The organism is Promicromonospora sp. MEB111 (assembly GCF_030209445.1).
GTDB lineage: Bacteria > Actinomycetota > Actinomycetes > Actinomycetales > Cellulomonadaceae > Promicromonospora.
This window is the reverse complement of record NZ_JARVSD010000001.1, coordinates 114,836-172,506: the sequence shown is the minus strand read 5'-3', so window position 1 is coordinate 172,506 and position 57,671 is coordinate 114,836. Positions and strand designations below refer to the sequence as shown.

At 71.7% G+C, this 57,671-nt stretch carries 46 protein-coding genes (2 of these 46 running past the window's edge); 21 read left to right on the top strand and 25 right to left on the bottom strand.

All coding sequences use genetic code 11. The annotated features are described in order from the left end of the window. From QRN56_RS00730 to QRN56_RS00715, 4 genes are all read right to left on the bottom strand, one after another. Positions 1-1,053, bottom strand: partial view of a protein kinase family protein gene (locus tag QRN56_RS00730; RefSeq protein ID WP_285100551.1) — the 5' portion only. It extends 819 nt beyond the left edge of the window; only the first 1,053 of its 1,872 coding nucleotides appear in the window; it begins with the start codon at positions 1,051-1,053; the stop codon falls past the left edge of the window. A 184-nt stretch (positions 1,054-1,237) separates the two neighbouring features. Beyond that, the gene (gene murJ / locus QRN56_RS00725; RefSeq protein ID WP_285100550.1) at positions 1,238-2,959 is read right to left on the bottom strand and encodes a murein biosynthesis integral membrane protein MurJ; all 1,722 of its coding nucleotides are present in this window, start codon (positions 2,957-2,959) and stop codon (positions 1,238-1,240) included. 85 nt (positions 2,960-3,044) lie between these two features. Further along, positions 3,045-5,294 carry a DUF6049 family protein gene (locus QRN56_RS00720; RefSeq protein WP_285100549.1) on the bottom strand — a complete coding sequence of 750 codons (2,250 nt, stop codon included), beginning with the start codon at positions 5,292-5,294 and terminating at the stop codon, positions 3,045-3,047. After that, on the bottom strand, positions 5,291-5,926 hold the full coding sequence (locus QRN56_RS00715; RefSeq protein ID WP_285100548.1) for an NUDIX hydrolase: 636 nt from the start codon (positions 5,924-5,926) through the stop codon (positions 5,291-5,293). The genes QRN56_RS00720 and QRN56_RS00715 overlap by 4 nt, the downstream gene beginning before the upstream one ends. A 204-nt stretch (positions 5,927-6,130) precedes the next feature. On the opposite strand from QRN56_RS00715, the gene QRN56_RS00710 reads away from it, so the two are divergent. Beyond that, positions 6,131-7,570, top strand: coding sequence for a CCA tRNA nucleotidyltransferase (locus tag QRN56_RS00710; protein WP_285100547.1), 1,440 nt, complete (start codon positions 6,131-6,133; stop codon positions 7,568-7,570). Here the strand turns inward: QRN56_RS00710 and QRN56_RS00705 are convergent. Then, positions 7,567-8,517, bottom strand: a complete 951-nt coding sequence (locus QRN56_RS00705; RefSeq protein ID WP_285100546.1) for a ribose-phosphate diphosphokinase — start codon at positions 8,515-8,517, stop codon at positions 7,567-7,569. The genes QRN56_RS00710 and QRN56_RS00705 overlap by 4 nt on opposite strands. A gap of 60 nt (positions 8,518-8,577) precedes the next feature. Between QRN56_RS00705 and QRN56_RS00700 the strand changes: the two genes are divergently transcribed. Further along, on the top strand, positions 8,578-9,951 hold the full coding sequence (locus QRN56_RS00700) for an SMI1/KNR4 family protein (protein WP_285100545.1): 1,374 nt from the start codon (positions 8,578-8,580) through the stop codon (positions 9,949-9,951). 263 nt (positions 9,952-10,214) lie between these two features. On the opposite strand, the gene QRN56_RS00695 is transcribed toward QRN56_RS00700, so the two are convergent. The 9 genes from QRN56_RS00695 to QRN56_RS00655 form a co-directional block, all read right to left on the bottom strand. After that, on the bottom strand, positions 10,215-11,738 hold the full coding sequence (locus QRN56_RS00695; protein WP_285100544.1) for an MDR family MFS transporter: 1,524 nt from the start codon (positions 11,736-11,738) through the stop codon (positions 10,215-10,217). A gap of 151 nt (positions 11,739-11,889) precedes the next feature. After that, complete coding sequence (locus tag QRN56_RS00690; RefSeq protein ID WP_285100543.1) at positions 11,890-13,173, bottom strand: M23 family metallopeptidase; 1,284 nt, start codon at positions 13,171-13,173, stop codon at positions 11,890-11,892. Next, positions 13,170-13,796, bottom strand: coding sequence for a hypothetical protein (locus QRN56_RS00685; RefSeq protein ID WP_285100542.1), 627 nt, complete (start codon positions 13,794-13,796; stop codon positions 13,170-13,172). Before QRN56_RS00685 ends, QRN56_RS00690 begins: the two co-directional genes overlap by 4 nt. Next, positions 13,796-15,793, bottom strand: coding sequence for a hypothetical protein (locus QRN56_RS00680; protein ID WP_285100541.1), 1,998 nt, complete (start codon positions 15,791-15,793; stop codon positions 13,796-13,798). Before QRN56_RS00680 ends, QRN56_RS00685 begins: the two co-directional genes overlap by 1 nt. Then, positions 15,790-18,321: an ATP-binding protein gene (locus QRN56_RS00675; protein ID WP_285100540.1), complete on the bottom strand. Its 2,532-nt coding sequence runs from the start codon at positions 18,319-18,321 to the stop codon at positions 15,790-15,792. The genes QRN56_RS00680 and QRN56_RS00675 overlap by 4 nt, the downstream gene beginning before the upstream one ends. 6 nt (positions 18,322-18,327) lie before the next feature. Beyond that, entirely contained in the window at positions 18,328-19,101 is a 774-nt protein-coding gene (locus QRN56_RS00670) for a hypothetical protein (protein WP_285100539.1), read from the bottom strand. 112 nt (positions 19,102-19,213) lie between these two features. Continuing rightward, positions 19,214-19,498, bottom strand: a complete 285-nt coding sequence (locus QRN56_RS00665; RefSeq protein ID WP_285100538.1) for a hypothetical protein — start codon at positions 19,496-19,498, stop codon at positions 19,214-19,216. Between the two features lie 14 nt (positions 19,499-19,512). Continuing rightward, positions 19,513-20,658: a conjugal transfer protein gene (locus QRN56_RS00660; protein WP_285100537.1), complete on the bottom strand. Its 1,146-nt coding sequence runs from the start codon at positions 20,656-20,658 to the stop codon at positions 19,513-19,515. Next, a complete protein-coding gene (locus tag QRN56_RS00655; protein WP_285100536.1) occupies positions 20,655-20,984 on the bottom strand; it encodes a hypothetical protein in 330 nt (109 codons plus the stop codon). Before QRN56_RS00655 ends, QRN56_RS00660 begins: the two co-directional genes overlap by 4 nt. Positions 20,985-21,212: 228 nt before the next feature. Here QRN56_RS00655 and QRN56_RS00650 point away from each other — a divergent pair, with 228 nt between their 5' ends. From QRN56_RS00650 to QRN56_RS00600, 11 genes are all read left to right on the top strand, one after another. Continuing rightward, positions 21,213-22,070 (top strand): sigma-70 family RNA polymerase sigma factor, encoded by an 858-nt coding sequence (locus tag QRN56_RS00650; RefSeq protein WP_285100535.1) that lies wholly within the window; start codon positions 21,213-21,215, stop codon positions 22,068-22,070. Between the two features lie 526 nt (positions 22,071-22,596). Then, on the top strand, positions 22,597-23,295 hold the full coding sequence (locus QRN56_RS00645) for an SAF domain-containing protein (RefSeq protein ID WP_285100534.1): 699 nt from the start codon (positions 22,597-22,599) through the stop codon (positions 23,293-23,295). A gap of 4 nt (positions 23,296-23,299) precedes the next feature. Continuing rightward, positions 23,300-24,217 carry a CpaE/TadZ family protein gene (locus tag QRN56_RS00640; RefSeq protein WP_285100533.1) on the top strand — a complete coding sequence of 306 codons (918 nt, stop codon included), beginning with the start codon at positions 23,300-23,302 and terminating at the stop codon, positions 24,215-24,217. Next, positions 24,214-25,866 (top strand): TadA family conjugal transfer-associated ATPase, encoded by a 1,653-nt coding sequence (locus QRN56_RS00635; RefSeq protein ID WP_285100532.1) that lies wholly within the window; start codon positions 24,214-24,216, stop codon positions 25,864-25,866. The genes QRN56_RS00640 and QRN56_RS00635 overlap by 4 nt, the downstream gene beginning before the upstream one ends. Then, positions 25,863-26,741 (top strand): type II secretion system F family protein, encoded by an 879-nt coding sequence (locus QRN56_RS00630; protein ID WP_285100531.1) that lies wholly within the window; start codon positions 25,863-25,865, stop codon positions 26,739-26,741. The genes QRN56_RS00635 and QRN56_RS00630 overlap by 4 nt, the downstream gene beginning before the upstream one ends. Position 26,742: 1 nt before the next feature. Continuing rightward, complete coding sequence (locus QRN56_RS00625; RefSeq protein WP_285100530.1) at positions 26,743-27,663, top strand: type II secretion system F family protein; 921 nt, start codon at positions 26,743-26,745, stop codon at positions 27,661-27,663. A gap of 85 nt (positions 27,664-27,748) precedes the next feature. Next, positions 27,749-28,036, top strand: a complete 288-nt coding sequence (locus QRN56_RS00620; RefSeq protein ID WP_285100529.1) for a hypothetical protein — start codon at positions 27,749-27,751, stop codon at positions 28,034-28,036. 11 nt (positions 28,037-28,047) lie between these two features. Further along, on the top strand, positions 28,048-28,425 hold the full coding sequence (locus QRN56_RS00615; protein ID WP_285100528.1) for a TadE family protein: 378 nt from the start codon (positions 28,048-28,050) through the stop codon (positions 28,423-28,425). Continuing rightward, the gene (locus QRN56_RS00610) at positions 28,425-28,862 is read left to right on the top strand and encodes a TadE/TadG family type IV pilus assembly protein (RefSeq protein ID WP_285100527.1); all 438 of its coding nucleotides are present in this window, start codon (positions 28,425-28,427) and stop codon (positions 28,860-28,862) included. Before QRN56_RS00615 ends, QRN56_RS00610 begins: the two co-directional genes overlap by 1 nt. Then, complete coding sequence (locus QRN56_RS00605) at positions 28,859-29,341, top strand: pilus assembly protein TadG-related protein (protein WP_285100526.1); 483 nt, start codon at positions 28,859-28,861, stop codon at positions 29,339-29,341. The genes QRN56_RS00610 and QRN56_RS00605 overlap by 4 nt, the downstream gene beginning before the upstream one ends. Then, a complete protein-coding gene (locus QRN56_RS00600; protein WP_285100525.1) occupies positions 29,341-34,044 on the top strand; it encodes a LysM peptidoglycan-binding domain-containing protein in 4,704 nt (1,567 codons plus the stop codon). Before QRN56_RS00605 ends, QRN56_RS00600 begins: the two co-directional genes overlap by 1 nt. An 80-nt stretch (positions 34,045-34,124) precedes the next feature. Here the strand turns inward: QRN56_RS00600 and QRN56_RS00595 are convergent, their stop codons facing one another. Further along, entirely contained in the window at positions 34,125-34,331 is a 207-nt protein-coding gene (locus QRN56_RS00595) for a hypothetical protein (protein ID WP_285100524.1), read from the bottom strand. A gap of 286 nt (positions 34,332-34,617) precedes the next feature. Between QRN56_RS00595 and QRN56_RS00590 the strand changes: the two genes are divergently transcribed. Further along, on the top strand, positions 34,618-35,205 hold the full coding sequence (locus tag QRN56_RS00590) for a DUF6318 family protein (protein ID WP_285100523.1): 588 nt from the start codon (positions 34,618-34,620) through the stop codon (positions 35,203-35,205). Positions 35,206-35,453: 248 nt separating this feature from the next. Further along, a complete protein-coding gene (locus tag QRN56_RS00585; protein WP_285100522.1) occupies positions 35,454-36,083 on the top strand; it encodes a PKD domain-containing protein in 630 nt (209 codons plus the stop codon). A gap of 40 nt (positions 36,084-36,123) precedes the next feature. Here QRN56_RS00585 and QRN56_RS00580 read toward each other — a convergent pair whose 3' ends face one another. Next, positions 36,124-36,642 carry a PDDEXK nuclease domain-containing protein gene (locus QRN56_RS00580; RefSeq protein ID WP_285100521.1) on the bottom strand — a complete coding sequence of 173 codons (519 nt, stop codon included), beginning with the start codon at positions 36,640-36,642 and terminating at the stop codon, positions 36,124-36,126. A gap of 293 nt (positions 36,643-36,935) precedes the next feature. On the opposite strand from QRN56_RS00580, the gene QRN56_RS00575 reads away from it, so the two are divergent. Together QRN56_RS00575 and QRN56_RS00570 are read left to right on the top strand one after the other, a co-directional pair. Continuing rightward, the gene (locus QRN56_RS00575; RefSeq protein WP_285100520.1) at positions 36,936-37,601 is read left to right on the top strand and encodes a hypothetical protein; all 666 of its coding nucleotides are present in this window, start codon (positions 36,936-36,938) and stop codon (positions 37,599-37,601) included. Positions 37,602-37,894: 293 nt separating this feature from the next. Continuing rightward, positions 37,895-38,578: a hypothetical protein gene (locus QRN56_RS00570; RefSeq protein ID WP_285100519.1), complete on the top strand. Its 684-nt coding sequence runs from the start codon at positions 37,895-37,897 to the stop codon at positions 38,576-38,578. Positions 38,579-38,609: 31 nt separating this feature from the next. Here QRN56_RS00570 and QRN56_RS00565 read toward each other — a convergent pair whose 3' ends face one another. Beyond that, positions 38,610-39,500, bottom strand: coding sequence for an HNH endonuclease (locus tag QRN56_RS00565; protein ID WP_285100518.1), 891 nt, complete (start codon positions 39,498-39,500; stop codon positions 38,610-38,612). Between the two features lie 151 nt (positions 39,501-39,651). On the opposite strand from QRN56_RS00565, the gene QRN56_RS00560 reads away from it, so the two are divergent. Beyond that, entirely contained in the window at positions 39,652-40,068 is a 417-nt protein-coding gene (locus tag QRN56_RS00560; protein ID WP_285100517.1) for a DoxX family protein, read from the top strand. Positions 40,069-40,077: 9 nt separating this feature from the next. On the opposite strand, the gene QRN56_RS00555 is transcribed toward QRN56_RS00560, so the two are convergent. Beyond that, a complete protein-coding gene (locus QRN56_RS00555; protein WP_285100516.1) occupies positions 40,078-40,800 on the bottom strand; it encodes a hypothetical protein in 723 nt (240 codons plus the stop codon). 59 nt (positions 40,801-40,859) lie between these two features. Further along, positions 40,860-44,135 (bottom strand): DEAD/DEAH box helicase, encoded by a 3,276-nt coding sequence (locus QRN56_RS00550; RefSeq protein ID WP_285100515.1) that lies wholly within the window; start codon positions 44,133-44,135, stop codon positions 40,860-40,862. A gap of 96 nt (positions 44,136-44,231) precedes the next feature. Here QRN56_RS00550 and QRN56_RS00545 point away from each other — a divergent pair, with 96 nt between their 5' ends. After that, positions 44,232-45,041, top strand: a complete 810-nt coding sequence (locus tag QRN56_RS00545) for a hypothetical protein (RefSeq protein ID WP_285100514.1) — start codon at positions 44,232-44,234, stop codon at positions 45,039-45,041. A gap of 8 nt (positions 45,042-45,049) precedes the next feature. Here QRN56_RS00545 and QRN56_RS00540 read toward each other — a convergent pair whose 3' ends face one another. Both QRN56_RS00540 and QRN56_RS00535 read right to left on the bottom strand, forming a co-directional pair. Beyond that, the gene (locus QRN56_RS00540; RefSeq protein WP_285100513.1) at positions 45,050-45,454 is read right to left on the bottom strand and encodes a hypothetical protein; all 405 of its coding nucleotides are present in this window, start codon (positions 45,452-45,454) and stop codon (positions 45,050-45,052) included. Between the two features lie 105 nt (positions 45,455-45,559). Next, positions 45,560-46,861, bottom strand: coding sequence for an MFS transporter (locus QRN56_RS00535; protein ID WP_285100512.1), 1,302 nt, complete (start codon positions 46,859-46,861; stop codon positions 45,560-45,562). 126 nt (positions 46,862-46,987) lie between these two features. Between QRN56_RS00535 and QRN56_RS00530 the strand changes: the two genes are divergently transcribed. Next, positions 46,988-49,459, top strand: a complete 2,472-nt coding sequence (locus QRN56_RS00530) for an esterase-like activity of phytase family protein (protein WP_285100511.1) — start codon at positions 46,988-46,990, stop codon at positions 49,457-49,459. Positions 49,460-49,550: 91 nt separating this feature from the next. Here QRN56_RS00530 and QRN56_RS00525 read toward each other — a convergent pair whose 3' ends face one another. The 3 genes from QRN56_RS00525 to QRN56_RS00515 form a co-directional block, all read right to left on the bottom strand. Next, the gene (locus tag QRN56_RS00525; protein ID WP_285100510.1) at positions 49,551-50,990 is read right to left on the bottom strand and encodes an alpha-amylase; all 1,440 of its coding nucleotides are present in this window, start codon (positions 50,988-50,990) and stop codon (positions 49,551-49,553) included. Positions 50,991-51,140: 150 nt separating this feature from the next. Beyond that, on the bottom strand, positions 51,141-51,329 hold the full coding sequence (locus QRN56_RS00520; protein WP_285100509.1) for a PspC domain-containing protein: 189 nt from the start codon (positions 51,327-51,329) through the stop codon (positions 51,141-51,143). Positions 51,330-51,466: 137 nt separating this feature from the next. Further along, positions 51,467-51,664, bottom strand: coding sequence for a PspC domain-containing protein (locus QRN56_RS00515; protein WP_285100508.1), 198 nt, complete (start codon positions 51,662-51,664; stop codon positions 51,467-51,469). Between the two features lie 214 nt (positions 51,665-51,878). Between QRN56_RS00515 and QRN56_RS00510 the strand changes: the two genes are divergently transcribed. Next, entirely contained in the window at positions 51,879-54,269 is a 2,391-nt protein-coding gene (locus tag QRN56_RS00510) for a hypothetical protein (protein WP_285100507.1), read from the top strand. Between the two features lie 61 nt (positions 54,270-54,330). On the opposite strand, the gene hrpA is transcribed toward QRN56_RS00510, so the two are convergent. Beyond that, positions 54,331-57,671, bottom strand: partial view of an ATP-dependent RNA helicase HrpA gene (gene hrpA, locus QRN56_RS00505; protein WP_502928733.1) — the 3' portion only. Its footprint extends 1,303 nt past the window's final position; only the last 3,341 of its 4,644 coding nucleotides appear in the window; the start codon falls outside the window, past its right edge; it ends in the stop codon at positions 54,331-54,333.

Genomic DNA, 57,671 nt, shown 5'->3' with positions numbered 1-57,671 from the left:
CGGAGCCGCCTCGGGCGGCGGGGGAGGCACGGGCGCGTGCTGGCCGTAGGCCTGCGGTTCGTAGGTGTAGTCGTTCTGGGGCTCGGGATAGCCGGCGGGCACACTGCCGCCCGCTCCCATGGCCATTGTCTCGTCGGTACGTGCGATCCGGCCGGTGACGGGGCGCCGCGCGGGCGGAACTCCTTCGCCTCCGAAAGCCTCGGCGATGGACTGCCGCCGCGGCTCCTCCGGCTCGGGCTGCACGAATCCAGGCAGCGATGCCACTACGGAAACCTCTCCCCACGGCTGGAGAGCCGCGGTCACGTCGTCGGGGTTCTTCGGCCCCTCGGTGCCGCCGGACGTGTCGAACGTCCGGGCCACCAGGGCGTCGATCTCGGTGTCCACGTGCGGGACCAAGCTGGAAAGAGGCGCCACGGCGCCGGAGTCGTCGAGCTGCGCGGGCAGCGGGATCAGGGTGTCCTTCGCGATCCAGTCGGCCTCGAGGTCCTGGCCGGGCCAGCGCGCCGTCATCGCGTAGTAGAGGAGCGCCACGAGGCCCTGGGCGTCGAGCTCCGCCGGCTTGACGTTGAGCGTGTCGCCCGAGGCGAGGCCGCCGTCGAGCCCGAGGCCCGTGACGCGGACCTGGTGACCGTCGACCCGCACGGCCTCCGGGCGGAGCGCGGCGTGGTGCACGCCGCGGGTGTGCGCCACGCCGAGGGCGGTGGCCGCCTCGCCGACGATCGCACGGGCCTGCTGCCCGTCCACGAGGCCGCTCGAGATGATCTCGGTCAGCGTGGTGCCGGTATAGGGCTCGGTGACCACGTACTTGCGGCCGTCGGAGTCGGATCCGGCGTCGAGCACGCGGACCAGGCGGGGGTCGGTCACGAGTGCCGCACGCCGGGCGGCGTCCAGGGCGTCACCGGTATAAGGCCCGGTCACGAGGGTGACGCGGACCTCGCGGTCCAGGATCAGGTCGTGCGCCTCCCAGGCGGTCGCCGCGGCAAGGTCGGTGGACGCCTGCTGGCGCAGTCGGTATCTCTCGACCAGCACGGTGCCAGGCTCGACAGTGCTCACGCGGACCTCCTTGCTCGGTCGGGGGACAGTAGCAGGTACGTGACCACGACCGTCACGCACCGTCGCCATGCTACGCGGAACCGTTGCCCACCCGCCGAAGCATCGTCCGTATGTACGAAAGCGCAGCCCGCGCGCGCGGGCTGCGCTTCCGGTACGACGGCGGTGTGTACGACGGCGGGGCGGATCAGCGCCGCAGGCGTGCGAGGACCGGGCCGAGCAGCCCGTTGAGCTCCTCGACGCGCAGCAGGCGCAGGAGCAGCACGTAGACGGCGAGCATGACCAGGCCGCAGAGCGCCGTCACCCAGAGCCCGCTGAGCATCGTGAGCACCCAGCCCTTGCCGAACGTCAGCACGTCGAAACCGCCGACGAGCTGGTAGACGCCCCACCCGGCGCCCCCGGCGACCGCCGCGGCGAGCACCGTCTTGGCGTGCAGGACGAAGATGCGCCCGCCGTCGAGCCGCCCGCCGAGCTTGCGCTTGAGGCCACCGGTGCGCAGCAGCACCGTGATCCAGTTCGACAGGGCGTAGGCACCGCCGGCCGCGATGACCCAGAGCTCGACCGGCAGCCAGACCTGCGCCGCGACCAGGCCGGCCACGAGGGCGACCGTCGACGGGACGGTGATCCAGAAGACGGAGCGGCCGTCCTCGTAGGCGTAGAAGACCCACTTCATGAGCGCCATGCCGCCGAGCGGCACCAGCCCGAACGACAGCGCGACCAGGACGGGCGCGATGAGCGCCGTACCCTGCTCGCCCGCGGTCGGGACGATGAACGCCGTGGCCGGCCCGGCCAGCACCACGAGGGCCGCGGTGGCGAACACGGTGAAGACGCCGATGGTGCGCAGGCCCAGGGACAGGTCGGACCGGACCCGGTCGGTGTCGCCCGCCTGGGCGGCCTTGCTGATGCCCGTGAACAGTGCCGTCGCGATGGAGACCGTGACCAGGGAGTGGGGCAGCAGGTAGATCAGGAGCGCCTGGGTGTAGGACGCGTTGCCCGCGACGGCGTCGCCCGCGTTGCCGGCCTCGGCCGCGACCCGGGTCAGGTAGAGGACACCCGCCTGCTCCAGGACCACGGCCGCGAACGTCCACAGGGCGACGCCCCCGGCCGAGCGCAGGCCGATGCCCCGCAGGCCCAGGCGGAGGTTCCAGCGGAAGCCGGAGCGCAGCAGCGGCACGAGCAGCACGAGGGCCTGCGCCACGATGCCGAGCGTGGCCGTGCCGGCCAGCAGGATCGTGCGCGGGGTGTTCCACTCGGAGAGGTCGTTGATGCCGGTGTCGGGGGCGCCGCCGAACACGATCAGGAACACGGCGAAGCCGAGCACCGAGACCACGTTGTTGGCCACCGGAGCCCACATGAACGGACCGAACTGCTCGCGCGCGTTCAGCACCTGGCCGAGCAGTGTGTACAGGCCGTAGAAGAAGAGCTGGGGGATGCACCAGTACGCGAAGACGGTGCCCAGCGCGAGCTGCTCGGCCGACCAGCCGTCCGTGTAGAGCATGACGACCCACGCCGCGGCGCCGGTGAGGACGGCGGTGATGGCGAGGATGCCGACGGCCGAGACGGTGAGCAGCTTGTCGACGCGCTCCTGCGCGTTGTGCGCGCGGAACGCCTTGACGATCTGCGGCACCAGCACGGCGTTCAGCATGCCGCCCGCCAGGATCGCGAACAGGACGTTGGGCAGCTTGTTCGCGACGTCGAACGCGTTCGCAACCGTGCCGGCGGAACCGATCGCGGCCACCAGCATCATGTTGCGGACCAGGCCACCGAGGCGGGACGCGGCCGTGCCGGCCGCCATCACGATCGAGTTGCGTCCCAGGCTGCTGGTCGACGACGGGGGCGTCGCGGGCGTACCCGGCCCGCCCGCGGCCTCGGCGCTGGGATCCGACGCGGGGTCGGTCGGTGCGGTCACGGCGTTCTCCTGGGTCAAGCGACTACTCCCATGGTCTGGGCCCCTGCCCGGCGCTGTTCGGCAGACGTGTGCGGCGGCCGAAACACTACTCTGCCCGAGCGGCCACGGAGTCCGCCGTCGCCGCCCGGGTGGTCTCCGGCGCCTCAGGGGCCGTACCGGTGGCCTCCTCGACGTCCTTGCTGGTGGCACGGTACGGGGAACGCCCGCGACGGACCGTGCGCCAGATCCCGGCCAGGAACAGCAGCGCGACGAGGCCGGCGGCGATCCAGGTGCCGAGCTCCTCCCAGCCCGCGCGCACGCGGACCTGGAACGACGAGTCGTCGCTGATCTTGGCGCCGGTCGGGGTGAGCACCTGGGCGGTCACGGCGACGTCGCCCGAGCCGATGGCTCGCACCGGGACCTGGACGTCGATCTCCTGGCCCGCCGGGATGACCTCGGTGCTGCGTGCGTCCACGGTCAGTCGCGGGTGGTCGGGGCGCAGCACCACGGTGACCGTCGCGTCGACGCCGAGCGTGTTGCGGACGCGCACCGGGATGTTGCCCTTGTCCGTGATGAAGTTGACGTCCTGGCGCGGCACCACGGTCACGGACTGCTGCGTGAGCGCGTTCGACGCCTCCAGGGTCTGCTTGACGAGCGCCTCCCGGAGCCCGGTGTCGGCCCGGTGCGCGACGGCGAGCGGGGCGATCAGGCGGGTGACACCCGGTCGCCAGATCTGGGAGGAGTGGTCGACGGCGACCGACGAGAACGTGACGACGGCGTCGCGCGCCCGCTCCAGGGCTGCGACGTTCGTCGCGCCGAGCTCGGCCTTGGCCACGGTGCGCTTCGACAGCGCGGTGCGGGCCACGTCCGGGGCGTCCTGCGCGAACAGCGTGTCGATGGTCGTGACGTCGACCCAGCCCGCCGCGTCGAGCTCGTTCAGGATCTCGGTCGCGCCCTCGGCGTCGGGCGTCCAGGTCCGCGGCGCGACGATGGCCAGCGACGGCGGGTCGTTCGGCGTCTGGGTGACGAGGGCGGCCGTCTCCGCGAGGAGCCGCTGCGCGCCCTCGGTCGGGGTGGACACGGTGGCGGCGGCCGCCGTGGAGGCGGAGCTCTCCGCGGACGTCTCGGTGTCCGCGCCCGACAGATCGGTGGCGGCGAGGAAGGCGCGCGTGAGGTCGGTGTCGGCCACCACCGCGCGTGCCGTGCCGGACGGCGTGCGGACGTCCGCCCGGCCCGTCACGGTGCCGGTGCCCTCGTAGGCGAGTCCGCCGCTGCCGACGACGACGTGCCCGCGCTTCGCCGCGACCCCGAGGCCGACGGTCTCGACGTCGGGCACGACGCCGTCCGCAGGCCAGGACAGGTTGCCCCGCCATGACTCCGGCACCTCCCAGTTCCCGCGGCGCGGCGCCTGGAGGAAGCTGCGCGCGCCGGTGGTGCGCACGTTCGCGTGGGCGAGCGCCGCGAGGTCGGGGTCGTGGCTGGGGAGGGTGTACGTGGTGGTGCTCGCGGCGGCCGCGGTCATGCGCTCGGACCACTCGATGAGCGCCGGGTCGTCCGACTTCGCGGCCACGCCGATGGTGTCGGGGTCGATCGCCAGCGAGAGCTTCGTGCTCTCCGCGACCTGCAGCACGCCGTCGAGCCGCTGGCCGGAGGCGGCCTGCTGGGCCAGCTCCAGCTCGGCGGTGCTCGGGTCGGCCGGGTCGATGGCGGGGCTCGTGACCGCGGCGAGGACGCTGACCTGCATGGGCTCCCGCTCCAGGCCGTCGGCGTCGTACACGAGGAACGAGCGCGCGATGCCCAGGCGACCCGTGGCGTCGCCGGCGGCGACGGCGAGCTTGCGCGCGCCGAAGCCGCGGAAGGTCTGGGCACCGGGGTCGTAGGTGAACGAGACGTTCTTGGACGCGCCCGGCGCGAGGTCGCCGATCGTCCTCGGTATGGGGTTGCCCCGGACCGGGTCGAGCAGGTCGGCCGTGGTCCACTCGTCGATCTCCGTGCGCGAGGTGATCGCCACGTAGTCGATGGTCAGCTGGGCCACCGCGTCGGACACCGTGGCGTCGCTCGTGTTGGTGACCTTCGCGCGGATGGTCACCTCGTCCCCCGGGTGCGAGACGGGGTGCGAGATGTCGGTGACGGCGACGTCGAGCGACCCGGCGGCGGCGGAGGAAGTCGTGGCGAGTGGCTGGGCGGCGGCGGTGTCCGCGGGGGTGCGTGCCGCCGTCGGACCGGTGGCCGCTGCCGGGGGCAGCGCGGACCCGACGAGCACCGCGCCCGCCAGGAGCACGGCGCCGAGCGCGCCGGTACGGCGGGCCGCCCGGCTGCGGGCGGGACTGCGGGAGAGGTCGGCGTGCTGCGTCATGGCAGGTCTGGGCGCTCCGTGGGGAAGGCGTCGGCGCGCAGTGCGTCCCGGAGGTTCCTCGACGACACGAGGAGATCCAGGGCGGCCGCGGCCAGTCGCTGCTCGTTCGGGTACGACAAACGCTCGGCGAGCTGGTCGACCCTGACCCAGAGAGCGTCCTCGGCTTCGCCGTCCGGATCGTTCTCCACGGTCAGGTGACCGCCTTCCGCGCGCAAGAGGTAATGGTGCACCACCTTGTGCACCCGCCGGTCCTCACCGGTGAACCAGTAGTCGATCACGCCGAGCTCGGCCTGGATCGAGCCGCGGATCCCGGTCTCCTCGCGGATCTCGCGAATCGCGGCCTCCTGCGGCGTCTCGCGTCCCTCGAGGTGCCCCTTGGGGAGGCACCACTCCAGGCGGCCCGTGCGGTTGCGGCGCAGCAGCACCGCGGCGCTGAACTCCTCGGGCCGGTCGGACTCGGCGCGCAGGACGAGCCCGCCCGCCGACGTCTCGTCCACGATCGGCAGATGGACCGGGGCGCTCGTCGCGGCGGCACGCCGGGCAGGATTCACCCGCAGCGGTGCTCCGCCGGGCGGCGTGGGCACCTCCGGGCGACCGTCTGGACGGTCGCTCGCCGGAACAGGGGTGGACATGCCCCAACACTACCGACTGACCACCCTTGATCTGGTCAGGCGCGGGGTGCGGGCGGTTTCGGGCACCGGGTCGCCCCGGCCCGTCCGCACCATGTTCGCATGACGGTGCGGCGGGGCCGGCACGGGGCCTCGCAGTTGCCGCTCGGGTGCAGGGCGTGAACCTCGGTGAGTGGGGCCGTGCCGGGTCTGGGAGAATCTTGGGCTGTGTCTACCCCTGAACAGGATCTGTTGCGCCGTGCGCTCGGCGTGCTGACCGAGATGGCGCCCGCCGCGCTCGAGCTGGGCGAGCAGTTCCGCGCCGCCGGACACGAGCTGTCGCTCGTCGGCGGTCCGGTCCGTGACGCCTTCCTCGGCCGGACGAGCAACGACCTCGACTTCGCGACGTCGGCCTCGCCCGACCAGACGCAGCGGATCCTCGCCCGGTGGGGCGACGCGCACTGGGACATCGGCAAGGAGTTCGGCACGATCGGCGCGCGCCGGGGCGACGTCGTGGTCGAGGTGACGACGTACCGCACCGACAAGTACGACCCGGCGTCCCGCAAGCCGCTCGTCGAGTTCGGCGACAACCTCGACGGCGACCTGTCCCGGCGCGACTTCACCGTGAACGCGATGGCGGTCCGCGTACCCGACCTCACCTTCGTCGACCCGTTCAACGGCCTGAGCGACCTTGCCGCCGGCGTGCTCCGCACCCCGATCGCGCCCGAGCGTTCGTTCGACGACGACCCGCTGCGCATGATGCGCGCCGCGCGGTTCGCGGCCCAGCTGTCGTTTCACGTGGAACCAGGAACGCTCGCCGCACTGGTCGCGATGGCCGAGCGGATCGAGATCGTGTCGGCCGAGCGGGTCCAGGCGGAGATCACCAAGCTGATCCTGAGCGACAACCCGCGCGCGGGCCTGGAGGTGCTGGTCGACACCGGCCTCGCCGAACAGGTGCTGCCCGAGCTGCCGGCCCTCCAGCTCGAGATCGACGAGCACCACCGGCACAAGGACGTCTACCAGCACTCGCTCACCGTGCTCGACCAGGCGATCGCGCAGGAGACCGGTGCCGACGGCGCGGTGCCCGCGCCGGACCTGGTGCTCCGCCTCGCCGCCCTGCTGCACGACATCGGCAAGCCGGCCACGCGCCGCTTCGAGTCCGGCGGCGGCGTGAGCTTCCACCACCACGAGGTGGTCGGCGCCAAGCTCACCACCAAGCGGCTCCGAGCGCTCAAGTACGAGAAGCAGGTGGTCAAGGACGTGTCGCGGCTCGTCGAGCTGCACCTGCGGTTCCACGGGTACGGCGACGGCGCGTGGACCGACTCCGCCGTCCGGCGCTACGTGACCGACGCCGGCCCGCTCCTCGAGCGGCTGCACCGGCTCACCCGCGCCGACTCGACCACGCGCAACAAGCGCAAGGCCAAGCGCCTGTCCGACGCGTACACCGACCTGGAGAACCGCATCGCGGCGCTGCGCGAGCAGGAGGAGATCGACGCGATCCGGCCGGACCTCGACGGGACCCAGATCATGGAGATCCTCGGGATCTCGCCGTCGCGCGCCGTCGGCGAGGCCTACAAGTACCTGCTGGGCCTGCGCATGGAGCGCGGTCCGCTGGGCGAGGACGTCGCCGCCGAGGAGCTCAAGAAGTGGTGGGCCGAGCGGGACTAGACGTGCGTCGGGTCGAAGAGGGCGCTGACCGACTCGCCGCTGTGGATCCGGCGGACCGCCTCCGCGAAGGCCGGGGCCACGCTGATCACCGACAGCTTGTCGTGCGCCAGCAGGCCCGTCGACGGCACCGTGTTGGTCGTGACGATCTCGACGACGTCGGGGTCGGCCGCGATGCGGTGCGCGGCGTCGTTGGCGAAGATGCCGTGCGTGCAGGCGATCCGGACGCTGCGCGCGCCGTGCTCACGGAGCAGGTCGAGGATCGCCAGGATCGTGGACCCGTTGGCGATCTCGTCGTCGAGCACGATGATGTCGCGGCCGGTGACGTCGCCGATCAGGGACGTGATCACGACGCGGTCACCGTCGAACCGCTCCTTCGCGGCCGCCGCGACCGGAACCCCGAGCATCTTCGCGAACGCCGACGCGCTCTTCGCGTTACCCAGGTCGGGGGAGACCACAGTGGCCTTGGACAGGTCGCTCGGCAGGAAGTGCGCCGCGAGCTCGCGCAGCGCGTTGAGCTGGTCGGTCGGCACGCGGAAGAACGCGTGTACCTGCGGCGCGTGCAGCGTCATCGTGAGGATGCGGTTCACGCCCGCCGTCTCCAGGAGGTCCGCGACGAGGCGGCCGCCGATCGAGATGCGCGGCGCGTCCTTCTTGTCCGAGCGCGCGTACGCGAAGTGCGGCATGACGGCGGTGATCCGGGCGGCCGACGCGCCCTTGGCGGCGTCGATCATCAGCAGGAGCTCCATCAGGCTCTCCTGGGCGGGACGCACCACGGGCTGCACGAGGTAGACGTCGCGCTCGCGGCAGTTCTCCATGAGCTGGACCTGCAGGCAGTCGTTCGCGAAGCGCTGGATGTTGATCGGGCTCAGCGGGACGTCGAGATCGGCGCACATCTCCCGAGCGAAACGCTGCCCCCCGGTACCGGCAAAGACCCTCACCTCGGCCATGGCTGGAGTCTACGGAACGTCGGGCCGACACGCCCAGCAGGAGCAGGCATCATGTGGATCGTGAGCCTCACCGAGTGGCAGACCTGGGAACCGTTCGTCGACGCGTTGCGCAGGTCGGCACCGCCCGGGACGGACGTCAGCGAGTTCGCCGGGACCGTGGGCGGCGGCGCGTGGGACGGGTCCTACCTGGACGACGGCGATGCCGACGCCCGGCGCGCGCACTACCGCGAGGCTGCGCGGGAGGCAGCCCGGACCGGCGGGCGCGGGCCCAAGGCCGAGCTGGACGATGCCCTCCGCGCGATCGCGGACCTCTCGCCCGACGCCGGGCAGACGGTGCGGGTCGTCGCCGGGCCGCGCCCCGCCGACGACGTGGTCGAGCTCGTCGATCTGCCGGCCTCGGTCGTGTCGGGGCCGGTCACGCCGGTGCTCGAGGTGGTGCTGGAGCCCGGCGCGCTGCCGGCGCGGTACCGGGAGACGATCTCGCCGCCGCCCGACGGCGCAGCCGCGGCGTCGGCCGACCCGGACGCCGTGACCCGGCTGATCGCCGAGCGGATGCCCGACGCCGTCGGCGCGGCGCCCGACGAGATCGCCGCCGCCGAGGGCGCACTGCCCGACGGCGCACGGCTGCCGGACGAGGTGCGGGCGCTGTACGCGGCGGCCGGATCGGGCAACCTGAGCCTCGCGGCCGAGCAGGGCGGGTTCAGCGGGTTCGAGATCGTGCCGCTGCGCGGGAGCTTTCTCCGCGAGGCGTTCCTGCCCGCGGCCCGCTTCAGTACCTGGACCGCCGACGCCGACACCTCGGCGCCGGCCGATCCCGCGGGACGGGTGCAGGCCGCGATCGGTTCGCCGCTCTGGTTCCCGGTCGGGACCGACGGCGCCGGGAACGTCTTCGCCGCCGACCTCGCGCCGGGGCCGAACGGCCACGTGGGTCAGGTCGTGCTGCTCGACCACGAGCAGCACGCCGGGGCGGCCTACCGGGCGGACAGCCTGGCGGCACTGCTCGTGAGGCAGGGGTCCGGGCCCGGCGACGTCGACCCGGTGGGCTCCGGTCGAGCGGGCTCCGGCCCGACGGCGGACGGGCAGGACTTGCCCGACAGGTCAGACGGCGAGGGGGCCGGCCCCGGCTCGTCGTCGGACACCGAGTTCCTGAACCTGGCCCCGGCCGACTGGGCCGGGCGGCTCGACGCCGGAACGGTGCCGCCCGGCCTCAAGGCGGCCGGGTTCGTGCCCGTCCGCGCGGCACTGCCAGGCCTGCCCGAGGCGATCGCGGTGGCGAACCGGCTGCTGGAACTGCGCGGTCGAGAACTGATCGAGGTCACCCGGCTGACGCGCCCGGAGGGCGACCGCTTGGGGGCTCCGGAGTCCAAGGAGTCCTCAGAGAAGATGGATCGTCCCCGGCGCAAGGGTCTGCTCGGCCGGCTCTTCGACCGCTGACGGGGTTCCGGTCCGGCGGAAGGTGTACCCAGTCAGAGGGTGGCCGGGAGAGATGAACTTCGACCGGCAGGGGACCGGGTAATACGGCTGTGCTGAACAGTCCGGTACAGCCGGAGACGTCGGGTCAGGCGTGAACGAAGTTCAGCAGGGCCAGCAGGTGCTGATCGGGTGCACTCTGCCCCCGGCGGCCACACGCGACGAGGGCGGGAACCCGGTGGGGTTCCCGCCCTCGTCAGGCCCGCGGCGACCGGCCGCTCAGGAGGTCAGTGCCCGCCGTGGAACTCGCCGTCGGTCTCGGGCCGCTTGATCAGCGCGGCCAGAACGATGGTCAGCGCCATCACACCGGCGCCGATCCCGAAGGCCAGGCTCGCACCGGACGTCAGGGCGTCGGCGGCGGACTCGCCGGCCGCGGTCAGCGTGTCCGAGCGGAGCGTCATGATCGCGATGAACAGCGCGATGCCCGCGGCACCCGCGACCTGCTGCACCGTGTTGATCGTGGCCGAGCCGTGCGAGTACTGGTGCGGCCTGAGCACCCCGAGCGCCGCGCTGAACAGCGGCGTGAACACCGCGGCCAGGCCCAGGCTCAGCAGGATGTGGGCGGCGAGCACGTAGAACGGCGAGATGCCAGGGTGCAGGAACGCGAGCATGCCGATGCCGAGGGTCACGAGCACCGTGCCGGGCACGAGGATCGGACGCGGTCCGACCCGGTCGTACCACCGGCCGACGACCGGGCCCAGGAGGCCCATCGCGAGCGCGCCCGGGAGCACGATCAGGCCGGACTGGAGCGGGGTCAGGCCCATCGCCTCCTGCAGCACCAGCGGCAGGACGATCAGGGTGCCGAGCATCGCGAGCATCGCGACCGCCATGATGCCGATCGCCACCCGGAAGTTGGGCTCGAGGAACGTGCGCAGGTCCAGCAGCGCGGACTCGGTCCGCTGCCGCACGATCTGCCGCCACACGAACAGGCCGAGGAACACCAGGCCCGTACCCAGCGGGATCCACGGGTTCAGCGTGCCGCCCGCGTGCGCGCCCTCACCCAGGCCGGACAGGCCCCACACGAGGCCGCCGAACGCGACGAGCGTGAGCAGGAGCGACAGCGGGTCGAGCGTGTGGTGCTCCTTGTCGGAGACGTCGCGGATCCAGAGCAGGCCGGCGACCAGCGCCAGGACCGAGATCGGCAGGACCACGCCGAACACGCCGCGCCAGCCGAGCGGCTCCAGGATCGCGCCGGACAGCGTGGGGCCGAGCGCCGGCGCCGCGGCGATGACCAGACCGACGTTGCCCATGACCCGGCCGCGCATGTGCGGCGGCACGATGGTCATGATCGTCGTCATGAGCAGCGGCATCATGATGGCCGTGCCGGTCGCCTGCACCACGCGGCCCGTCACCAGGACCCCGAACCCCGGGGCGATCATCGCCAGGGCGGTGCCGACGGTGAACAGGGACATCGCCAGCAGGTAGGCGCCGCGCGTGCCGAGCCGGTTGATGAGGAACCCGGTCGCCGGGATGACGACCGCCATCGTCAGCAGGAAGGCCGTGGTGAGCCACTGGCCGACCGTCGGGGTCACGCCCAGCTCGTCCATGATCGGCGGCAGCGCCACCGACATGGTGGTCTCGTTGAGGATCACGGTGAAGGCGCTCGCCATCAGCAGCGCGATGGCACGGAAGTGGCCGGGGGCGAGCTTGTCGGAGCGCGCCTCCGCGGGCGCGTCGACGCTGGCCGACGGCGGTCGGGTGGCTGGACGGTCGTCCAGCGGCTCAGTGGTGTCAAGGATTTCGGTCGTCATGGGGTATGCCCTCTCGGTACGGAACGCGGGCCGAGATCGAGAGCGACATTGCACACGACCTACGTCTAACGACGCCGGATCATCGTCCGGTATTCCCGATGACGATCGCGACCTGTTTTTGTCGACGTCTGCGGTCAGCAGAAATCATCGGTCAGTTCGCCGAGGCGTCCGTCCCGTCCGTACCGTCCGGGGAGACCGGCTCGGTGACCGGCGTCGCGACGCCGAGGGTCACGCCCTGGCCCGCCATGAACGGCTCCGGGTCCACGGCCTGGCCGTTCATCCGCACCTCGTAGTGCAGGTGGCAGCCCGACGACGTGCCGGCACCCGCCGGGTCGATGCGCGAGTCGCCGCCCATGGACGCGATCTGCTGTCCCGCCTGCACCGTCTGGCCCACGCGCACCAGGTTGGTGCCGGTGAGCAGGTGCCCGTACGTCGAGTCGAGGCCCATGCCGTGCTCGATGCGGATGGTGTTGCCGGTGCCCCAGCCGGTCGCGCCCGAGATCACCACGCGTCCGGCCGCGGCCGCGTACACCTGGGTGCCGCAGGACGCCGCGATGTCCTGCCCGAGGTGGTAGGTCGACGCCCCGGCGATGCCGGTGTTGCGGGGCCCGAACCCGGACGCCTTGGACCCGACCGCCGGGTTGGCCCAGCCGCCCGCGCTGACGGCGGCCTGCCCGATGGAGCCGGACATGCAGGGCGCGGCGGCCGCGGATCCCTGGATGGACTGCGACAGCGCGTCGAGGTCCGCCTGGTCGGCGCCGCTGACGAGCTGGATCACCTGGAGCGCCTGGTCCCAGTACTTCTGATAGTGGTACGGGTCGGCGTTGCGCTGCGCCTTGTGGGCGGCGATCGTCGGCTCCAGGGTCTCCCAGCCGGTGACGGCGAGCAGCCGGTCGTAGAACCGGCCCGACGACTGCACGGGGTCGAGGCGCTCCTCGACCGTGCCGTACCACTTCTGCTCCTGGAACATGCCGATCGAGGAGGTCAGCGAGCCGTCCGGGTTGCGCACGCCGAAGCGGTCGTCGCCGTAGTTCAGGTTGCGCATGCCGGACTCGCCGAGCGCCGTCATCACCGCGACGGCCTGCGCGCGGGCCGGGACCCCGCGCTCCTGGCCCACCTGGAGGATCACCGCGGCGTTCTGGAGCTGCTCACCCGTGAAGCCGCCGGCGGCCGGCAGCTGGCCGCCCGCGGGCACCACCGACGCCGACATGCTGCAGCCGTTCTGCGACTGGTTCTCGCTCACGGCGCCGCCCACCAGCACGACCATCGCGACCACCGCCGCGGGCACCGCCAGGACGGCGGCGACGAGGACGGCCAGCACGAGCACCGCGCGCCGGGTCCCGTCGTCCTTCTTCCTGCCGTTGCCGGGCCTCGCGGACCGGACCGCCTGCGACGCGACCCGGGTCGCGAGACCGACGGTGTCCCGCCCGCTCACGACCCCTCCGGCGGCCTGATCTGCTCGGCCAGCCAGGGCGCCCCGCCGTCGGCCCGGGTCAGGAGCACCGTGTACGGGCCGATGTCGGTCGGTACCGCGACCTCCGCGAGCAGCGTGGACGTCTCGTCGGTGACCTCCGGGTCACCGGTCACGTCGGCGACCGGCACGAGGCGCGGGTCGACGTCCTGGTAGACGGGCTGCGCCTGCGGCGTCAGGAGCGGCTTCAGGCCGTCCCACCACGCGTCCTCGGCCTGGTCGGTCGCGGCGAACGCGCTGATGGTCGCGGCGGCGGCGTCCCGCGCGGCCTGCCGGACGGTGTCGTTCCACGTCGCCTCGACGGGCTCGGTGGGGGCGGTCTCGTCGAACTCGGGCTCGGCCGTCACCTCGACCGCGGGATCCCCGGCCGCCGGGTCGCCGTCGACCGCCTCGGTGGCGGCCGCGTCGTCGGTGTCGTCGGACGTCCCCACGGGGTTGTCGAAGTCGTCCTGGCTCCCGGGGGCGGCGGCGCCCGGGTTCACCTCCGCCGTCGGGTCGGCTGCGGGACCGCCCTCGCGGGGCCAGCCGATCCAGGTCCCGATCGCGAGGGCGACCACCGTGAGCACCACGATCACCGTGCGCTTCATCAGCGGCCCAGCTCTCGCATCTGGCGCCGCCCCGGGTTGTGCACGATCGCGGAGGGCTGCGGCCCGGCGCCCGGCGACGCACCACCCTGGCGTGCGGCGTTGAGGGACTGGGCGAGCCGCGCCGCGCTCTGCGACCGCTCGCCCCGGCGGCCGAGGCCGCGCACCGCGCCCAGCACCTGCTTGGCCTGCCCGGCCTTGCGGACCACGGTGAGCGCCTTGGAGGCCCCGGCCGCCGCGGCGGACGTGCCGCCGCTCGCGACCATGGCGCCCGCCTGCAGTGCGATCGACGTCCCCGCGCGGCCCGCGCTGCCCAGCCGGTCGCTGAGCCGTTCGCCGGCCGTCGGCGGCAGGTGGGGAGACGGCTCGTTCCCCGCCTTCTCGCCGACGTTCGTCGCGTCGGGCACCTGGTCGCCGGCCCCGCGTCCGCCGTCGGGCGAACCGTCCTGGGCGGTCCGGGCGGCGGTGCTCCAGGCGTTGCCGCCGCCGTTCCCGTTGCCCGGCCCGCCGTCCGGTCCGCCGTCGTAGCCGGAGCCGTCGACGGGGATGGGGACCGTCCGGTTGTCGTCTCCGGCCACCCGCCCGGCGACGGCTCCGGCGGCCGCCCCCGCCGCGGCACCGCCGACGGTGCCGCCGCCGGGGGTGCCGTCCATGGCGGACGGACCCGCGGCCGGGGCGTCGTCGCCGTCGACCTCCACCGCGTTGCTGTTCGGCTGCACCGGGGCCGGGCCGAGCCCGACGCCCGCCCAGGACTTGGCCTTGTTGTACCGGTCGCGCCACTTCGCGGTGCCGTCCCACGGCATCGCGGCCGGCTCGCCGATCTGGGAGGGCACGCCGGCGGCCGCGAGCTTGTCGGCCAGCGTCCGCAGGCCCTGTCGCACGCTCGCACCCATGAGCACGTAGAACACGGCGCCCGCGACGACCAGGGTGTTGAAGAGGTACAGGCGCACGAGGAACGGCAGGCCGCTCGTCGCGTCGTAGAAGCCGAGCAGCATCTTCATCCAGGCGACGAGGAACATCGTGGCCATCGCGACCAGGACGGCGCCGAAGGCCACGCTCGCGAACGTGCGGAAGAGCTGGGCCCGTGTGCCGCTGGAGATGACGCCGACCGGGAGCTGCCAGAGCAGCTTGATGGCCGACCAGCCCAGCAGCAGCACCGCGAAGATGGTGCCGCCCACGATCACCACGGACAGCAGCAGGAACACGAACCCGGTGGTGAGCAGGCTGAGCGTCGAGACCACCGTGCCGGCGTCGACCGTGGAGGCCGCCTCCTTGTAGGCCGCGTCGCACCCGCCGATCTCGTCGACGGCGTTCTCTCGGCCCACGTTCTCGGTGTAGGTGTCCTCGCAGCCCGTGCCGTCGACGACCGAGCCGTAGTTGATGATCTGGTGCGGCGCGCGGAGCAGGGTGTCCACGAGCTGGCCCTTGAGGCCGTCCCGGATCACCGTGGAGTCCCGCTCGAACGACGCCCCCTCGGTGGCGAAGCCCGTGGCGATGTCCATGCCGGCGTTCCGCGACTGCATGATGATGCCCTGCTCACCGCCGATGGTCGCCATGGGGTTGGCGAGGAACCCGGTGGCCAGGGCGGCGATGACGCAGCCGATGAGCAGCTCCATGAAGCCGCCCGCGTACCGGCCCTTGAGCAGCCAGAACCCCACGACGAACGCCAGGATGATGAGCATCAGGTTGAGCAGGCCGATCTGCGCGACCATGCCCTGCACGATGATGCTCAGCCCGGCCAGCGGCGCCAGGATGTAGCCGAGCCAGTCCATGCCGAGCACCCAGTCGAGCACCCAGATCTGCACCGCCACCATGTCCCGGTACCAGACCCAGAACATGCCGGCGAGCGTCGAGAAGATCTCGGAGTCGACGTTCAGCGGGTTCCACGGCGAGCCCGTGTCCCACTGGAGCATGAACCGGTCGACGGCCACGCCCTGCGTGTCCTCCAGGTTCAGCCCACCCTGCGGGTCGGCGAACGGGAGGGGCGCCAGCCCGATCATGCCCCGATCACCGCACCGGTCGAGCTGGTCGGCGTCGTCTTGACCGTCTGGGCGCGCTTCTCCACGAGCGGCGCCATGACCTTCGCCCGGCCGTACCGGGCCTGGAAGTCGCGGATGAGGCACTCCCCGCGGCGCTCCTCGACCACGCCGACGGCGGCGTCCGTCACCGGGGCGGTGCCCTCGGTGACCAGCTTGACCAGGCCCTCGTCCACGGGGGCGTCGGTCGGCAGGCCGTGCAGCCAGCGCAAGCCTCTGCGGGCGAGGTTGGAGTCGCGGTGGCGCAGCAGCACGCGGAACGGGATCAGGCCGCGTACCACCTCGTTGCCGAAGTCCTCCTCGGCGTCGTGGCTGCCGAGCAGCAGCGCCGCCTTGTGCTTGCGACCGTCGCGGATGAACGTGCCGATCTCCTCGGCCGCCTCGGGCGACGACATGGTCTTGGACGCCTCGTCGGCGGCGAAGATGTCGAGTCGTGAGCGGTCCGCGAAGCAGCGGTAGCGGGCGAGGGCCGCGATGAGCGCGAACGTGGCGCGGCCGAACACCTTCTCCGCCTTGAGCTCGGCGAACAGGTGCCCGTGCTCCATGTCGGCGCGCGAGGGCAGCTGCATCTTGTGCGTGTGCAGCACGATCGCGGGCGAGCCCAGGTCGAGCGGCGGCAGCGTGTCGTCGAAGAGGGCGCGTCCGAAGTCGAGCTCGGAGAAGATGCGCATCTCGTCGGCCAGCATCCGGGCGCCCGGGTACTCGCAGTCCTGCTCGAGGTGCCGGGCGAGCGAGCCGAGCGACGTGATCTGGTGCCGCCACATGTACTCGGTCTGCAGCACCTTGGACAGCAGCACGTTCTGCTCGGACTTGGTCTGCACCGACAGCAGCACCGTGAGGAAGGCGCGGGCGACGCGCGGTGCCTGCGCGGGCGGCAGGATCCGCAGCGGGTCCATGGACACGGTGGCGTCCTCGGAGATCTCCACGACCTGCGAGCCGGGGATCTCCGAGACGGCGATGCCCCACTCGCCCATCTCCGTGTGGTCCACCGCCATGAGCGTGGCGCCCATGTCCACGTTGTCCATGGCCACGGTCTTCATGCTCACCGACTTGCCCGAGCCCAGCTCGCCCACGAAGCCCATCGCGAGCGCCACGTCGAGCTTGTCGGTGGCGCCGGCCAGGTTCACGAACACCGGGTTGGGCCGGGCCGCTCCGTTGGAGATCTCCAGGGCGAACAGCGCGCCGGAGGTGTCGCCGAGCTCGGTCGTCGCGAAGGGCACAGCGGCGGAGAAGGCCCGTGCGGTCGTGATCTGCGAGTACTCCCGCACGGCACGCGGCGTGGGCATGCCCGGCAGGGTCGCCTCGAAGAGCGTCGGCTGGATCGTGGGGTCCGTACGCAGCGAGAACTGCATGGCGGCGAAGTACTTGGTCAGGTCGCGGGCGTCGTCGAGCGCCTGCTCCGGGGTGTGGCCCGAGACCGTGAACATCGTGGTGGCGTCGACCTCGACCTCGAGCTCGTCCGCGTCCATGACCGCCTGGTACTCGCCGAGCGCGCGCGCCGTCGTGTCCAGGGACGACCCGGCCCGCTCCTCCTCGGAGCGCTGGTCGAACTGGTCGTTGAGGGTCCGCACCGCGCGCCGGTTGCGGTTGGTCACCTCGTCGCGCGAGCGCACCGTCATGCGGATGGCCCAGTCGCAGGGCACACCCGACTCGTCGACACGCCCGATCCACTCGCACCCCGGGTACACGATCCCGCCGGACGGCGTGTCGCTGACCACGAGCGTCGTCTGGTACGACGCGAGCTCGGGGTTGGTCGGGTCGAGCACCTTCACGTACGGCCGCTTCAGGATCTGCAGCGGCCCCAGCTTCTTCTCCGAGTCCGTCTGCCCGGCCGGGTCCACGAGCGCGGACGGCAGGACCGAGGGACCGGACAGGTGCATCTCGGCATCCAGCGACCCGTCGACCGGGACCGCCGTGTCCAGCCCGAGGCCGCGCTGCATCGCGTGGCCGAACATCCAGGCCATCTCCGCCACCGACGCCGGCTGGGGGTCGAACGCCGAGGGCATCTCCTTGCGCAGCGCCTCCGCCTGGGCGGCCCGCTCGCCGATCGCGTGCCGGCCCGGCACGGACCGCGGCATCATCAGCGTGTCCTGGAGCGTGGTCCAGCTCGCCTGCAGCGGCTCCATGAACGCCTTGGCGCCCGGGTTCGCCAGGGGTGCGGCGATCCAGTGGACGCGCCGCCCGATCGGGATCTGCTCCAGGAAGTCGAGGGTGGCCTCGCACTCGGCGGCCCAGGCCTCGCGCTCGGACAGGTCGACGCCCTCGATCATCGAGAGCACCACCGACGCCGGGTCGGTGGCCGCCGTCAGGCCGAGATGCAGGGACTCGCCGCGCAGTGCGCGGTACAGCGCGGTGTGGTGACGCCGCGCGGCGTGCTTCTTGTCGTCCGGCTGGAACGCGTAGGGAACGGGAGACACGCGCCAGACCGCCCACACGGTCCCGGTGCGGGTCCACATGAGGCCGTCCGTCAGGGCCGAGATGTGGCTCAGCATGGGGGCTCAGTCCTCTCGCGGGGTGGTGGGTGCGGTGCGGTCGGTGTTCTTCGGCTTGCCGGCCAGCAGCTGGCCGACGCCGGTGAGGTCGGCGTTCCTGCGGTCCGCCGCCGCGGTCGCGGCTGCTGCCGCCCAGTCCGCCGACGAGCGCCGGCCGGGTTGCGCGGCGGGTTGCGGGCCGGGTCGCGGGTCCGGTTGCCGTCCTGGTTGCGGTCCGGTCTGTGGCGCTGGACCCGGGTCGAGCCGGCGGCCCTCGAACGTCGCGTCCGCGGGACCGCGGCCGGTCAGCTCCGGCAGCAGCTCGGTAGGCACCGGCTGCACGACGACGGGTCGCGTCGTCCCGGCCGGAGCGGCGGGTCGCGGCGTCGGCCCGGTGAGCCGCTCGGCCTTGACCGCGGCACCCGGCACCACGGCCATGACGCGGTGCGTCATCAGGCGCGGCTTGGGCAGGGACACCTGTCCGCCCACGAGACGTCCCGGGCTCGAGGTCAGGTTCATCGCGTCCATGACGAACGCGACGGGGTTGCGCCCGGTGCTCGGGAGCTTGCCGGTCGCCCAGACGACCCCGACGACCACCCCGACGGCGACCACGATGTTCATGAAACCGCCGAGCTGCGCCCACAGGGGGGCGGTCTTCCACAGGGCGAACGCCACGACGGCGCCCGCTCCCACCTGGGTGATGGTGTACGGACCACCCCAGATGCGCCCGCCGCTGGGCAGCTTCCCCACGAGCATGGGGATGCGTCGGGCCTTCGTGTAGAACTTCGCGGTCTCGGTCACCGGACACCCTCCTCACCACATGCCGGGCGCACGAACGCACCCGTCCGACCAACCCTGTGCCTTGCCCCCAGCGCCATGCCCATGTTCCTGACCTGCTGCTCCTGCGCGCCCGTCAGAGAACGGTCTGCGTGTTCACGATCGCCGGAGCGGAGTCGAACTCGTCCCGGGCGAGCTCGGAGGTGACGTTGATGCCACCGTTCACGAGCCACAGGACGATCCCGCCCACGATCGCGGACATCAGGATGGCCGCGATCGACATCTTGGTCTTCACCGCGGTGATGACGACCATGAGGATGACGACCACGAAGGTCACGGACTCGATCGCGCTCTTGACCTCCTCGGACTTCACGGTGATGAGGTCGAGGAAGCCGTCGGCCATAACGATCTCGCTGATCATGGTTCTCTCCTTCGTTACTCCCCGGCGGTGCCGGGGTCGGTCGTGCCGGTTGGCGTCGTGTCGATACGGACAGCCGGCTCAACGCCGGCAACCTCCCAGCGGCCGTCCCGCGCGACGAGCGTGAGGACGTACTGGGCGGTCGTCTTGTTGCCGTCGAGCCGCGTGAGCTCGACGGTGGTCAGGGCGTGCGTGCCGTCGCCGTCGGCCGGGTCCTCCGTGACCTCGTGCGAGCCCTTGATGCCCGTCACGGCCACGGCCGTGTACGGGGCCGGGGTCACGGCCGAGACGGAGGTGCCGGGGCGCAGGTAGCGCGTGATCTCGCCGTCGCCCGCGACCATGGCCGCGAGGAACCCGGCGACGGACTGGCCCGCCGGCGACGTCGGGGAGATGGTCTCGGAGTAGCCGAGGTCCGGCGGGTCGGCGGCGGCCGCGGGACCGGGGACGGGCGACGGCAGCGCGAGGGCCGTGACCGCGAGGTCCGGGCCGGAGTACCTGGTGTCCGTGCGCTGCACCAGCACCGGCACCTGGAAGTAGCGGCGCACCCACACGAGGGGGACCTCGGCCTGCTCGCCCTTCGCCTGTGCGTCGGCGGGCGGAGGCGTCGAGCCCGGGGCGGGCTCTGCGACGTCGACGCCGACCGTCACGGACCAGACGTCGTTCTCCGCCTCCTCGACCTGTGCCACCGACGAGTCGCGGATGGTCAGGCCCTCCTGGGGGAGAGTGCCGACCGGGGCGTTCGTCAGCGAGGCGATGAGCTGCTGGTCGTTGCTGTCGGCCCGCAGCCAGGTCTCCACGAGCTCGACCGCGCGCTCGGTCGCGGCGGCGGACTGAGCGGTGCTCGCGGTGCCGGCGGCCGCGGCGACGGGGGCCGGCGCGGGCCGCAGCGCGGTCCACACCAGGGCCGCGGGACCGGCGAGCAGCGCCAGCGCGAGCAGCGCCCCCCAGGCCTTGGTGGCCAGGGCGGGGCCGTTGGACCACTCCACGACAGCCGGGGGCGGGTCGTCGTCCGCACCTCCGCCGCCCGACGACGCGGGCGTCGCGGGCCGGTCGGGTCCGCCCGCCCAGGGCGAGGCGGTACCGGTGGCGCCGTCGGCGGGGCCGGGCAGCTCGGCCGGCTTGGCGGCCTTCTTGCCCCGACGGCGCACGAGGAGCGAGCTCATCGCGTGTGCACCTCGTTCTGCAGGTCTGCCCGGATGCGCGCGCGGGCCTCGCGCGCGCTGCGCACGCGGGGGCTGTCGAGCGCCTCGGTCAGGCGGATCGTCGTGTCGTTCTCGCCGAGGGGGTCCTCGGCGAGCGATGCGATGAGGTCGCGCACCACGGGTGCCACCTCACCGCGTGCGGCGTGCACCTCGGCCGTGTCCCGGAGCAGCGACCACGTGTGGTCGAAGGCCGAAGGACCGGGGTCCGCGGCCTGCAGGTCCGTACTGCCGAGGTCGGTGCTGCCGAGTCCGGCGCCGGGCGCCTGGTCGAGCTCGTCCTTGCTCATCTCGCCTCTCCCGTTGATCCGTCAGTTGCGTCTGGTGAGCACAAATGGCTGGTGAAGCGTTCGTGTGACATCGGTCGAGCAGGGGTTTGGCCGAGTGTGATGCAGGTCACATGGGCCTGGAACGAGTGGGCAACAGTGGCGGGCAACACCCTCCCGGTGGACTCGGGGCAGACGGAGGGGGGAACCGCCATGCCTGCACGCACACCGGCGTCGGCATCAGGAACGCTGATGCGAGAGCTTGACCACGACTGGGCAGACCTGGTCCGTACGCGATCGTTCGCCACCGAGATCGACCGCTTCGTCGCACGGTTCCCCCGCCTCGCGGGGCTGCGACGGGGCGAGGCCGTGCGGCTCGCGCCCGACGAGGCGGACGAGGTGCTGTACGCGCTCATCGTGGAGCACGCGAGCGGCAGCTTCGCCGCGGGTCGAGCGGTGCTGCAGTGCATGCTGCCCGCGGTCCGCACCATCGTGCGCCGGTCGCGCCGGCACTACCCGGACGTGCAGGACCTCGAGCAGGAGGCCGCCGCCGCGATGTGGGACGCGATCACCCACTACGACCTCGAGCGCAGCAGCCGGGTCGCGATGCGCCTGCAGGGGCACACCCTGACGCGCGTCGTCGGCGACCGGGCCCCGCACGCACGGGGCGGCCGCGCGAGCCGCGGTCCCCAGGTGGCGGAGATCCCCACCGACACGGACACACTGACCGTCCTCGAGCGGCCCACCGTGCCCGAGCCCGGACCCGACGCGGTCTACTCGCTCGCGAGCCTGTCCCTGGGCCCGACGGGCGAGGTCCTGGACGTCATCGCGTGGGGACTGGACAAGGACGTCCTCACGAGGGACGAGTCAGCACTTCTGGCGCGGCTCTACGCGCCGGACCCCGATCTCCCGGAGTACGCCGAGCTCGGCTCGGGTCGCGGGAACTATCAGCGGCGGGTGGCCCACGAGCTGGGCATCTCGCACGCAGCCTTGCGCCAGCGGGCGAGTCGCGCAGTGCGACGGCTGGCGGAAGCCGTTCAGTCCGGTGGTCTGTCTGGGGGACAACCGGGCGAACGGGATGGTGAGGGACGACGACGGCCGACGGGCTGAGCACTGGGGGGTGCGTGATGCCCTGAAGTCGTCCGAAGTTCGCCTCATCGCGAGAGGGTCCCACCGCCAGCGGGGCCCTCTCGTCCTGTCCGGGACCGAGCGGAGACCGGTCGGCGGGCGCTCGTCGGCACGGCATCGTCAAGGCTGCCTCGACGATTCCTCCACGGCCGAGGCCGGGGGAAGCTCCGCCATCTCATGTCTGACCTGCAGAGTCAATGCCACAGCTGTGGTTTGGGCGTGCCAGCGAACGATTTGCTGAGGGTCACTCAATATTCAAGTCATCTCCACACTTTTGAAGTCTCCTTGACCTAGCGGGCATCCTGAACGCTGATTAGCGTTCAACCTGCCGGGTTCGCCCGTCTGGATGAGGATTACCTGCGGTGACACGCGTGTGACACCGCAGGAGGCCCTCGACAGCACGGGCGGGAGCACGGTGGAGACAGGCGCAGGCATGGGATCCTCGACGGGTTCCGCTCCGGGAAGACCCCTGGCGGACTCTGTCGATGGGCTCGGAGGAGACGGCACGGTGAGCAGTGGCACGAAGGTCGCGAACCAGGAGCAGCACGCCCGGTCCGTGACAAGACCCCAGCGACCCGCACCCCCCGGGCCGCTCAAACCCACGCGCGCTCGACGCCGGCCCGCCTTGATCGCCCTGGGTCTCGCGCTCGTGGCCCTGAGTGTGCTGGCGAGCCTCTACCTGGCCACCACGCTCGGCAAGACGTACCAGGTCCTGGCCGTCAACACGGACATCCCGCGCGGCACCGCGATCGCGGCGAGCGACATCGTGACCGCCGAGCTGCCCACGGGGCCGACCTCGCTCGAGGCTGTCTCGGCCGAGGACTTCAAGCTGGTCGAGGGCAAGATCGCGACGGCCGACCTCAAGCCGGGCCAGCTCCTGACGCCCGACAGCTTCACGGACGAGCTCGCACCCCCGTCCGGTCAGTCCATCGTGGGTATCGCACTGACGCCCAGCCAGATGCCGACCAGCCCGCTGCACTCTGGCGACTCCGTGCGCGTCGTCGAGACACCGGCCACCGGCGGCGAGCCGCCGGTGGAGGCGCCGTTCGCGATCGCCGCCACGGTGATCGGGGTTTCGACCGACGCCGCGCTCGGCGAGCAGAAGGTCGTCGACGTGCAGGTGGCGTCGGGCAACGCGGCGGCCCTCGCGGCCCGCGCCGCGACGGGCCGGGTTGCCATCGTCATCGACGCCGTCGGGGCCGGGTGATCCGGTGGCTCTCATCGCCCTGGCCAACGCGAAGGGTTCGCCGGGTACGACGACGGCGGCCCTCGTGCTGGCGCTCCAGTGGCCTCGCCCCGTGCTGCTCGTGGAGGCCGACCTCGCCGGGTCGTCGATCCTGGCCGGGTACTTCCGCGGCCAGCTCCCGCACGACCGTGGTCTGCAGCCGCTCGCGATCGCGCACTCCCACGGCGATCTCGAGGCAGCGTTCTGGGAGCAGACGATTCCTCTCGTTCGAAACGATCCGGACAAGAAGCTGCTCCCCGGCATCGTCAGCCCGCACACCGCACCCGCCGTCGCGAACCTCTGGGGGCCGCTGGCCAACCAGCTCGTGGCGCTGGAGCGCGGGGGCATCGACGTGCTGGTCGACCTCGGCCGGCTCGGCACGGGCGGTGCCGTGCGCGAGGACCGCGAGCCGATCGTCCGCCTCGCGGACCAGGTGCTGATCACCACCGGGTCCCGCCTGCCCGACATCGCGGTGACGCGCGAGCTCGTCAAGTCCCGCACGTCCGTCGTCGACGCCGCGGCGCGCGACCTCACCAACCTCACGGCGCTGACCATCGGGCCCGGCCGGCCGTACGACGCGAACGAGATCGCGCGGACGCTCGGCCTGGGCACCGTGGGCTCGCTCGCCTGGGACCCGGTGAACGCCGAGGTGCTGTCGGTGGGATCGCCCGCCGGACGGCGGTACTCGACGTCCCCGCTCGTCCGCTCCGCCGCTCCGGTGATCTCCCGCCTCCAGGACCGCACCGAGAAGCGGCGCGCCCGGTTCTCCACCGGGCCGCGCGAGGTCGGCCGGGGGACCGGCCCGAGGCGTCCGCCCGAGCAGTCCGGCACGAGCGCACGCTCCGCGTCGTGGAGCGTGCAGGGCGCCGGACCGTGGCAGGGCGACGGAAGGGGTGACGCGTGAGCACACCCGAGTTCCCCGACCTCTCCTCCCTGCCGATCTTCCACGACGCGGACGACCGGGCCCCGGCCCTCCCGCGTCGTGCCCCTGCCACCGATGCGGAGACCATGCCGGGCCGACGCCCTGCCGCCGTGCAGAACACCTGGACCCCGCCGGCCGTGGAGCCGGGCAACGGCAGGCCCCCCACCGTCGACCCCGGGGGTGCCGGCCCGGCCCGGTCCGCAGGAGGCGCGCCGCCGTCGTCTGGGAGCGGGACCTCGCCCTGGGTCGGGGTGGCTCGGACCGAGCGGGAGTACCACGGCCAGCCGGGCAACCCGCGGTTGCGCGACTCCGAGTTCTGGCGCCAGGTCAACAGCCTGCGCGGCGAGGTGTCCTCGCGGCTGACGACGGCGCTCGCGGCGCGCGAGCTGGACGAGGAGCAGCGCGAGGCCCTGGGTCAGGAGCTGATCCAGCAGGTCGTGCGTGACCACAACGACGCCCTGCTGTCGGGTGGTCAGCGCAACTGGACCACCGAGTACCAGGTCGAGGTGACGCGCGCGCTGTTCGACGCGCTGTTCCGCCTGGGCCGGCTGCAGCCGCTCATCGACACCCCCGACGTGGAGAACATCGAGATCACGGGCACCGCACCGGTGCTCATGCTGATGGGCGACGGGCGCCGCACGTACGCGGAGCCCATCGCGGACTCCGACGCCGAGCTCATCGACTTCCTGCAGTTCCTCGCGGCGCGCGACCCGGCGAACGAGCGGTCGTTCACCCGGGCCAACCCGTTCCTCAACCTGGACCTGCCCGGGCGCGTGCGGCTGGCCGCCGTCGGCTGGGTGGTCCCGTGGCCGCGCGTCACCATCCGCCTGCAGCGCCTGCAGTCGGTCGACCTCGAGCTGCTGCGCGAGAACCACACCATCGACACCGTGCTGGTCGAGTTCCTCACGGCGGCGGTGCGCGCGCGCAAGTCGATCGTGGTGTCCGGCCAGGGCCAGGGCAGCGGCAAGACCACGCTGCTCCGCGCGCTCTGCGCCGGGCTGGACCCGTGGGAGTCCATCGCCACGATCGAGACCGACTACGAGCTCTACCTGCACCTCGAGCCCGAGAAGCACAAGCGCGTGGTCGCGCTGCGCACGCGCGAGGGCTCGGGCGAGATGAACACATCGGGCCGCCGCGTCGGCGAGATCAACACGAACGTCAACGTGTACGAGTCCCTGCGGCACAACATCTCCCGCGTCATCGTCGGCGAGGTGCGCGGGCCCGAGATCGTGTCCATGTTCCAGGCCATGCAGATGGGTAACGGCTCGCTGTCCACGGTGCATGCCGACGGCGCCCGCGACGTCGTCGAACGCCTGGTCGGTATGGCCGTGCAGGACTCGACCCTGTCGGAGACGTACGCGTACCGGCAGGTCGCGCAGTCGATCGACCTGATCGTCTTCCTCCGGGTCGACTCCGAGGGGGACGGCCGGCGGGTCCGCTACGTCTCCGAGGTGATCGAGGTGACGCGCGGCGAGGCCGGCAACCCGGTGGCGATCACCGACGTGTTCGAGCCGGGGCCGGGCGGTCGCGCGGTACCCAAGGTGACGCCGTCGTTCCTCGCGGACCTGGAGGCCGAGGGCTTCGACGCGAGCCTCCTCAACTACCGCGACGGGCTCTGGGAGACGTCATGACCACCCTGATAGCGGTGCTGACGGGCCTGGGCCTGGGCCTGGGGGTGTGGTTCGTCGTCGTCGGCGCGCAGCGGTACGAGCCGACGCCGAGGCCGAAGCGCACCACCCCGCCCTTCCACGGGCTGCTCCGCCTGCTGGGCCTGACCAAGGGCGGGCCGCTCTACCCGCAGCGCAAGATCCTGGGCATCGGCGCGGCCGTGGGCCTGGTGGTCGGGATCGTCACCGGCTGGTGGTCGCTCGTGCTCATCGTGCCGGTGCTGATCGTGGGCCTGCCGTCGCTGTTCCGCACCACCACCCAGTCCAACGAGGTGGAGAAGCTGACCGACCTGACCGCCTGGGTGCGGTCGCTGATCGGCGTGCTGTCGGGCGGTGCCGTCGGGCTGGAGCAGGGGATCGCCGCGACGCTGCACAGCGCCGCGCCGTCCGTGCGGCCGTCGCTCGCCCGCCTCGTGGCGCGCCTGGAGGCGCGCCAGCCCATCAAGCCCGCCCTGTACCGGTGGGCGGAGGAGATGGACGACTACTCGGCCGACATGATCGCGTCGGCCATGATCCTGGAGTCGGACAACCGGACCGGCGCGGTGGCGCCCGCGCTCCGGCAGCTCGCCGAGTCCCTGTCGGCGCAGGCCAAGGCGCGGCGCGAGATCGAGACCGAGCGTGCGACCGGCCGGGCGACGGTGCGCTGGGTGACCATCGTGACCCTCGTGGTGCTGGTCGCCACGGCGATGTCCGGGTACCTGAGCGGGTACGACTCGCCGCTGGGCCAGGTCGTGGCCGTGGTGCTGTTCTGCGCGTACGTGGTCTGCCTGCTGTGGATGCGCAAGATCAGCCTCGGCCAGCCGATCCCGCGGTTCCTGCCGCACGAGCGGGAGGTCTGACATGTGGCCCTGGGCAATCGGCAGCGGCCTGGTCGCGGGACTCGGCCTGTTCCTCGTGGTGCGGGAGCTCCTCCCGTCGACCCCACGGCTCCAGTCCGCGCTGGACCGGATGAGCGGCGACGACAAGGTCGAGCCCATCACGGTGTCCGACGGCACCGAGCTCACCGCGACCCAGCGGTACACGCAGGTGTTCGGGGCATGGGCGCAGCGCCGGCTGCCGCTCTCCCTGCTGGGGCGCGGCGGCCCGACCCGGGCCGACCTGGACCTGATCGGCAAGACCGCCACCGACCACTACGGCGAGAAGGCGCTCGGCACGGTGATCGTGCTGGTGGCGGTTCCCTTCCTCGGGCTCTGTGTCGGCCTGCTCAACCTCGGCATGCCGGTCTCGGTGCCGTTCGGCGCGGCGGTCGTGCTCGCGCTCGGTGCCTGGTTCCTGCCCGACCTCGACGCGAGGTCGAAGGCCAAGCGGGCCCGGCAGGAGTTCGCGCGGGCCGTGTCGACCTACCTCGAGCTGCTTGCGATCGAGCGCGTCTCCGGGGCGGGTGCCACGCAGGCGACGTTCGCCGCGGCACAGGTCGCGCAGTCGTGGCCGTTCCGGCGGATCTCCGCGGCGCTCGAACGGAGCCGCTGGGAGGGGCAGGCGCCGTGGGTGGCGCTGCGTGAGCTGGGCGAGGAGGTCGAGGTGGACGCGCTGGGCGAGGTCGCCTCGATCGTGGAGCTCGCGGGTACCCAGGGCTCGGCGATCCACGACCAGCTGCAGTCCAAGGCGGCCGCGATGCGGGACGCGCAGCTCGACGTCGAGCAGCAGCTCGCGCACGACGCGACGGTCCGGATGACCGTCCCTGGGACACTTACCGTATTTGTGTACTTTTTGATGCTCATCTTTCCAATCGGGGTCACTATGTTTCAGACTGCACCCTGAGCCGGCTCGCCCCCGGTGGCGTCGCGGTGTCACACGAGCCGCTTCTTACCCATTTGTTGAAGTCGACATCACCCCAGGAGTCACCATGAACCAGCACCTGAGCCAGGGCCGGACGGCAGCGTCGCGAGTCGCCGCGCGGGCGTCGCTGCGCGCGGCAGCGGCGCGCGGTCGCGTCGACGCACTCAACGCCCGCTTCGCCGAGCGCTCGGCGGAGCTCCGTCGTCGGCTCGCCGCGGGCCGTGCGGGCGAGCCCGACGACGCCGGCCTGGAGTCCATCGAGGTGGTCGTGCTGTCCGTCGTGGGTCTCGGCATCGCCATCGCGCTCGGTGCGGCGATCAAGGGCCTCGTCGACGAGTACATGTCGCAGCTCTAGGGATGTAACGGATGAACGAGCGCGGTGCCGCCTCCCTGCAGACCGTCCTGACCTACCCGATCGTGCTGATGCTCATCTTCGGGATGGTGCAGGGGGTGCTCTACTTCCACGCGCAGAACACGGCGCAGTCCGTGGCCAACGGGGCCGTGCAGGCCGCGCGCGTGGAGGGCGGCACCGTCGACTCGGGGTACGCGGAGGCCGCCTCGCGGCTCGCACGCGGCGGCGACGCGTTCGCCTCGGTCCGGGTGTCGGTGACGCGCGGCGAGGAGATGGCGACCGCGACGGTGATCGGGCTGGCGCCGTCGATCGTGCCGGGCTTCCGCGGGCTGCGGGTGGAGCAGTCGGCGACGGGGCCCGTGGAACGGTTCACGTCGGCGGTGAACGGCTGATGAGCGGGTCGGGCGGGGGCGCCGACGAGCGTGGCAACGTGGCGATCAACACCGCCGTGATCTTTCCCGTGCTGCTGCTGATCGGGCTGCTGCTCATCATGGCGGGCCGGATCGTGCTGGCCGAGGGCGTGGTGCAGTCCGCGGCGAACGAGGCCGCGCGGGCGGCGTCGATCAGCCGGACGGCGGCGGTGGCCGGGGTGCAGGCGACGTCGACGGCGACGTCGACGCTGGTGAACTCAGGGGTGCGGTGCTCCTCGACGTCGGTCCGGCCGACCACGGACGCGTTCGACCTGCCGCTCGGGACGGTCGGCACCATCACGGTGCGGGTGGAGTGCGTGGTGCCGCTGCGCGACCTCGGGCTGCCGGGAGCGCCCGGTTCACGGACGATCAGTGCGACCGGGACGTCGGTGCTCGACGCCTACCGGGGGCGGTCATGACCAGGGGAGCTGGGCGCATGTGGGTGCGGCGTGGGCGGACGGCGGCGGCGCCGGCGGGAGCGCGGAGGGTGCGGGAGCGGGGCGAGATCAACATCCTCGCCGCCGGCATGGTGCCGGCGCTCATCATCGCGATCGGCCTCGTGGTCGACGGCGGCGGGCGGCTGCACGCCGAGGACGAGGCCGAGTACGCCGCGGACCAGGCGGCACGGGCCGCCGCACAGCAGATCCGGATCGACCGCGCGCAGATGGGACTGCCCCCCGAGGTGGATCCCGCACGCGCGACACAGGCTGCCGCCGACACGCTCGGCGCGCTGGGAGTGCAGGGCGGGGTGACCGCCGTGAACGGCGCCACCGTCAGCGTGGGCACTCAGGTCACCTACAACACGACGTTCCTGACGTTGATCGGAATCAGCTCGCTCAGTGTCGAGGCGGATGCCGAGGCGCGGGCGGTCCGCGGTATAGGACAGGAGGAATCCTGATGAGCACCTCGACAGCCCAGGGTCGTGCGGTGACCGGTGAGCCCGGCGGACCGCGGCGGGGTACCGGCGCGCGTGTGGCGAGAGGACTGGGCGCGGCGCTGCTCCTGTGCGCGCTCGTCGTCGGGATCCCGGTGGGTCTGTGGGTGCTCGGCGGCCCGATCTGGACCGGACCGGTCAGCGTGGGCCGGATCATCTCGATCCTGAGCAGCCCCGACGTGACCGGCTCGGTGCTGATCGGGCTGATCAAGATCGTCGGCTGGGTCGCCTGGCTGACGTTCGCGATCGCGGTGGTGATCGAGGTGGTCGCCGCGCTGCGCGGACACCGGTCGCCGCACGTCCGCGGGCTCGGCGCGCAGCAGCGCGCGGCCGCGGTGCTCGTGGGTGCGATCATCACGATGCTGGTCGCGGCACCATCCGTGTCGCCCGCCATGGCGGCGACGACGCCGGTCGAGGTCGCCGAGACCGGGACCGTGGTGACGGCGCCGGTCTCGTCGGAGGCTGTTCTCCCGACGGACGCCTCGACGGGTGCGACGGAGAAGAAGGCCGGTGCGGACGAGACGCCGGCGCCCACCTACACCGTCCAGCCCGGCGACTCGCTGTGGCGGATCGCCGAGCAGACCCTGGGCGACGGCGCGCGGTTCAAGCAGATCGCCGACCTGAACTACGGCGTGCCGCAGGCCGACGGCAACGCGCTCGACGCCGGCAACTGGATCGAGCCGGGCTGGGTGCTGCGGCTGCCGGCGGAGGCTGCCGGGGGCGCCGACGTCGTCCTGACCGGCGCGACCGGTACGGACGGCGACGAACCCGTCGGGATCGGTCCCTCGAAGGCCGGCACGGACGACGGGGACACCGTCGACGTGACCCACTCCGGGAGGGCCGCGGCCGAGGTGGTCGTGGAGCCGGGCGACACCCTGTGGGGGATCGCCGAGGAGGAGCTCGGCGACGGCACCAAGTACCCGGAGGTCTTCGAGGCGTCGCGCGCCACGGACCAGCCGGGCGGGGAGCGGCTCACCGACCCCGACCTCATCTACCCGGGCTGGACCGTAACCGTTCCGGGCGCGGGCGAGGCCGCGCCGGACGAGGCGGCCGAGGGCACGCGGGGCGACGGCGCCGCGCAGCCCACGCCGGACGACACCGACGAGTCGGCGTCCGAGGGGGAGTCCGCGGACGCGGGCGCCGAGCAGCCGGGTGGATCGGATGCCGGGGCGGACGCCGCGGGCTCGGATGCCGCGGGCTCGGATGCCGCGGGCTCGGATGCCGCGACGCCGGGCGAGACGGGGTCCGCACCGGAGGCCGAGGGCTCGGGCGAGGAAGCCCCGGCCGATGGTGCGCAGGCCGACGGCGGAGTGTCGGACGCGGTCGGAGCCACGAGGATCGGCCAGCGCGCCGACGCGAAGGAGCCCGCCCCCGAGCCGCCGGCGCCGTCCACCGAGGTGACGCCCGAGGGTTCGGTCGAGGTCGAGCCCGAGGACATCGAGGAGCCGGGCGGCACGGGGAACGATGTCGTGCAGGACGAGCAGACGCCGTCGGACGAGCGGCCTGCCGGCGAGCAGCCGGCCGGTGAGGCCCCGGCCGCCGACGAGCCGAACCGCGCCGGGCAGAACGCCGCCCCGAGGTCGCCGGCCGACGGGGCTGACGGCGAGCGGCGGGACGACGCGGGCCGTGACGACGCCGACAAGCCCGACCCCGCCGACGTCGCGACCGGCACGGCCGGTATCGGCGGCCGGGACGCCGCGACGGACGGCGCCGGGAAGGGCGACTCCGGCACCGACGGTGACAAGCCCGAACCGAAGCCCGAGCAGACGGCCGAGGGCAACCTCGTCCCGCAGGCCCCGCCCGCACCGCGGGAGACCGAGGGGCCCCAGTACGACGAGGTCACGCCCGAGGACCTCGAGAACGATCCGAACCTCGAACCGGACCAGTCGGCGCCGCAGGGTCGCTCGCTCGACGAGTCGATCCCCGGCAGCGGGCTGATCGCCGACGAGCTCCTCCCGCAGGACCAGGGCGACGAGCCGGCCAGCGACGACCCGGCCGGCAACGGCTCGGCCGCCGACGAGCCGGCCGCGGAGGAGACGTCTTCGGAGGGCGGTACGACCTGGGGCAGCGACCCGGCGTCGGACGACGAGCCGGCGACCGGCAACGCGCTGGAGGGCGTGATCGAGGAGCACGCCCAGATCGTCCCCGAAGACGAGGTGGAGCCGACCTCCGTCGGGGGTTCGGGCATCGCCGCGCCCCGCGGCGCGGACGACGTGCTGCCCGAGGACATCGCGAGCGACGAGCCGGTCGCGGGAGAGTCCGTTCCCGAGGTCGCCGTCGAGTCGTCCCCGCCCGTGGAGGCGGCGGCACCGGCCGAGGCCGGCGGCCCCGCGGAACCGGACACCCCGGACGCCCAGCCCGGTGCCGCGGCGGCCGGGACGACGACGGCCTCCGCCGCGGCCACCACCGCTGCCGCGAGCGACCGGTCGCTCCTCGACTCGGCGACCGACGTGGCCTCCGACCTCATGGAGGACATCGACGAGTCGGTGGGTGTGCGCACCGCGACCGGCGTCGGCGGCCTGCTCGCAGCGGGCCTGCTCGCCCTGGTCGCCGTGAAGCGGCGGCGGGCGCGCAAGGGTCGCGAACCCGGCGAGACCGTCGTCGTACCGGGCCCGGAGACGCCGGCGGGGGCGCTGGAGCGCGACCTGCACGGCGTCGAGGACCCCTTCGGGCGCGACCAGGTGGACCGCGCGCTGCGCAGCCTCGCGCTGTGGCACCGCGAGCGTGGCCTGCCGTTGCCCGGGGTGCGCATCGCGCGGCTGAAGAGCGGCGAGTTCGTCGAGCTCTACCTCGACCGCGCCTCCGACCTGCCCGAACCCTGGGCCAGCACGACCGACAAGTTCATCTGGCAGCTCGCCGCGGGCGACGCCGACGCGGCGGCGCAGGTCGGTTCTGCCGGGCCCACCGCGACCGAGGACGGGGAGGCGCCTTACCCGGCTCTCGTCACCGTCGGTCACGACGACGAGGACGCGCACCTGATGCTCGACCTCGAGAACCTCGCGTGCCTCGACATCCGCGGCACGGACGCCGCCGCCCAGGCCACGCTCGCGGCGCTCGCGGTCGAGCTGGCCACGAGCCTGTGGGCGGACGACCTGCAGGTCACCGTCGTGGGTACGCTCGGCGACCTGCCGGGTGTGGTCGACACGGGCCGGGTCCGGCACGTCTCGGGCCTCGCGGAGATCGTGCGCGAGCTCGAGGCGCGCGCCGCCGACGTCGACCGTACGCTGGCGCAGGTCGGAGCGACCTCCGTGGCCGAAGCGCGCGGCCGGGGGCTGGCGACCGATGCCTGGACGCCGGAGATCCTGCTCGTCGGCGAGCGGCTCGGCCTGACCGATCGCGCCAGGCTGGAGAGCCTCGTCGAGCGCGTGCCGAGCGTCGGGATCGCGGCCGTGACGTCCAGCGCGGAGGTGGGGGACTGGGTGCTCGACCTGACCGGCGACCTGACCAACGGCGACACCACGCGCGGCATCCTCATGCCGGCCTACATCGCGGTGCGTCCGCAACAGCTGGACGCCGAGACCTATGCCCAGGCCCTGGCCCTGCTGGCCGAGCCCGAGACCGCGCCCGGCCCCGAGTGGAGCCGTTCGATCGACCGCACCGAACCAACGCTCGAGGAGATCCCTGTGGAAGCTGTCCGCGCTGGTGCCGCGGATTCGGACGTCGCGGTCGGCGAGGCGACGGCGCTCGCGCCGTCGGGCTACGGGGCGGGGACGGCTGCCGGCCCGGCGGCCCCGGCGACCCACGGCAGGCTGCCCGAGAGCTTCTCGCCGTGGGCGCGGGCCGCGGTCAGCGTGGCGACGCCGCCGCTGGGCACGCCTGTGGTCGGGACGGGCGGACCGGCCGGGGCCGCAGGTCCGGCCGAGCCGGCTCCGGAGCCGCTCGTGGTCGAGCCGCCGATCGTGCGGGTGCTGGGGAACGTCGAGCTCGCCGGGACGACGGGTGTGGAGCTGCCCTCCACGCACCAGCGGCAGGCGACCGAGCTGATTGCGTTCCTGGCGTTCAACCCGGGGTCGCGTGGTTCGGACATCTCCAAGGCACTGTGGCCCTCACGCGAGCCGAACCTGGCGACCCGGCGTTCCGCCGTGTCGCGCGCGCGGCGCTGGCTGGGCACCGATCCGAACGGCTTCGAGTACCTGCCGCGCTACTGGTCCGCGGACGACGGCGGTCAGGCCGACGTCGAGTCCGCCGGCTACCGGCTGCGCGGGGTCGCCACGGATTGGCACAAGTTCTGCGACCTCGTGGGCCCGGACCTCACCCAGACTCCGACGTCGGACCTGCTCGCCGCGCTGGACATGGTGCGGGGCAAGCCGTTCGAGGGCGTGCCGCTGCGCAAGTACGCGTGGGCCGAGCAGCTGATGCACACGATCTCGTCGGGCGTGGTGGACGTGTCCCACGAGGTGGCCCGTCGCGCGCTCCTGGAGGGCGACGTGGCGACCGCGCGGCACGCGTCCCAGGTGGGGCGGCTCGCCGACCCCGTGGACGAGCGGTCGTGGCGCAACGGGATCCGCGCGGAGATCGCGTCCGGCCGGCGGGACGCGGTGGGCCGGCTCGTGGACCGGCTGCGTGATCACCTGGAGCAGCTCGCCATGGAGCCCGAGCCGGACACCGAGGAGCTGCTGGCGCAGGTGGACGAGCAGGAGCGGCGGCGGGAGCGCACCGGGGGCTGACGTCGGGCCCGCCGAGAGCGTTACCGCGGGGGCGGTGTTACGGACAGCAGACAACGTCTGCTGTCCGTAACTCTTTGCGCTCAGTCGAACCCGCCCGGGCCAGGGATCGGCGCGAGGTCGATGGCGAAGCTCCCGGCGTCCTCACCGGTGAGCCGCGCGAGCAGGGTGCGGAGGGCGGCCTCGGCGTCGTCCAGGAAGACCGCGTGGCTGACGGCGCCAGGGACGCCGACCGCGCGCAGCGTCCAGCGTCGCTCGTCGCGGTACGCGACCACGGTGTACCTGTTCATTCCGGGCTCGCCGGCCGTGGCGCGGTGGTGCCGACGTGATGAGATGTCATGACGGCAAGCCTGTAGAGGAACTTTGCGATCCGCTACTTGAAACTCATATTGACCACCTTTTAGCGGTGATACCGACATATATGTCGGATACGAAGCACCCTTCCTCCGGGCGAGGATGCGCCCCGTCCCCAAGGTTTTCCACAGGGCCCACTTTCCGGATCCCGGGGGCCCGGCTAGCGTCATTCCCGGTCGTTGCGGATACGCAACGGCGTGGCCGAGGGGGCGGGGTGCGGGGATGAGCGGCATGGTGATGCGCGCGGTCGGGCTGATCGTGACGGCCGGCTTGGCGCTGACGGCGTGCACGGGCTCGCCGCGGGATCCTGACGTCTCCGCGTCCCCCACGGGTGTTCCGACGCCCGCGGCCAGTGCGAGCCCGTCCCCGTCGTCGCCGGCCAAGCCGGAGCGTCCCGAGGCGATGAAGCGCACGGACGCGAAGGGGGCGGCGGCTGCGGCGGAGTACTTCATCGAGCTCTACCCGTACGTGATGGCCACGGGGGACACGGAGGAGTTCGAGGCGATGTCGCACCGGGCGTGCGGGTTCTGCGAGCAGGCGGTCAAAGACGCTGAACGGATTAAGGATCGAAATCAAGTCTTCCAAGGCGGAACGACCAAGGTGAAGATTCTCGATCGCTTCGTCCAGGACGATCTAACCGGCATCTACCCGCTTGACGTAGAAGTCAATCAGGCGGCGTCGGAGACACTAGCGCCTGATGGTTCTGTAGTCTCGTCCGCTGAGGCACAGGTGTCTGCTCATCGTGTTGAGATTGGTCGCAAGGATGGCCATTGGGTGGTCGTCGCGATCGCGCCGAGGCCGAAGTCGTGAGCGCGGTCAGCGCGGTTCTCCTGGCCGGCGCGATGGTTCTTGCGGTGCCTCAGGCCAATGAACAGCCGACTTTTAGTGGGACATCGGAACGCGACAAGGTCTCGGTAGAAGCAATCACTCCAATAGGAGTCGCGACCACTCCAATCGAGGCCGCTGGCGATCGCGGGTCACCGTCAACCGCACCGCCTGTACGCCAATGGCGCGTTACTCCCGCACTGTGCTTCCTGCGTGATCTCGGTGGGGCCACGGTGCTCGCCGAGTCTTGCGACGAGGGTCACCAGCTCGCCTACGAGGGCATCGAGTGCGACGACGACGAGCAGGCAGTCGGTGCCTTGTTCGAGCAGCGTCAGGTGTCGGGCGAGTGGTCGGACGCCGCACTGGTCGAGGACGAGTCCTGCCTGGCCGAGCGGCGTCGGCAGGTCGACATCCCCGCCGCCGCGGCACGGGCGTTCCAGGAGATGCAGATCGCGCCGTCGGAGGTGAACGTGCAGCCGCCGGACGGCTGGACGCTGGTCAACGCCGACACCATCGCGTTCACCGATCGGGAACCCCGGACGGTCAGCACCGAACTGTTCGGCATCCCGGTGGATATCCGCGCGGTCCCCAGCAACTACTCCTGGGACTTCGGCGACGGCACTGCTCCGCTGAGCACCACCGACCCGGGCGCCCCGTACCCCGCCCACACCATCGCGCACGCCTACGCGAAGCAGGGCACGGCGACCATCTCGCTCACCACCACCTGGAGCGGTCAGTTCCGCCTGGCCGGCGAGCCCACCTGGCGTGACGTGCCGGGAGAGGCGACCACGGCGTCGTCGTCGGGCAGCCTGGAGATCCTGGAGGCGAGAGCACGACTGGTGGAGGACCTGTACGGCGGCTGACGCCGGCCCTCCGGATGGCTCGGGATCGTGCGTTCGGTGCTCACGAGACCGCGTGCTTGGCGGTCGTGTTGTCGAGGCAGCGGTCGACCAGTGCGGTGAGCTCAAGTGGCAGCGGCAGATCCACCTGTTCCGCGTGCGACAGATCGTCGTACAGGGCGACGGCAACCGGGCCGGCCATCTGGTCGGCCGGTGCGTCGGTGCAGAGCAGGATCCCGACCGTTGGGCTGTGGGTCTCGGGGATGCGTACGAGGTCGTCCACGAGCGACACCGTGTACCGGGTGCGGGCGATCAGGGCCGTATTGAAGCGACCGACGTGGACCTGGATCGCGATGTACCGCAGCTGGGTCACGTGGAAGAGCAGCAGGTCGACGGTGTAGTCGCGCTCGTCCTCCATCAGCTCCATGTGCCGGTCCACCAGGCACATGTGGCGGGAGGGCACGGCAAGCAGGTCCTCCAGATGGTCGACGATGATGCCGGTGAAGGTGCGGCGGATCGACTCGGTGATCTCGTCGATGACGTCCTCGAACCCCTCGGGCCCGGAGTCGGTGCGTCGGAACATGTTCATTGCTCACCGGTCCGGTGGACGGGCTCGGATCGGGCAGTCAGAAGGCTCATGGCTCAAGCCTGTAGAGGGATTGCAACATTCGCCACCCGAGTTGCATATACGCAACGAATCGACATGAGCGACCCTCCTGTCAAAGTCGAGACATGGCAAGTCTGTGGCTCGTGCTTGCCCTGTGTTGGCGAGATGTTGTGAATTATCACGGAGGCGCCTTGCCGGGAAGACGGATGTAGCGCACCCTTGTTCCGGCCGTGTTCACTGAGTTGTGCCCGAAGTTGAGGGAGTCGCCGATGGTCTCGTCCGCCATCACGCCCAAGCGCACCATCGCCGTCCTCATCGGGGTCGCAGTCATTGCGGTGGCGGCGTTCGCAGTCGTGCGGTCGGGAGTGTTCGAGCCGGAGACGGTCCAGGGTGCGATCCCCGGGCCGGGATCATCGTCCCCCTCGGCGTCGGCTTCCGCGAGTCCTTCCGCGACGCCGGCCCCGGAGCCGTCCGCGTCTCCGACGACGCCGGAGCAGATCAAGGCCAAGAACATCGCGGACGCGAAGGCGCGGCTGACGGAGTACTACGAGACGACGGCCCAGGTCGCAAACAACGGCTACAAGGACTGGGCAGACAAGCTACTCCCGTTCTGGGGAAACCCTGATATTTGGGGTCCTACGGGCGATGCTTTCGAGCAACTCGCGAGTGAAGGTCGGTACACTACCGGCTCGGCCGAGGTGGTTAGTTCGGAAGTTACTGACTACAAGCCGAACGAGAATGGCTTCGAATCGGTGGCTTTAACAGCCTGTGTCGACTTTAGTCGTGTCAAGAACTTCGACAAGAACGGAGATCTGATTGCACGCCAAGCGGGTGCACCGAGCCGATACATTTTCTCGTATCTGATTCGCCACCAAGGGCCGGAGACGGCTTGGACGGTCAATACGGAGACTCCGCATCCGGAGAAAGCATGCTGAAGTCACGGGTTGCGTCGAAACTTCGCGAAGGCCTTGTCTCATCCGCGATCACGCTAGCGACTGTGCTAGCTGTGTTCGCTCCGGCATCGACAGCCATGGCGGAAGTGTGTATTCCGGTGACACTGCCTGACGGTGTTGTCGTCCCCTGTGAAGATGAGGGAGGTGGCGGAGACGATGGTGGTGGTGACAACCCTGATGGCGGTGGAGAAGGACCGCAGGTCTGCCGCTTCCAAGGGGAAGAGGTTCCATGCTCGTCCCCATATGGTTCGTGGAACGGTCGCTGCTATGAGCGTGTGTTCTCCGACAACCCCCAGGATGGCAATGACTGGGAGGGCCACGAAGATGGATTTCTCGTGGAATGCACGCCGCCGGAGTGCGCGCAAAACGACACACCGCCGGATGCCTGTGATGGTTATGCCGTTTATTGGCGCCCTAGCGCTCCAGCGGCAACGGGTCCATCGGCCGAGGAACTCGCACAGCGCGCAGTAGCCGCCATGAACCTCTCCATGGGCCAGATCGGTTCCACACCGCCGGCGTCCACCAACAACGCAAATGCAGTCGGAACTATCGGTTTGCCCATCTGGTTGTGGATCGCGAACCGCGCCGAGAACACGATCGGCCCGATCACCCGCTCCGCGGGCGGCGGCGGGCTGACCGTCACAGCCACGGGCACTCTCGATCGTGTTGAGTGGACACTGACGTCGGCGAACGGCACCACGGTGGGCGCCATCTCCTGCGAGGGGGCCAACGCTCCGGGCACGCCATATGACGGTCGCAACAGCGCGGAGCCGTCGCCCACCTGCGGGTTCGGCGCCGATCTCAACAGCAGCCCGGGCACCCTGACCCTCACGGGTAGGGCGTACTGGGCCGTCGAATGGCAGAGCAGCGGCGGGCAGGTCGGCGAGATCCCCTTCACGGCGCAGCCGGCCACCACGCAGATCCGGATCGGCGAGCTACAGGCGCTGCTCCGGAACTGATCTGCGTCACGTTCAGCCGGTCAACTGCACATCAGGCACGCATTCCGAACCGCTCATATCGCCACGCCAGGAACTCGGCGCTTGGTCGGTCGGCCCGGCGTCGGGGGAGCTGGATGCTCCTGCCATGCATCTCCTGCAGTCCGTGCTTCAGCATCGGACCATCGACCTCATCGAGCAGCGCACGGGAAACGCGGACCTGAAAATCCGGCGTCACGCCGAGCATGTTCTGGTCGTAGGCAGCGTGGTGGATCTTGCAGAGAGCAAGTCCGTTGTTGACGGTGGGGATGCCGCGCTCATGTGAGTCCGGAATGATGTGCGCCGCGTCGAGCAGCGAGCCATGCTTCAGCTCGCACACCGCGCACTGCGTGTCGTACGCGATGATGACGCGCGTGCGAAAGGCCGGCTGATGCAGTCGCTCCTTTGCGAGCCGACGCGCATAGCCTCGCTGCGCGTCTGGCATGTGTCGCACGTCGTGCACGAAGTTGAAGGACTCATCGAGGGCGATGATGAAGGTCCGATCCTCCGGATAGTCCTCGACGACGTAGACCGGAGTCACAGGTGTGTAGATGTTCGGCACCTCCTTGCGGAACAGAATCAGCGGTGCGCCCGTGGCCATGGCGTTGCGGAGCTTTCGATTGTCGCCCGACCACGGGTCTCCCTCGCGGTACGCGTAGTGGAGAAGACCGTCGTCGGACTCGGTGTCGTCGTACGGCCCATCGGTGGCGCTCACGATGGACAACGTCGACTCGAAGGATGCGGGGTTCCGTATGCCCCGGGAGTAGTCGACAACCGGGAGCTTCTGGCCGTCGATGTGGAATTCGAGTAGCTCGCTGCGGTTGAGAAAGCCGCCGTTGGCTTCGGCGCGCTCCTGGACCCAGGAGATGATTCGTGCGCGTAGTGCCTTCTCGAACGCAGATTCCATGTGCACACCTCACCAGATCCCATCGGTGGGGGGAAGTCATGAGCGGGGTGGGGCGGTTGCCACGTCATCCGTGGTGAGCAGCATGAATTGTCTGGGGCCGGCATCCTCGATGCGGATGCCCGGTCGTCGCGTGGAGTCCAGGATGGACTCCATGGCATCCACCACCTCCGTCCTCCGCGGCATCGGCCAGGTAGCTCTCGGCGCTGCTCTCCTCACGGCCGGCATCGCTCACCTGACCACGGCCCGCAAGGAGTTCCAGGCCCAGGTACCCAGCTGGTTCCCGGCCGACCCCGACACCGTCGTGGTCGGGTCCGGCATCGTCGAGATCGGCCTTGGCACCGCCCTGGTGGCTACCTGGAAGCAGCCGGCCCGACGGCGGCTGGGAGCGCTGGCCGCCGCGTTCTTCGTCGCGGTCTTCCCCGGGAACGTGGCGCAGTACGCCGGGCGTCGGGACGGTTTCGGGCTGAACACCGACCGCAAGCGCGCGCTGCGGCTCCTCGGTCAGCCGGTGCTCGTCGCGTGGGCGCTCGCGTCGACCCGGAACCGTTCCACCAAGACCGCGAGCTGACCTCGGGCGTCAGACGCCCTGGAGCATTCCCACCTTGCTCGCGTAGTCGACCAGCTCGAACGTCGAGCCCGTCACCAGGGTCGCGCCGGCTGCCCGCGCCGCCTCCGCGACCGGCTCGACGTTCCCGTAGAGAACGAACGGCAGGTGAGCGTCCGCCGCGCGGACCTGGGCGAGAAGGCGGAGTCCGGCGTCAGACACGTCGACGCCGGACTCGTGCCGGCCCATGTCCGAGATCACCATGCCGTACCGGCGCCCGGCGAGGAGACGCATCGCTTCAGCCGTCGAGCGCGCGGTGTCGACCTCGGCACCATCGCGCCGCCATGATTCCGCGACCATCGCATTGTTCTCGGGGTGGTCGTCGACCCAGAGGATCGGGAGGTTAACGGGGACCGAGACCTGTCGCTCCTGCTCCTGCGACGTCGAGGCGGTCTCGTCGGGGCGCGGTGTCGCGCCCTGGAACTGCTCGATGGTCTCGGCCTCGGGGTTCGGCAGGACGCCGTCCAGCTGCCGCTTCAGCAGCGCCACCTCGTGCTGCAGATCGGTGATCATGTCCGACTGCTGGTCCGTCGCCTGCTTGAGGTTGAGCCGCTGTCCGCCGATCTCCAGCGTGACGTCGTCGGAGTTGCGCAGCTTCGACAGGAGCTGCCGGCCGAACACCAGCAGCACGACGATGACGAGCAGGGGCCACAGGAGGCTGGCGACAGCCCCGATCAGGTCGGCAACGGGAGTCACGGGGGCAAACGTACCGGCCAGGGACCGCCGGGCAGGACCGCTCGACGAGCAGCAGGGTCTCAGCCCTCCAGCAGCCCGCGGATGTCCTCCGCCCCCAGCGCGCCGGCGAACGCGCCGGCGTCGTCGCTCAGCACCGCGTCGAACAGCCGGGCCTTGCGCTCCTTGAGCGCCATCACCTTGTCCTCGATCGTGTTCTCGGAGACCAGCCGGAACACCATCACGTTCTGCGTCTGCCCGATGCGGTGCGTCCGGTCGATCGCCTGCGCCTCCGTGGCCGGGTTCCACCACGGATCGAGGAGGTAGACGTAGTCGGCCTCCGTCAGGTTCAGCCCGAACCCGCCGGCCTTGAGGCTGATCAGGAAGACCGGCGCCGACCCGTCCTTGAACCGGCCGATCACCTCCGGCCTCCGCCGGGTGGACCCGTCCAGGTACTCGTACGGGATCCCCAGCTCCTGGCACACCTCGGCCGCCTTGGTCAGGAACGACGTGAACTGGGAGAACACGAGCGCGCGGTGCCCCTCCGCCGCGACCTCCGCCAGCTGCTCGGCGAGCAGGTCCAGCTTGGCCGACCCGACACCCTCGTACTCCGGGTCCACCAGCGAGGCGTCCAACGCCAGGCGCCGCAGGGTCGTCAGCGCGCGGAACACCGCCACCCGGTTCTCGTCGAAGCTGTCCAGCAGACCCAGCAGGCGGGACCGCTCGCGCTGCAGGTGGGTGTCGTAGATCCGGCGGTGCCGGGGATCGAGGGTGACCCGGAGCACCTGCTCCTGCCGTTCAGGCAGCTCGGGCGCCACCTGGCTCTTGGTCCGGCGCAGCATGAGCGGCTTGATCCGACGGCGGAGCCGGTTCAGCAGCGGCCTCGAGTCGCCCTCGCCCGCGACCGGTTTGACGTAGTCCTCCCGGAACTTCATCGCCGAGCCGTACAGCCCCGGCGCGACGATCGCGAGCATCGCCCAGAGCTCCATGAGGTTGTTCTCCATGGGCGTGCCGGTGATGGCCAGCTTGAACGGCGTCCGCAGCCGGCGCGCCGACTCGTTGGCGCGCGTCTGGTGGTTCTTCGCGAACTGCGCCTCGTCGAGGATCAGGCCGCTCCACCCGACCTCGGCGAACGCGTCGAAGTCCAGCCGGAAGATCGCGTACGACGTCACGACGACGTCCGCCCCCGCGGCGACGTCCGCCACCGACGTGCCGGCCTTCCGCGCGGTCGTCGGGAGCGTCACCACCTTGAGGTCCGGCGTGAATCGCGCGGCCTCGGCGGCCCAGTTGCTCACCACCGACGCCGGCGCGACCACGAGGAACGGCGGCCGGTCACCCTCCTGGCGGGCCTGGGCGACGAAGGCGAGGGTCTGGATGGTCTTGCCCAGGCCCATGTCGTCGGCGAGGATCCCGCCCAGCCCGTGCCGCCACAGGAAGGTGAGCCACTCGAACCCGTGCTGCTGGTACGGCCGCAGCTCGGCCTTCAGCCCGACGGGCGGCGGCAGGGGCTCCGGCCCGTCGACGCCGTCGGCGGTCAGCGCGACCAGGTCGCTCACCGAGCGCCGCCACCGGTCGGACTGCTCGACGAAGTCGGCGACGTCCTCCAGCTCGGCCCACAGACCGGCGTTGAACCGGCTGATCCGCAGCTTGCCGGGCTGGTCGGAGAGCCGCTGTGCCTCCTCGATCAGGGCCCGGAGCTGCGCGAACACCGGCAGGTCGGTACGCAGCCAGGTGCCGTCGGTCAGCATGAACCGCTTCTGGTTGCGGGCCAGGGCGTCGAACAGCGACCCGAACGGGATATCGCGCCCGTTGACCGTGACAGTGACGCCCAGCTCGAACCAGTCCATGTCGCCGCTGTCGGTGGCCCGCATGCTGACGACGGGCGTGGCCTCCAGGCCGCGGTACTCGGGCAGCTCGTCGCTCTCCACCCGGACGTCCGGCAGGGTCCGGAGCACGGGCAGCACCATGGTGGCGAAGTCCATCGCCTGCAGCCCGCGGAACACCTCGGGCGCCACCCGGAAGTGGCCGAAGCCGGGCACCTCGCGCACCGCGGCCACGGCCCGGCCGAGGGTCGCGGCCTCCGCCGCGAGATCGCGCAGGTCGGAGCCCGGCTCCAGCGCCGTCGTCAGCGGGTACTCCTTGTCCGACGGCGGATAGGCCCACCGCCACGCCACCCGGACCTCCGCCGCCGAGACCGCCTCGACGGACACGACGAGCTCCGGGCGGGGGAGCTCCGGCAGCTCGACACCCGCGTCCGCCCGGACCCGAACCTCACGGCGCAGGAGCGGCAGGTAGTCCGCGAGGAACTCGTCGACCGCGTCGGCCGGGATCGCGACGTCGGCCAGGTGCACCGCGGCGCGCTCCTGGTCGGTGAGCGGCGCCGCCGTCGGGCCCAGGGTGATGGTGCGTCCCGAGGAGGACTCCTCCACCGCGAACAGCCCGTGGTGGCCGAGCGGACCGACCGCTGCCGTGCCCGTGACCACGCCGTCGAAGGCGACGGTGCGCTCGAGGCGCGCGCCGCCGCCGGGCAGGGAGAGGTCCAGCGCGACGGACGCCTCGTGGGCCAGGCGCACCGACTCCCGCCTCGACTTGCCGACGAGCTCGATCCCGAGCTCTGCGGCGTCGGCGAGGTGGTGCCAGAACGGGCGGGGCAGCACGTCGTCCAGGCTGATCCAGTCGCCCGTGCTGAGGTACCCGTAGCCGCGCGGGCTCGTGGCGCGGAGGGCGTCGAGCGTGGTGAACCACTCGCGGACGGCGGGGTCGACGCCGCGGAGGAAACCGTTGCGTATGTAGCTCCACGAGGCGTTGCCGCCGACCCACGCTCCCCGGTCGTTGCGCTGCACCGGCCGCATCGACAGGGACAGGGTGTGTGCGGCGGCGGAACCGTCGATCCGGAGCTGCAGCGCCAGCGTGGTCTCCGCGTCGGTCGCCGAAGAACCTGCTGGTACCACCACCGGGGCCGCCGGCACGAGCTGTTGGACGATGGCCTTCCATTCCGGGACCTGCGGGGCCCGGCTCAGCGACGAGGCGGGCCGGACCATCGAGGCCAGACCGTCCGTCCCGGACTCGAGGAGCGTCGCCGCCACGTGCTTGCAGGCGGACCGGACCGGGCAGGTGCAGTCCGAGCCGACGACGACAGGCGGACCGGGCGGGTCTGCCTTGAACTCGACGGAGCACGAGTACGTGCTGCGGCCGCTGCCGCGCACCCACGAGATGAGCAGCAGGTCGTCCGGCAGCCACTCCCACGAGATGACCCGGCCCTGCTGCTGGTAGTCCTCGCCACGCTGGAACGCGCCGCTGCCCACCAGCAGCCTGATGGCCGCGGGGAGGATGCGCGGGGCGGGGATCGGCGTGGGCACCCGTCCATGGTTCCACGGCGCACGGACCACCAGGCCGAGTTATCCACAGCGTGCCGCACATCACGGAGTGTCAGTGGTCTCTGGGAAGGTGTCCGCATGAACCCCTTGCCCGACGCCGGCCGACGGCCCGCCGCGCTCAGCATCCTCGCGCTCACCGTCGCGGCGTGGACGGCCGTGCCGCTGCGCCTGGTGCTGCCCGGCACCGAGCTCGACCTCGGGTTCACCCTGAACAACACGGTCTTCGTCGTGGAGAACGCGGCGACGGCCGGGACGGTCCTGCTGGCGCTGGGATCGGCGGCGCTCCGGGCCTGGCGGCTCCTGGTCGGAGCTGTGGTCGTGGTCGGTGCGCACCTGCTGCTCCAGATGGGCACGGCGGTGGTGCAGCTCGTGCTCGGCGCCCGGCCCGACCTGATCCTGGGCACCCTGGCCGAGATCTTCGTGCTGCTCGTGGTAGCGACGGGGGTGCTGCTCGCCCTGCTCCTGCGCGACCCGCGGACGGCTCGCCGGGCCGGCGTGGTCGTCGTCCTGGTCGGGGCCGTCATCCACACCCTGTGGACGAGCGTGCTGCTCCCGGTCGTCTCGGTACTTTCCTACGGGAGCCTGCTGCCGGGGATGGTCGGTTCGCTGCTCCTGGGCGCGGCGCTGGGCCTGCTCGTCGTCGCGGCCGCCGCGCTGTGCGGATGGGCGTCGCCGACGACGCGGCGGATCGGTGCGCTGCTGGCGGCGGTGGTCGCCGTGCTCGGCCTCCTGGCCGCTGCCGGCTCCTTCGGCGTGCTGGGCGCCGGGTATGCCGTGGTGCAGATCCTGCAGGGGGTGCTGATGCTGGCCGCCGTGCCGTGCGCCGTCGTCGCGGCCCGGCGCCTGGCGGTGGCCGTTACCCCTGATCCGGCCACCGTCGAGGCATAGAACGTGTACTACTTCGCGGAGCTGACCCTGATCTCTTCCAGCGCCACGACCTCAAGGATCTGCTTGACGATGATCGGACCGACCGACTCCCACGAGAGCATCTCGGCGATCACCATGTACGACAGATCGTCCCCGGTGAAGCAGCCGCCGCGGTGCAGCGCGTTGAGCAACCGGTGCTTGGGCCAGGTCAGGTCGTCGAGCCGCTCGACCCGCCGCACTGCGGGGTAGAGCCGGCCGACGGGGAGCGGCTTGAGCCGCGTCACCGCGGCGTCCGCCAGGCGTGCGACGCCGACATCGGTCTTGTCGTCGACCTTGCCGACGTACCAAGCGTCGTCTTCGGCCATGACCTCACGGAACCAGGGGAACACCTCTCCCCAGGTTGGCGTCGGTGTGACGGCGGGTGCGTCGGACATGAACTAGAACCTCCAGTCCCTGTAGGTAACTAGTCTCAATCCTTGCACCGTTCGACCGGCAAAACAGGCATGTTCGCCTCAAAAGACCGGACCTCATCCACAAATTCACCCGCTTACCGGTTGCCGCACCAGCGCCGCCGTGCGAGTGCCGCGCATCCCGAACAGGAGCGCGGCCGCGACGTACCCCAGGGAGAGAGCGACGAAGAGCCCGGGCGACCATCCGGCGTCGGGCACGAGGAAGGCCGCGAGGGCAGCGGCACCCACGAAGGCGGCGTTGTAGAGCACGTCGTAGAAGGCGAACGCGCGGCCGCGGAAGGCGTCCTCGGAGTCGCGCTGCACGATGGTGTCGACGGCGATCTTGGCACCCTGCGCCGCAAGGCCGAGCAGCCCGGCGGCGGTGATCACCGTGGCGAAACCCGGCTCGGGCACGAGGACGAGCTGCGACAAGCCCGCGACCAGGAGCATCACGGCGATCCAGGACTGCGGGGCCATGCGCCGGGCCAGCACGGCGGTGAGCAGGATCGCGAGCCCGCCCCCGACGCCGGTCGCGGCGATCACGGTCGCGAAGGTCGCGAGGCCGGCGGTCGGGTCGCCGGGGTCGGCGAGCAGGTTGCGGGACATCAGGATCGACGCGATGAACACCACCCCGTACAGGAAGCGGTGCAGCGCCATGACGAGCAGCGCCTGGCCGGGGGTGCGGCGCGCGGCCAGGTAGCGGGCGCCGTCGACCAGGCCGCGGGCCACGACCACGATCTCGTTGCGGATTGAGCCGACGGCGGGCTCCACCGGACCCAGCAGCGTGCGGGACATCCGCAGCCCGAGCAGCGAGGCGCACCCCATGACGACGCACGCGCAGGCCAGCGCGATCGCGTCGTGGACCCGGCCGGCCGGCATCGCGAGGCCGAGCAGAAAGCTCAGGCCGCCGCCGAGGAAGGCCGCACCCGCGCCGAGCGTCGGGGTGAGGGCGTTGGCCGTGAGCAGCAGGTCGCCCTGCACCACCCGCGGCAGACCCGCCGAGAGGCCGGCGAGCAGGAACCGGTTGACGCTCAGCGCGGCGAGGCCCAGCACGTAGATCGCCGGCGTGACGCCCTGCGTGAGCATGAGCACCGCCATCGTGCCGGTGATCAGCACACGCACCGCGTTGCCGTACACGAGGACCTGGCGTCGCTGCCACCGGTCCAGGAACACGCCGGCGAACGGGCCCACGATCGTGAACGGCGCCAGCATCACCGCGAACGCTCCGGCGATCGAGGACGCCGAACCCTGTGACTCCGGGCTGAAGAACAGGAGGTTGGCGAGCCCCACCTGGAACATGCCGTCGCCGGCCTGGGACACCAGGCGCACCGCGAACAGCTTGCGGAACCCGGGAAGGCGCAGCAGCGCACGTAGCTCGGCAAGGACGGTCACGCCGTCGAGCCTAACGGCGGGGCTCGGGTACCACCTGGTCCGGGCGTCCGGATGTTCACCTGCGCGACACCCGCGCGCCAGCCCGGCGTCCTCCCACCGACACCGCATCGCGCGACGGTGCCCAGCGTGTCCCTTCACCGCCGCCACGCGGCCTTCATCGCTTCCGGCGCGGTCCTCGCGCTCGGTCTGAGCACGTTCCCGGCCTTCGCCGCCGGCCAGCAGGTCTCGACGGGCGCCCGAACGAGCGGCGTCGACGCCGCCGGCTCCGGCCCGGCCTGGACCGGCACGACCGCATTCGGCCGGACCGGCGCACGCGAGACCTTCCACCGCCTCGCCACCTACCCCGTCTTCCAGAACGTCCCCGCGGGCACTGATCCCGCCGCCGCGACGGTCGCCGAGATCTCCGCGGTCAGCGAGGACGGCAGGACCCTCGTCCACACCGACGCCGCAGCGCGCCGCATCGGGTTCGTCGACATCAGCGACCCCGCGAAGCCGCGAGGGCTCGGCAGCCTGTCGCTCGCGGAGCTCGGCTCGGAGCACGACGAGCCGACGTCGGTCGCCGTCGTCGGGGATCACGTGCTCGTCGTGGTCGACAGCTCGACGTCGTTCACCGCGCCGTCCGGCCGCCTCGACGTCGTCGACCTCGCGACGCGCACCCTGGTGCGCTCGATCGACCTGGGCGGTCAGCCCGACTCGATCGCCGTGACGCACGACGGCGCCCATGCCGTCATCGCGATGGAGAACCAGCGCGACGAGGACGCCCTGCCCGACACGGGCGAGGGCGAGGAGGGCGACCTGCCGCAGGCCCCCGCCGGGTTCCTGCAGTTCGTCGACCTGCCGGGCACCGACCCCGCGGCCTGGCAGGTCCGGCCGGTCACGCTCGACCAGGCGGCGCTCGCGGCCGCGGGCCTGGACACCCCGCAGGACCCGGAGCCCGAGTACGTCTCGATCAACCCGTCCGACACCAAGGTCGCGGTGACGCTGCAGGAGAACAACGGCGTCGCCGTGCTCGACGTCGAGTCGGGCGAGCTCGAGAACGTGTTCTCGGCGGGCGAGGTCGCCCTCGAGGGCGTGGACTCCGAGGACGACGGGGCGATCGACCAGACCGGCTCGGTCGAGGCGGCACCGCGCGAGCCTGACGCGATCGGCTGGATCGACGACGAGCACGTCGCCACCGCGAACGAGGGCGACTGGAAGGGCGGGACGCGAGGCTGGTCGGTCTTCGAGGCTGCGACCGGCGACGTCGTCTGGGACGCGGGGACCTCCGTGGAGGAGCTCGCCGTTCGCGTCGGCCTGCACAACGAGGACCGCGCCGGCAAGAAGGGTGTGGAGATCGAGGGCCTCGCGGTCGCGACGCTCGATGGCGTCCGCTACGCGTTCGTCGGCTCCGAGCGGTCCAACTTCGTGGCCGTGTACGACGTGTCGCGGCCGGCCAAGCCGCGGTTCGTGCAGGTGCTGGCCACGACGAACGGCCCGGAGGGGATCCTGCCGGTCCCGTCGCGGAACCTGCTCGTCGTCTCCTCCGAGGAGGACGCGGCCGAGGACGGCGTCCGCGCCTCGGTCTCGCTGTTCGGCAAGGGCCAGCGGTACGCCCGACCCGCAGGCACAGCTCTGCTCGATGCCGCGGCTTTGCGGGGCTCGCAAGCTCACTCCTCAGCCGCGGGCTTCCCGTCGATCGTGTCCGCCGACGCGAAGACCTCCGAGGGTACGAGGAAGCCGATCGGCTGGACCGCGCTCGGTGCTCTCTCCGCCGACCCGGCCGCCCGCGACCGCCTGTGGACCGTGACCGACGCCGCGAAGTCGCCGACGTCGATCCTCTCCGTCAGGACCAAGGGCAGCCCCGCGGTGATCGACCGCGAGATCGTCGTCACCGAGAACGGCGAGCCGGTGGGCCTGGACGCCGAGGGCATCTGGGCACGGCCGACGATCCGCGGCAAGGCGGGCGGGTTCTGGCTCGGCGTCGAGGGAGCGACAGGGCCGGAGAACGCGCTGGTGCGCGTCTCGGCGTCGGGCCGCGTGCAGGAGCGCGTTAGCCTGCCCGACGACGTCGCCGCCGGCCTCGGCAAGTGGGGCATCGAGGGCGTGACCGGCATCGTGGACCGCGACGGGGAGCACCTGTTCGTCGCGCTGCAGCGGGGCCTGACCAGCGACGACGGCGTGGGCGGCTACGCCCGCATCGGGCGGTACGACGTCGCGACGGGGGAGTGGACCTGGTTCGGCTACGAGCTGTCCGAGCCGACGGCCGACGGCGACTGGGTGGGCCTGTCCGAGGTCACGGTCGTGGACCGGGACACGCTCGCCGTGATCGAGCGGGACAAGCTCAACGGCCCTGCGGCGCAGCTCAAGGCCGTGTACACGGTGGACCTGCCGAAGCGCGACCCGCGCCCGGGCACCGTCCCGGTGCTGCGCAAGAGGCTCGCGATCGACGTCCTGCCCGCGCTCCGCGCCACCAACGGCTGGACGCAGGAGAAGCTCGAGGGCCTGACGATCGGCGGTGACGGCCGCGTGTACGCGGTGACCGACAACGACGGCGTGCAGGACGCGACCGGCGAGACGGTGTTCCTCGACCTGGGCAGCGCCCGCAAGATCTTCCGCTGAGCCGTGATCGCTGAGTGCTGGGTTTTCGCCCTTCTGGCACACGAAAAAGGGCGAATATCCAGCACTCAGCGATCGTCGTGGGGTGTGGGGGTCAGCCGCGCGCGCCCACGTGGATCGCCAGCGCCCCGTACGCGGGGACCGAGGCCGTGAACCAGCCGCCCGAGTCGACGGTCCGCTTCACCGAGCAGTCCGACGCGGCGACGACGTCGCAGTACGTGCCGGCGGGCAGCGACGTCTGGAACGAGCGCTGCACGGCCGACGCGGTGTTGTTCAGCACCACGTAGCCCTTGGCGCCGCGGCCGTAGGAGACGAGGTTGCCGCCGTCGTCCCACCAGTTCGTGACCTCGGTGCCGGACACCTCGTTGTGGAAGCCGACCATGCCGCGCACCTCCGTCCAGCGCTGCGTGCAGGTCCACCGCCCGGAGCCGCAGGTCGCGTCGGGCACCGTGGTGTCGGTGGCGCCGGGCGCCCCGGCGTCGTTGTTCGAGAACTCGTAGCCCGAGTAGACCGTGGGCGAGCCGTACGGCCACGACAGCAGGAACGTGTTGGCCAGCACGTACTTGGCGCCCCACTTGTAGTTCATCGACTCGCCGTTGCGCTCGGTGTCGTGGTTGTCCACGAACACGCCCGCCCGGTCGTACGGCAGCTTGCCGTCGCCGATGAACCGCAGGTTCTTGATCTGCCCGTCGAAGTCACGCTTGAGCTGCCGGGCGTAGTCGAACTCGTGCGAGTCGCCGCTGCCCAGGTACTCGGACGGTTGAACCGGCTCGCCGGCCGCGCCGATCACCTCGTGCACCCAGAACACGTTCGGGTTGCCCATCCGCGCCTTGATCGCCGCGAGGTCCGACGCCGGGATGTGCTTCGCGGCGTCGATCCGGAACCCGTCGACGCCGAGGGACACGAGGTCGTCGAAGTAGGCGGCGAGCCGGCCCCGCACGTAGTCGGAGCCGGTGCGCAGGTCCTGGAGCGAGACCAGGCGGCAGTTCTGCACCTGGTAGCGGTCGGTGTAGTCCGAGATGTTGCTGCGGCAGTCGTTGAAGTCGGCCGCGCCGTACGTTCCGGCGAAGTTGTCGTCCGAGAACTGCGTGCCCGCCACGCCGGTGCCGGACTGGCCGGCACCCGCCATGTGGTTCACGACGGCGTCCGCGATCACGCCCACCCCGGCGGCGTCGCACGCGGCGACCATGCTCGCGAACTCGGCGCGCGTCCCCAGCTTCGACTCGATCCGGTAGCTCACCGGCTGGTACGACGTCCACCACTGCGAGCCGCGGATGTGCTCCATCGGCGGGGAGACCTGCACGTAGCCGAACCCGGCCGGGCCGATCACGTCCCTGCACTCCGTGGCGACCGAGTCCCAGGTCCACTGGAACAGGTTGAGGATGACGTCCCCGTCGCCGTGCTCCGGGGTCGCTGCCCGGGCCGGTTCGGCGGCGGGCGTGGCGGCGGTCGCGACCAGGCCCAGCGTGAGTGCGGTGGCGAACGTCGTCAGGGTGGCTAGCAGGCGGCGGGGCACGTTCGGATGGCGCGTCATGGCGGCTCCTTGCGGCGTCGTCCCGGCTGAGGCGCATGCGGCGTTGCACGGCCGTTTCCGGATCTTGCTGCAAGCCTTGCAGAAACGTACGACGACACGCCAGAGGCCCGGGTGAAAACCCGGGCCGGGCGTGTCGGGGTCTGAGCGGGGTCAGTCCTCGTTGGGCATGAGGATCCAGAACGCGATGTACGCGAGGAACTGCGGCCCGGGGATGAAGATCGAGGCGACGGCGAGGACCCGGACGAGCGTCGGGTCCCAGCCGAACCGGCGGGCGATGCCGGCGCAGACACCGGCGATCATGCGCCCCTGGCGCGGACGGGAGAGTGTCTGTGTGGTCATGTCTTCGACGGTACGTGGGGGCTCGGCCGCCGGGTATCCGGTGATCCCCCGGACCGTCCCTGAACCGGCCCTGGGAATCGTCGGGGTGGGCTGAGGGCCGTCGCGTGACCCGCGGAGCCTGGCTGTGCCCACGGCCGTCAAGCGGCCTGGCGCTCGTTCGGGATGACGGCCCAGCAGATGAGGTAGGCCAGGAACTGCGGGCCCGGGATGAGGATCGAGGCGACGGCGACGACCCGCACCACGGTGGGGTTCCAGTCGAATCGGCGGGCGATGCCGGCGCAGACGCCGCCGATCATGCGGCCCTGGCGGGGACGGTAGATGGTCTGTGTGCTCATGTTCTCGACGGTACGTGCGCCGCGGGCACGGCGACATCCGGGCTCACCCGGATCTTGCCCTGAGTGCCGGCGGAGATCCCCGCTGGTCGCTTCAGGGTGAACTTCCCGGAACTTCGTTGTTGTGGCGTTCGCGCTGGTCCTAGTCTCGGCGAGGCCCCCATCCATCTGTGCGGGGCCTTGGCGACCCCTGAGCGGTCCTTGGGAGGACTACGACTTGAACCCCCTTCGAGCCACGGCAGTCGCGAGCCGGGCACTGGCACTCCTGACGGGAGGCGCGCTCCTCGCCGGATTGATCACCGCTCCCGCGATCCCGGGAGCTGCCGCGACGGCCGAGCCGTCACCCTCCGCCACGGAACCGTCACCCGTCGCGTCGGAGCCGGCTCCGTCACTGTCGACCACGGTCAACGGCGAGGCCTGCGGCGACGAACCGGTCTGGCACTACGGCGACGGTACGTACCTCGTGGTCCGGTTCACCTCCACGTTCGACGCGCCCACGACGGCGACGTCCGTGCTCTACACGGTCGTGCGCCCGGACGACACCGACCTGGACCGCTTCCCCGCGCCGGTGGACGACGGTGTGGCCACCGGCAGGGATCGCATTCTGCGTCTGGTCAACGACACGGTCTACACCCTGGAGACGCGACTCCGCGGGGCGGACGGGGCCTGGGCGGAGGAGCCGGTGGCGTCGTGCGTCTTCGGCGTCCGTCAGCCGCCGGTCATCACGCGGGCGGTGCCCGTTCTCGGGGCTGACGCCGTGTACGTCCCCGGCGAGGCCCGCGGTGGTGTGGGTGTGGCCGGGCAGTACCTGATCGCCGCCACGCTCCAGGGCGGGGCAGTCGCCTACGAGTATGCCCTGACGGCTACCTCGAGCGGTCCCACGACCTGGGAGACCGTCACCGTGCCGGACACCGGTCCGACGACCGTCCCCGTGGTCCCGACGACGTCGGGCAGCCAGTACCTGCACCTGAGGGGGGTCGACCGGTACGGCGTACCCGGTCCGATTCTGCGGAAGAACATCCTGGTGGGCACGGCCGGCACCTCGAAGCCGGTACCGCCGGCGGTCGTCGTGTCCGCGGAGGAGTCGGTCGACGGTCGCGTCCCGCTGCGCGTCACATTGACGAACGACCTGGCGACCTGGCCGATGGGGGAGGTGGTGCTCCGTCACGGTGCCCAGGAGGTGGGCCGCGCGACGTTCGACGCCCAGTCCGAGATCGTCCTCGTGGAGCAGTCCCTGCTGGGTACGGGGTTCCAGGAGGTGACCGCCGACTACCGGCAGTTCGCGGGCGCCCTGAGGTCCGTCACGACGGCCCGGATCTGCGCGAAGGACTGCGCCTTCACCGGCGGCAAGGTGGCGATCACCGCACTTGGGGACGTGCGTCTGGACCCGAACCTCCTTGCTGAGGTGTCGGGGTTCTCGCCGAGGCCGACGAGTTACACGTATGAGTGGCTCCGGGCCGGCAAGGTGATCTCGTCCGGCGGGAGTGACGAGGACGCGCACTACCGCAGCCTGCCGCCCGACGAAGGACACACCTTGACCGCCCGGGTGACCGCCCACGGTCCGCGGATGACAGACAAGACGGTCACGGTCTCGGTCAAGATCGGCGACCGGCCCGATGCCGACGTCTGTGCCGGTGGCAAGCGCATCGGGGCGACGTGGCTGGGCGACTACCGGTACTGCACCACCAGCGGGGACGGCCTGGTCGGTGACCCGGGAAGCGGCCGTGCCCTCGAGATGCTGGTCGCCGAGCCGTGGCCCGGCCCGGGGTACGTCTACTCCACGTTCGGTGAGACCGACGACCCCAACGTCGCCTACTGGTTCGACCAGGAGGGCTACGTCCAGGGCCGCGGCTGGGAGGGGCTCAAGAAGAAGGACGACGTCTACTACGTCGGCAGCGTCGGGCAGAACCGTCGCCTTGAGGCATTCCGCATCAACGATGGTGGTCCGCTGGCCCCGTACTACGACGTCTGGTACCGCGCCTACGTGCCGAAGTACGGCTGGCTCGGCTGGGCGAAGAACGGTGAGAACTCGGGGACGACGGGCTTCGACTACCGGCTCGAGGCCGTCCAGGTCCGGGTCCTGCCCAAGGGCAAGGCACCCGCGACGTCGGGCACGGGGAACGCGCCCTTCTACGACAAGGCGACCCAGAACCAGGTGACCGTCCAGCCCTACCTGCGGCCCGCGGGCTGGAAGACGACTGTTCACGGCGGCTCGACCGCCGGGCTCACCAGCACCTCGCAGCGCCTGAACGCCGTGCGCGTCGACGTGAACGGCCAGCGGTACTCGGGCGGTGTCCAGGTGTCGGCGAAGGTCGAGGGCGACGGCTGGCGGTCCTGGGTGGGTGACACCAAGGTCGCGGGCACGTACCACCGGACCGACCGCACGTCCGCGTACAAGATGCGGCTCACCGGCGAGATGGCCAAGCAGTACGACATCTACTACCGCGTCCACGTGGCCGGCACCGGATGGCTCGGCTGGGCGAAGAACGGCGCGGGCGCCGGCACCGAGTCGTACAAGTACCGCAACACGGCGGTGCAGGTGGTGCTCGTCAAGAAGGGCGAGCGCCCGCTGATGAGCGCCTACGGCCGGGCGGCCTACAAGCGCTGAGCGCCGGACGACGGAGGGGCGGGGTGCGGACATCCGCACCCCGCCCCTCCGTCGTGGAGCCTCACCACCCGCCCGGCGCCAGCACCTTCCGGATCCGCTTCTCGCTGACCGGGCCGTCCGTGCCGAGCTGCTGCGCGAACAGCGAGACGCGCAGCTCCTCCAGCATCCAGCGCACCTCGGCGAGCTCGGCGGCGCGGGCGGCGTCGGGGGCGCCCGCGGCGTACGTGGCCTGCGCCTTCTCGTAGGCGGAGGTCACGTCGCCGATCCGCCAGGCGAGGTCCGAGTCGCGCGCCGGGCTCTCCGTCGCCTTGGTCAGCCGGTGCGAGTCCGCCCGCAGGTAGCGCGCCAGGTGCGGCAGCCGCCGCGGCGGCGTCGCCGATACGAACCCGTCGTGGATCAGGCTCGCGTGGTGCTCGCGGATGTCCTGCAGCGTGTTGAGCAGGGCGAGGCTGCCCGACGCGCGGACTTCCGCCTCGAGCGTCCGGCTCGCCGACAGCGCGGCGACCACGTGCCCGACGACGCGGTGCACCTCGTCCTCCAGGTGCCGCCGCACGAACGCGAGCGCGTCCGCGTACTGCGCCGCCGACCGCACCGAGGCGGCGTCCGGCCCGCCCGTGGGCGTGTCGTACCGCGCCTCGTCCGCCGGCGACGTCAGCGAGACGACGGCCGCGAGCTGCAGGTCCGCCACGAGCGCCTCGGTGCTCGGATACGGCGACGCCGCGAGCGTCAGCGACTGCGTCCCTGTCCAGCGCGACGTGATCCGCCCGGTCCCGAGCGCTGCTTCCGACACCAGAAGCCTGCGCACACCGGCGGCATGCGCGGAGGCCTGAGCGTTCTCGTCGGCCAGGATCCGCAACGCGACACCGACGGTCCGCGCCTGCCCCTTCACCTTGGGCGCGACCTCCTCGACGAGCGCCGGGAACCCCCGCACCACCACCCCGGCCCCCACATCGGTAGCCACCGACCCGGGCAACACCCCGCCGTCGGGCAGCCCTGAGGGCCACGAGGTCAGCCCACCCTGCTCCCCGACAACAACCCCGTCGACACCCCCGCCACCCACTCCACCGCGGGAGCCCCGAGCCCCCACCACAGAGGGCGACGCACCAACGGAGCCCGGAGAGGAAGAAGATCCTTGCGCGGACGTATCTGTTCCCGAAGTGGAGGGCCCCCTGGGGCCCGTGAACGCGTCCGCGCGAGGGTCTGCGTCGTCCGCGCCCGCTCCAGCCCTGGCCGAAGCAGCCCGAGCCTCCGCCAACGCCGCACCGACCGCACCCCGCACCGCCGACCGCACAGCAGCCTCCGCCCGAGACGCCAGCTTGCGCTGCAGCAGCACCAGATCCTTCGACTCGTCCAGCACCACAGCAGACGCCGACCGCCCCCGCCCGCGCTCCTCAACCACGCGGAACGTGACCCGGAGGTGCCGCGGCAGCCGTGAGACCCGCTCGTCGTCCCACACCTCGGGGGGCACCACGACGTCCCGCAGCGCGCGCACGGCCCGCGTGAACGCGACGGTGTACGGCTCCGCCATGTCGCCGGCCCGCGCGATGTCCTCCCAGGCAGGGGTCTCGGCGCGCAGCCAGGCGACGACGTCGCGCGCCACGTCGGGCGCCGGCACCAGCTCGCGCCGCACGGTCTTGGGCAGCGACTTGATGGTGGCGACCGTCAGCTCCTCGAGGAGCCCCGGCACCATCCAGTCGAACCCGTCCGGCACCACGCGGGCGAGCACGGCCACGGGGATGTGCACGGTGACGCCGTCGGCGTCGGACCCGGGCTGGAACTGGTAGGTGAGCGGCAGGGAGAGCTCGCCCTGCGGCCAGGTCTCCGGGAACTGCGCGGTGTCGACGGAGGCGTCGCCGACGAGCTGCTCCATGGTGAAGGTGAGCAGGTCCGGCGTCTCCTTGCGCGCCCGCGACCACCAGCGGTCGAAGTGCGCGGCGGATACGACCGAGTCGGGGACGCGCTCGTCATAGAAGGCGAAGAGGTCGTCCTCGTCCGCGACCAGGCCGCGCTGCCGGGAGCGGGCCTCGAGCTCGCCCGCCTCCTCCAGGAGGGCGCGGTTGTCGTGGAAGAACCGGTGGTGCGTGGTCCACTCGCCCTGCACGAGCGCGTGCCGCACGAACATCTCGCGTGCCGCCTCGGGGTCGACCTTCGCGTAGAGCACGCGACGGTCGGACACGATGGGCACCCCGTACAGCAGCACCTTCTCGGTGCACATCGCGGCGCCCTGCTTGGTGGACCAGTGCGGGTCGGAGTAGGTGCGCCTCGCCAGCGGCCCGGCGAGCTCCTCGGCCCACTCCGGCTGGATCCGTGCGACGTCACGCGCCCACAGGCGGCTGGTCTCCACCAGCTCGCCCGCCATGATCCACACCGGCGGCTTCTTGGACAGCGGCGACCCGGGGAAGATCGCGAACCGCGCCCCGCGGGCGCCGATGTACTCGTTGCGCGCCTGCTTCTTCGCCCGCTTCAGCGCGATCTCGCGCTGGGCTCCCCGCAGGTGCGCGACGGCGGAGGCCTTGACCTCCCCGGTGTCCTGCATGCCGAGCTGCGACAGGAGCCCGGCCAGCAGCGACCGATGGATGGTGTCGTCGTCCCAGGTCTGCCGGTACGACGCCGGCGCGGGCTCGACCGCATCCTCCGCCGATTCCGGTGGCGCGGCATCGGTCGGACGCCGGTGCCGGGGCTGGAACGACATCTCGATGCCCAGCGGCTTGGCCATCTCGCGGAGCTGCGCCACGACGTCCTGCCACTCGCGGATGCGCAGGAAGTTCAGGTACTCGGCCTTGCACTGCCGCCGGAACGCGGAGCTGGACAGCAGGTGCTGCTGCTCCCGCACGTACTCCCAGAGGTTGAGATAGGTGAGGAAGTCGGAGCGCGGGTCGGCGAACCGGGCGTGCAGCTGGTCCGCCTGCGCGCGCTGCTCGGCGGGGCGCTCGCGGGGGTCCTGGATCGAGAGCGCGGCCGCGACGATCGCGACCTCGCGGGCGACGCCGTGCCGCGATCCCTCGATGACCATGCGCGCCAGGCGCGGGTCCATCGGGAGCTGCGCGAGCGTGCGGCCCACCTCGGTGAGCTGTGTGATGCTGCTGCCGCCAGGGCCGCCGTCGGCGATCACTTCCAGCGCGCCCAGCTCGGTGAGGAGCTGCACGCCGTCGCGGATCGCGCGCGTGTCCGGCGGCTCGACGAAGGGGAACCGGGCGACGTCGTCGGGCGTGCTGACCACGCCGACCGAGATCATCTGCAGCAGCACGGACGCCAGGGAGGTGCGCAGGATCTCGGGCTCGGTGAACTCCGGCCGCCCGTCGAAGTCCTCCTCGGAGTAGAGGCGGATCGCGATGCCGTCGGCGACACGGCCGGAGCGGCCGCTGCGCTGGTTGGCGGACGCCTGCGACACTGGCTCGATGG

Coding starts and splice junctions, on each gene's coding strand:
- QRN56_RS00515 (WP_285100508.1), bottom strand. CDS start 51,664: ATGAGCACACAGACCATCTACCGTCCCCGCCAGGGCCGCATGATCGGC.
- QRN56_RS00610 (WP_285100527.1), top strand. CDS start 28,425: ATGAGCGGGTCGGGCGGGGGCGCCGACGAGCGTGGCAACGTGGCGATC.
- QRN56_RS00565 (WP_285100518.1), bottom strand. CDS start 39,500: ATGGAATCTGCGTTCGAGAAGGCACTACGCGCACGAATCATCTCCTGG.
- QRN56_RS00575 (WP_285100520.1), top strand. CDS start 36,936: ATGGTCTCGTCCGCCATCACGCCCAAGCGCACCATCGCCGTCCTCATC.
- QRN56_RS00665 (WP_285100538.1), bottom strand. CDS start 19,498: ATGATCAGCGAGATCGTTATGGCCGACGGCTTCCTCGACCTCATCACC.
- QRN56_RS00655 (WP_285100536.1), bottom strand. CDS start 20,984: ATGAGCAAGGACGAGCTCGACCAGGCGCCCGGCGCCGGACTCGGCAGC.
- QRN56_RS00600 (WP_285100525.1), top strand. CDS start 29,341: ATGAGCACCTCGACAGCCCAGGGTCGTGCGGTGACCGGTGAGCCCGGC.
- QRN56_RS00615 (WP_285100528.1), top strand. CDS start 28,048: ATGAACGAGCGCGGTGCCGCCTCCCTGCAGACCGTCCTGACCTACCCG.
- QRN56_RS00685 (WP_285100542.1), bottom strand. CDS start 13,796: ATGAAGCGCACGGTGATCGTGGTGCTCACGGTGGTCGCCCTCGCGATC.
- QRN56_RS00580 (WP_285100521.1), bottom strand. CDS start 36,642: ATGTTCCGACGCACCGACTCCGGGCCCGAGGGGTTCGAGGACGTCATC.
- QRN56_RS00630 (WP_285100531.1), top strand. CDS start 25,863: ATGACCACCCTGATAGCGGTGCTGACGGGCCTGGGCCTGGGCCTGGGG.
- QRN56_RS00590 (WP_285100523.1), top strand. CDS start 34,618: ATGAGCGGCATGGTGATGCGCGCGGTCGGGCTGATCGTGACGGCCGGC.
- QRN56_RS00715 (WP_285100548.1), bottom strand. CDS start 5,926: ATGTCCACCCCTGTTCCGGCGAGCGACCGTCCAGACGGTCGCCCGGAG.
- QRN56_RS00720 (WP_285100549.1), bottom strand. CDS start 5,294: ATGACGCAGCACGCCGACCTCTCCCGCAGTCCCGCCCGCAGCCGGGCG.
- QRN56_RS00520 (WP_285100509.1), bottom strand. CDS start 51,329: ATGACCACACAGACACTCTCCCGTCCGCGCCAGGGGCGCATGATCGCC.
- QRN56_RS00605 (WP_285100526.1), top strand. CDS start 28,859: ATGACCAGGGGAGCTGGGCGCATGTGGGTGCGGCGTGGGCGGACGGCG.
- QRN56_RS00545 (WP_285100514.1), top strand. CDS start 44,232: ATGAACCCCTTGCCCGACGCCGGCCGACGGCCCGCCGCGCTCAGCATC.
- QRN56_RS00560 (WP_285100517.1), top strand. CDS start 39,652: ATGGCATCCACCACCTCCGTCCTCCGCGGCATCGGCCAGGTAGCTCTC.
- QRN56_RS00620 (WP_285100529.1), top strand. CDS start 27,749: ATGAACCAGCACCTGAGCCAGGGCCGGACGGCAGCGTCGCGAGTCGCC.
- QRN56_RS00660 (WP_285100537.1), bottom strand. CDS start 20,658: ATGAGCTCGCTCCTCGTGCGCCGTCGGGGCAAGAAGGCCGCCAAGCCG.
- QRN56_RS00680 (WP_285100541.1), bottom strand. CDS start 15,793: ATGATCGGGCTGGCGCCCCTCCCGTTCGCCGACCCGCAGGGTGGGCTG.
- QRN56_RS00625 (WP_285100530.1), top strand. CDS start 26,743: ATGTGGCCCTGGGCAATCGGCAGCGGCCTGGTCGCGGGACTCGGCCTG.
- QRN56_RS00695 (WP_285100544.1), bottom strand. CDS start 11,738: ATGACGACCGAAATCCTTGACACCACTGAGCCGCTGGACGACCGTCCA.
- QRN56_RS00650 (WP_285100535.1), top strand. CDS start 21,213: ATGCGAGAGCTTGACCACGACTGGGCAGACCTGGTCCGTACGCGATCG.
- QRN56_RS00595 (WP_285100524.1), bottom strand. CDS start 34,331: ATGAACAGGTACACCGTGGTCGCGTACCGCGACGAGCGACGCTGGACG.
- QRN56_RS00540 (WP_285100513.1), bottom strand. CDS start 45,454: ATGTCCGACGCACCCGCCGTCACACCGACGCCAACCTGGGGAGAGGTG.
- QRN56_RS00525 (WP_285100510.1), bottom strand. CDS start 50,990: ATGACGCGCCATCCGAACGTGCCCCGCCGCCTGCTAGCCACCCTGACG.
- QRN56_RS00705 (WP_285100546.1), bottom strand. CDS start 8,517: ATGGCCGAGGTGAGGGTCTTTGCCGGTACCGGGGGGCAGCGTTTCGCT.
- QRN56_RS00675 (WP_285100540.1), bottom strand. CDS start 18,321: ATGCTGAGCCACATCTCGGCCCTGACGGACGGCCTCATGTGGACCCGC.